This is a genomic window from Rhodococcus sp. RD6.2 (assembly GCF_001040705.1).
Taxonomy (GTDB): domain Bacteria; phylum Actinomycetota; class Actinomycetes; order Mycobacteriales; family Mycobacteriaceae; genus Rhodococcus_G.
Genome location: NZ_CVQP01000001.1, coordinates 1 through 57,671, shown reverse-complemented (window position 1 = coordinate 57,671; position 57,671 = coordinate 1). Strand labels below are relative to the sequence as shown.

General features: G+C 68.6%; 45 protein-coding genes, 4 tRNA genes and 2 rRNA genes (1 of these 51 running past the window's edge). 27 read left to right on the top strand and 24 right to left on the bottom strand.

The features are described 5' to 3' along the window. The 3 genes from orn to RHCRD62_RS00240 all read left to right on the top strand — a co-directional run. Positions 1-416 carry the 3' portion of an oligoribonuclease gene (gene orn, locus RHCRD62_RS00250; protein ID WP_050062686.1) on the top strand. The gene continues 184 nt to the left of window position 1, outside the view, so the window shows 416 of its 600 coding nt (coding positions 185-600); its start codon lies off the left edge, out of view; the stop codon is at positions 414-416. 89 nt (positions 417-505) lie between these two features. Next, a tRNA-His gene (locus RHCRD62_RS00245) sits at positions 506-578 on the top strand. A gap of 319 nt (positions 579-897) precedes the next feature. Then, on the top strand, positions 898-2,076 hold the full coding sequence (locus tag RHCRD62_RS00240) for an acyl-CoA dehydrogenase family protein (RefSeq protein ID WP_050062685.1): 1,179 nt from the start codon (positions 898-900) through the stop codon (positions 2,074-2,076). A gap of 68 nt (positions 2,077-2,144) precedes the next feature. On the opposite strand, the gene RHCRD62_RS00235 is transcribed toward RHCRD62_RS00240, so the two are convergent. Further along, positions 2,145-3,320 carry a L,D-transpeptidase gene (locus RHCRD62_RS00235; protein ID WP_050063366.1) on the bottom strand — a complete coding sequence of 392 codons (1,176 nt, stop codon included), beginning with the start codon at positions 3,318-3,320 and terminating at the stop codon, positions 2,145-2,147. A gap of 323 nt (positions 3,321-3,643) precedes the next feature. Between RHCRD62_RS00235 and RHCRD62_RS00230 the strand changes: the two genes are divergently transcribed. Together RHCRD62_RS00230 and RHCRD62_RS00225 are read left to right on the top strand one after the other, a co-directional pair. Next, a tRNA-Lys gene (locus RHCRD62_RS00230) sits at positions 3,644-3,716 on the top strand. Between the two features lie 67 nt (positions 3,717-3,783). Beyond that, positions 3,784-3,859, top strand: a tRNA-Lys gene (locus RHCRD62_RS00225). 43 nt (positions 3,860-3,902) lie between these two features. Here the strand turns inward: RHCRD62_RS00225 and RHCRD62_RS00220 are convergent. After that, complete coding sequence (locus tag RHCRD62_RS00220; RefSeq protein ID WP_050062684.1) at positions 3,903-4,124, bottom strand: DUF3618 domain-containing protein; 222 nt, start codon at positions 4,122-4,124, stop codon at positions 3,903-3,905. A gap of 74 nt (positions 4,125-4,198) precedes the next feature. On the opposite strand from RHCRD62_RS00220, the gene bcp reads away from it, so the two are divergent. Further along, positions 4,199-4,672, top strand: a complete 474-nt coding sequence (bcp, locus tag RHCRD62_RS00215; RefSeq protein ID WP_050062683.1) for a thioredoxin-dependent thiol peroxidase — start codon at positions 4,199-4,201, stop codon at positions 4,670-4,672. Positions 4,673-4,728: 56 nt separating this feature from the next. Here the strand turns inward: bcp and RHCRD62_RS00210 are convergent, their stop codons facing one another. The 4 genes from RHCRD62_RS00210 to RHCRD62_RS00195 all read right to left on the bottom strand — a co-directional run bounded on the left by RHCRD62_RS00210 (position 4,729) and on the right by RHCRD62_RS00195 (position 9,021). Continuing rightward, a complete protein-coding gene (locus tag RHCRD62_RS00210) occupies positions 4,729-6,102 on the bottom strand; it encodes a dipeptidase (RefSeq protein ID WP_301280705.1) in 1,374 nt (457 codons plus the stop codon). Between the two features lie 50 nt (positions 6,103-6,152). After that, positions 6,153-6,641: a hypothetical protein gene (locus RHCRD62_RS00205; RefSeq protein WP_050062682.1), complete on the bottom strand. Its 489-nt coding sequence runs from the start codon at positions 6,639-6,641 to the stop codon at positions 6,153-6,155. Between the two features lies 1 nt (position 6,642). After that, positions 6,643-8,115, bottom strand: coding sequence for a glutamate/gamma-aminobutyrate antiporter GadC (locus tag RHCRD62_RS00200; RefSeq protein ID WP_050062681.1), 1,473 nt, complete (start codon positions 8,113-8,115; stop codon positions 6,643-6,645). Between the two features lie 135 nt (positions 8,116-8,250). After that, on the bottom strand, positions 8,251-9,021 hold the full coding sequence (locus RHCRD62_RS00195; protein ID WP_050062680.1) for a TetR/AcrR family transcriptional regulator: 771 nt from the start codon (positions 9,019-9,021) through the stop codon (positions 8,251-8,253). Between the two features lie 100 nt (positions 9,022-9,121). Between RHCRD62_RS00195 and RHCRD62_RS00190 the strand changes: the two genes are divergently transcribed. The 4 genes from RHCRD62_RS00190 to RHCRD62_RS00175 all read left to right on the top strand — a co-directional run bounded on the left by RHCRD62_RS00190 (position 9,122) and on the right by RHCRD62_RS00175 (position 12,370). After that, entirely contained in the window at positions 9,122-10,096 is a 975-nt protein-coding gene (locus RHCRD62_RS00190) for an ATP-binding cassette domain-containing protein (RefSeq protein WP_050062679.1), read from the top strand. After that, on the top strand, positions 10,093-10,866 hold the full coding sequence (locus RHCRD62_RS00185; RefSeq protein WP_050062678.1) for an ABC transporter permease: 774 nt from the start codon (positions 10,093-10,095) through the stop codon (positions 10,864-10,866). The genes RHCRD62_RS00190 and RHCRD62_RS00185 overlap by 4 nt, the downstream gene beginning before the upstream one ends. Positions 10,867-10,943: 77 nt before the next feature. Continuing rightward, on the top strand, positions 10,944-11,669 hold the full coding sequence (locus tag RHCRD62_RS00180) for a TetR/AcrR family transcriptional regulator (RefSeq protein WP_050062677.1): 726 nt from the start codon (positions 10,944-10,946) through the stop codon (positions 11,667-11,669). 41 nt (positions 11,670-11,710) lie between these two features. After that, on the top strand, positions 11,711-12,370 hold the full coding sequence (locus RHCRD62_RS00175; RefSeq protein WP_050062676.1) for a catalase family protein: 660 nt from the start codon (positions 11,711-11,713) through the stop codon (positions 12,368-12,370). Between the two features lie 60 nt (positions 12,371-12,430). Here the strand turns inward: RHCRD62_RS00175 and RHCRD62_RS00170 are convergent, their stop codons facing one another. Next, positions 12,431-12,844 carry a holo-ACP synthase AcpS gene (locus RHCRD62_RS00170; RefSeq protein WP_050062675.1) on the bottom strand — a complete coding sequence of 138 codons (414 nt, stop codon included), beginning with the start codon at positions 12,842-12,844 and terminating at the stop codon, positions 12,431-12,433. Beyond that, entirely contained in the window at positions 12,845-22,183 is a 9,339-nt protein-coding gene (locus RHCRD62_RS00165; protein ID WP_050062674.1) for a type I polyketide synthase, read from the bottom strand. Between the two features lie 414 nt (positions 22,184-22,597). Here RHCRD62_RS00165 and RHCRD62_RS00160 point away from each other — a divergent pair. The 3 genes from RHCRD62_RS00160 (at position 22,598) to RHCRD62_RS00150 (ending at position 23,524) form a co-directional block, all read left to right on the top strand. Next, positions 22,598-22,682, top strand: a tRNA-Leu gene (locus RHCRD62_RS00160). A gap of 81 nt (positions 22,683-22,763) precedes the next feature. Beyond that, positions 22,764-23,165 carry a transcriptional regulator gene (locus tag RHCRD62_RS00155; protein WP_050063364.1) on the top strand — a complete coding sequence of 134 codons (402 nt, stop codon included), beginning with the start codon at positions 22,764-22,766 and terminating at the stop codon, positions 23,163-23,165. After that, positions 23,162-23,524 (top strand): DUF3817 domain-containing protein, encoded by a 363-nt coding sequence (locus RHCRD62_RS00150; protein WP_050062673.1) that lies wholly within the window; start codon positions 23,162-23,164, stop codon positions 23,522-23,524. Before RHCRD62_RS00155 ends, RHCRD62_RS00150 begins: the two co-directional genes overlap by 4 nt. A 248-nt stretch (positions 23,525-23,772) precedes the next feature. On the opposite strand, the gene rdgB is transcribed toward RHCRD62_RS00150, so the two are convergent. The 7 genes from rdgB to clpS all read right to left on the bottom strand — a co-directional run bounded on the left by rdgB (position 23,773) and on the right by clpS (position 28,747). Further along, a complete protein-coding gene (rdgB, locus tag RHCRD62_RS00145) occupies positions 23,773-24,384 on the bottom strand; it encodes an RdgB/HAM1 family non-canonical purine NTP pyrophosphatase (protein WP_050062672.1) in 612 nt (203 codons plus the stop codon). After that, positions 24,377-25,159 (bottom strand): ribonuclease PH, encoded by a 783-nt coding sequence (gene rph / locus RHCRD62_RS00140; protein ID WP_050062671.1) that lies wholly within the window; start codon positions 25,157-25,159, stop codon positions 24,377-24,379. The genes rdgB and rph overlap by 8 nt, the downstream gene beginning before the upstream one ends. 21 nt (positions 25,160-25,180) lie before the next feature. Further along, the gene (locus tag RHCRD62_RS00135; protein WP_050062670.1) at positions 25,181-25,939 is read right to left on the bottom strand and encodes a cyclic nucleotide-degrading phosphodiesterase; all 759 of its coding nucleotides are present in this window, start codon (positions 25,937-25,939) and stop codon (positions 25,181-25,183) included. Between the two features lie 130 nt (positions 25,940-26,069). After that, positions 26,070-26,702 (bottom strand): rhomboid family intramembrane serine protease, encoded by a 633-nt coding sequence (locus RHCRD62_RS00130; protein WP_050062669.1) that lies wholly within the window; start codon positions 26,700-26,702, stop codon positions 26,070-26,072. A 44-nt stretch (positions 26,703-26,746) separates the two neighbouring features. Further along, positions 26,747-27,805 carry a P1 family peptidase gene (locus RHCRD62_RS00125; protein ID WP_050062668.1) on the bottom strand — a complete coding sequence of 353 codons (1,059 nt, stop codon included), beginning with the start codon at positions 27,803-27,805 and terminating at the stop codon, positions 26,747-26,749. Continuing rightward, positions 27,802-28,377: an oxidative stress transcriptional regulator AosR gene (locus tag RHCRD62_RS00120; protein WP_050062667.1), complete on the bottom strand. Its 576-nt coding sequence runs from the start codon at positions 28,375-28,377 to the stop codon at positions 27,802-27,804. The genes RHCRD62_RS00125 and RHCRD62_RS00120 overlap by 4 nt, the downstream gene beginning before the upstream one ends. A gap of 70 nt (positions 28,378-28,447) precedes the next feature. Next, the gene (gene clpS / locus RHCRD62_RS00115; RefSeq protein ID WP_137875312.1) at positions 28,448-28,747 is read right to left on the bottom strand and encodes an ATP-dependent Clp protease adapter ClpS; all 300 of its coding nucleotides are present in this window, start codon (positions 28,745-28,747) and stop codon (positions 28,448-28,450) included. A gap of 115 nt (positions 28,748-28,862) precedes the next feature. Between clpS and RHCRD62_RS00110 the strand changes: the two genes are divergently transcribed. The 3 genes from RHCRD62_RS00110 to RHCRD62_RS00100 are packed head-to-tail and all read left to right on the top strand — an operon-like array spanning position 28,863 to position 32,894. After that, positions 28,863-30,194, top strand: coding sequence for a nicotinate phosphoribosyltransferase (locus RHCRD62_RS00110; RefSeq protein WP_050062665.1), 1,332 nt, complete (start codon positions 28,863-28,865; stop codon positions 30,192-30,194). Between the two features lie 24 nt (positions 30,195-30,218). Then, complete coding sequence (locus RHCRD62_RS00105) at positions 30,219-30,851, top strand: isochorismatase family protein (RefSeq protein WP_050062664.1); 633 nt, start codon at positions 30,219-30,221, stop codon at positions 30,849-30,851. Between the two features lie 9 nt (positions 30,852-30,860). Beyond that, positions 30,861-32,894 (top strand): ATP-dependent DNA helicase, encoded by a 2,034-nt coding sequence (locus tag RHCRD62_RS00100; protein ID WP_050062663.1) that lies wholly within the window; start codon positions 30,861-30,863, stop codon positions 32,892-32,894. On the opposite strand, the gene RHCRD62_RS00095 is transcribed toward RHCRD62_RS00100, so the two are convergent. Further along, positions 32,891-34,312, bottom strand: a complete 1,422-nt coding sequence (locus RHCRD62_RS00095; RefSeq protein WP_216596599.1) for a lipase family protein — start codon at positions 34,310-34,312, stop codon at positions 32,891-32,893. The two genes, RHCRD62_RS00100 and RHCRD62_RS00095, sit on opposite strands and share 4 nt — an antisense overlap. A 253-nt stretch (positions 34,313-34,565) precedes the next feature. Here RHCRD62_RS00095 and RHCRD62_RS00090 point away from each other — a divergent pair, with 253 nt between their 5' ends. The 4 genes from RHCRD62_RS00090 (at position 34,566) to RHCRD62_RS00075 (ending at position 40,685) form a co-directional block, all read left to right on the top strand. Beyond that, positions 34,566-36,029, top strand: a complete 1,464-nt coding sequence (locus tag RHCRD62_RS00090) for a class I adenylate-forming enzyme family protein (RefSeq protein WP_050063362.1) — start codon at positions 34,566-34,568, stop codon at positions 36,027-36,029. Positions 36,030-36,136: 107 nt separating this feature from the next. Further along, positions 36,137-37,951 carry a DUF3556 domain-containing protein gene (locus RHCRD62_RS00085; protein ID WP_050062662.1) on the top strand — a complete coding sequence of 605 codons (1,815 nt, stop codon included), beginning with the start codon at positions 36,137-36,139 and terminating at the stop codon, positions 37,949-37,951. Beyond that, positions 37,948-39,381: a phytoene desaturase family protein gene (locus RHCRD62_RS00080; protein WP_050062661.1), complete on the top strand. Its 1,434-nt coding sequence runs from the start codon at positions 37,948-37,950 to the stop codon at positions 39,379-39,381. The genes RHCRD62_RS00085 and RHCRD62_RS00080 overlap by 4 nt, the downstream gene beginning before the upstream one ends. A 2-nt stretch (positions 39,382-39,383) precedes the next feature. Continuing rightward, positions 39,384-40,685: a PucR family transcriptional regulator gene (locus RHCRD62_RS00075; protein WP_050062660.1), complete on the top strand. Its 1,302-nt coding sequence runs from the start codon at positions 39,384-39,386 to the stop codon at positions 40,683-40,685. A 6-nt stretch (positions 40,686-40,691) separates the two neighbouring features. Here RHCRD62_RS00075 and glgP read toward each other — a convergent pair whose 3' ends face one another. After that, complete coding sequence (gene glgP / locus RHCRD62_RS00070; RefSeq protein WP_050062659.1) at positions 40,692-43,280, bottom strand: alpha-glucan family phosphorylase; 2,589 nt, start codon at positions 43,278-43,280, stop codon at positions 40,692-40,694. Between the two features lie 119 nt (positions 43,281-43,399). Here glgP and RHCRD62_RS00065 point away from each other — a divergent pair, with 119 nt between their 5' ends. Genes RHCRD62_RS00065 through RHCRD62_RS00055 form a run of 3 tightly spaced genes read left to right on the top strand, consistent with a single transcriptional unit; the run spans position 43,400 to position 49,031 of the window. After that, complete coding sequence (locus RHCRD62_RS00065; RefSeq protein ID WP_050062658.1) at positions 43,400-45,406, top strand: maltotransferase domain-containing protein; 2,007 nt, start codon at positions 43,400-43,402, stop codon at positions 45,404-45,406. After that, the gene (glgB, locus tag RHCRD62_RS00060; RefSeq protein WP_050062657.1) at positions 45,403-47,604 is read left to right on the top strand and encodes a 1,4-alpha-glucan branching protein GlgB; all 2,202 of its coding nucleotides are present in this window, start codon (positions 45,403-45,405) and stop codon (positions 47,602-47,604) included. The genes RHCRD62_RS00065 and glgB overlap by 4 nt, the downstream gene beginning before the upstream one ends. Beyond that, positions 47,601-49,031 carry a neutral zinc metallopeptidase gene (locus RHCRD62_RS00055; RefSeq protein WP_050062656.1) on the top strand — a complete coding sequence of 477 codons (1,431 nt, stop codon included), beginning with the start codon at positions 47,601-47,603 and terminating at the stop codon, positions 49,029-49,031. The genes glgB and RHCRD62_RS00055 overlap by 4 nt, the downstream gene beginning before the upstream one ends. Here the strand turns inward: RHCRD62_RS00055 and RHCRD62_RS00050 are convergent. The 3 genes from RHCRD62_RS00050 to RHCRD62_RS00040 form a co-directional block, all read right to left on the bottom strand. Further along, the gene (locus RHCRD62_RS00050; RefSeq protein ID WP_050063361.1) at positions 49,028-49,909 is read right to left on the bottom strand and encodes a tetratricopeptide repeat protein; all 882 of its coding nucleotides are present in this window, start codon (positions 49,907-49,909) and stop codon (positions 49,028-49,030) included. The two genes, RHCRD62_RS00055 and RHCRD62_RS00050, sit on opposite strands and share 4 nt — an antisense overlap. A 126-nt stretch (positions 49,910-50,035) precedes the next feature. Next, positions 50,036-50,416 carry a DUF3817 domain-containing protein gene (locus RHCRD62_RS00045; protein ID WP_050062655.1) on the bottom strand — a complete coding sequence of 127 codons (381 nt, stop codon included), beginning with the start codon at positions 50,414-50,416 and terminating at the stop codon, positions 50,036-50,038. Positions 50,417-50,512: 96 nt separating this feature from the next. After that, positions 50,513-51,703, bottom strand: a complete 1,191-nt coding sequence (locus tag RHCRD62_RS00040) for an acetyl-CoA C-acetyltransferase (RefSeq protein WP_050062654.1) — start codon at positions 51,701-51,703, stop codon at positions 50,513-50,515. 91 nt (positions 51,704-51,794) lie between these two features. Here RHCRD62_RS00040 and mce point away from each other — a divergent pair, with 91 nt between their 5' ends. Continuing rightward, positions 51,795-52,268 carry a methylmalonyl-CoA epimerase gene (gene mce / locus RHCRD62_RS00035; protein WP_050062653.1) on the top strand — a complete coding sequence of 158 codons (474 nt, stop codon included), beginning with the start codon at positions 51,795-51,797 and terminating at the stop codon, positions 52,266-52,268. Positions 52,269-52,382: 114 nt separating this feature from the next. Then, positions 52,383-53,381: a coiled-coil domain-containing protein gene (locus RHCRD62_RS00030; RefSeq protein ID WP_050062652.1), complete on the top strand. Its 999-nt coding sequence runs from the start codon at positions 52,383-52,385 to the stop codon at positions 53,379-53,381. Here RHCRD62_RS00030 and RHCRD62_RS26235 read toward each other — a convergent pair. Further along, positions 53,362-53,664: an ATP/GTP-binding protein gene (locus RHCRD62_RS26235; RefSeq protein WP_084734000.1), complete on the bottom strand. Its 303-nt coding sequence runs from the start codon at positions 53,662-53,664 to the stop codon at positions 53,362-53,364. The two genes, RHCRD62_RS00030 and RHCRD62_RS26235, sit on opposite strands and share 20 nt — an antisense overlap. A 59-nt stretch (positions 53,665-53,723) precedes the next feature. Next, the gene (nucS, locus tag RHCRD62_RS00025; RefSeq protein WP_050063360.1) at positions 53,724-54,398 is read right to left on the bottom strand and encodes an endonuclease NucS; all 675 of its coding nucleotides are present in this window, start codon (positions 54,396-54,398) and stop codon (positions 53,724-53,726) included. A 97-nt stretch (positions 54,399-54,495) separates the two neighbouring features. Here nucS and RHCRD62_RS00020 point away from each other — a divergent pair, with 97 nt between their 5' ends. Beyond that, positions 54,496-56,049 (top strand): adenylate/guanylate cyclase domain-containing protein, encoded by a 1,554-nt coding sequence (locus tag RHCRD62_RS00020; RefSeq protein WP_050063359.1) that lies wholly within the window; start codon positions 54,496-54,498, stop codon positions 56,047-56,049. Positions 56,050-56,081: 32 nt separating this feature from the next. Then, positions 56,082-56,438, top strand: a complete 357-nt coding sequence (locus RHCRD62_RS00015; RefSeq protein WP_050062651.1) for an MmcQ/YjbR family DNA-binding protein — start codon at positions 56,082-56,084, stop codon at positions 56,436-56,438. A gap of 215 nt (positions 56,439-56,653) precedes the next feature. Here the strand turns inward: RHCRD62_RS00015 and rrf are convergent. Both rrf and RHCRD62_RS00005 read right to left on the bottom strand, forming a co-directional pair. Further along, a 5S ribosomal RNA gene (gene rrf / locus RHCRD62_RS00010) occupies positions 56,654-56,770 on the bottom strand. A 119-nt stretch (positions 56,771-56,889) separates the two neighbouring features. Next, positions 56,890-57,671 (bottom strand): 23S ribosomal RNA (locus RHCRD62_RS00005); the annotation flags it as partial.

Below are 57,671 nucleotides of genomic sequence, written 5' to 3'. Positions count from 1 at the left end.
TGCACGCGAAGTCGGGATTGACGGAGGAGGTCCGCGCATCCACCGTCACGATGGAGGAGGCGCAGCGTCTGGTCCTCGACTACATCCGCGAGCACATCCCGACGCCGGGCACCGCACCCCTGTGCGGCAACTCGATCGCCACCGACCGCGGCTTCCTCGCCCGCGACATGCCGGAGCTCGACGAGTACCTGCACTACCGGATGATCGACGTCTCCTCGATCAAGGAACTGTGCAGGCGCTGGTACCCGCGGATCTACTTCGGTCAGCCCGAGAAGGGCCTCGCGCACCGCGCGCTCGCCGACATCAAGGAGTCGATCCGAGAACTGCAGTACTACCGGCGTACCGCGTTCGTTGCCGAGCCCGGGCCCTCTACCAGCGACATTGCCGCGGTCGTCAAGGATCTCGTCGCCGAGTAGACGCCGATTGGCAATATCGCCTCCGGTCACGCTAGTATCGTCCACGCTGCTGACGCACGGCCCGAAGGGGCGGCGCGTGGGAAGCGATGGTGACCGTAGTTCAGTTGGTAGAGCACCAGGTTGTGATCCTGGCTGTCGCGGGTTCGAGTCCCGTCGGTCACCCGAAGAAAGGCCCCGACTCCGGTCGGGGCCTTTCTCGTTTCCCGGGTCGTGCAGTGGACCGACTGCCAACTAGAACTCGTTCCCGCTCCACGTTCCCCCTCCCTCGGCGGCGGGTGTCCCGAATCACTCGAACGACCCGATTTCGAAATTGTGCAGCTCAGCCCCCATACGTCGACGGCATCGACGATCCGGCCGACATCCGCCACACGATCAATCGGTTCGATTTGGCTCTCCCGGAAACTGAAACATGTTCTAGTCTTGGATCAGCGCGTCGAAACGTGTGACCGGAGTCGGATCACAACCAGAGATGAGGGAAGCCATGGGGCAGGTACTGGATCGGATCGAGCAGTACGCGGACGAGATCCGCGCCGACGGCGTCGAGGGCGACAAGCTGATGCGCCTGACCGACGCCAATGCCAAGCGGCTCAAGGAGGCCGGCGCGATCCGGATGCTCCAGCCGAAGAACCACGGCGGACTCGAGGTCCACCCGCGGGAGTTCGCGGAGACGGCGATGGCAATCGGCGCGATGGACGGCGCCACCGGCTGGGTGACCGGCATCGTCGGTGTGCACCCGTGGGAGTTGGCGTTCTTCGACCCGAAGGCGCAGGACGAGGTGTGGGGCCAGGACCAGGACACCTGGATGGCGTCGCCGTACGCACCGATGGGTGTCGCGGTCCCCACCGACGGCGGCTACATCCTCAACGGCCGCTGGTCGTTCTCCTCCGGTACCGACCACTGCCAGTGGGTGATGATCGGTGCGCTCGTCGGTGATCAGAGCGGCAAGCCGCAGATGCCGCCGAAGATCCTGCACGTGCTGCTTCCGCGCAGCGACTACGAGATCGACCAGGACAGCTGGGACGTCGTCGGCCTGCGCGGCACCGGCAGCAAGGACCTCATCGTCAAGAACGCGTTCCTGCCGGAGCACCGGACGATCGACTCGGCCACCGTGTACGACGGGACCGCCCCGAAGATCGCCGGCCGCTCCGAGACGCTCTACAACTTCCCGTTCTCGTGCATCTTCCCGCTCGGCATCACCTCGTCGCTGATCGGTATCGCCGAAGGCGCGCTCGCCTGCCACATCGCGGCGCAGAAGAACCGCGTCGCGGTGACCGGTGTGCCGATCAAGGAAGACCCGTACGTGCTGTTCGCGATCGGTGACGCCGCAGCGGAGATCGCCGCCTCCCGCGCGGCGATCCTCGAGACCGTCGACCGCTTCTGGGACATCACCGACGCCGGCAAGGAGGTCACGTTCGAGCAGCGTGCCATCGGTCGTCGCACGCAGACCGCGGCGGCATGGCGGGCGGTGCGGGCCGTCGACGAGATCTTCGCTCGCGCCGGTGGTGGTGCACTGCAGATGAAGACGCCGCTGCAGCGGTTCTGGCGTGACGCGCACGCCGGCCTTTCGCACGCGATCCACGTGCCCGGCTCGATCTTCCACGCCTCGGCGCTGACCCAGCTCGGTGGCGAGCCGCAGGGCATCCACCGCTCCATGATCTGACCCTGGCAACACGAAAGGGGCCTCGCAGCCGGATATCCCGCTGCGAGGCCCCTTTTCCATACCGCCGATCAGACGGCCGCGTTTCCTGCCTTCCACGTCTCCCACGGAATGTTCCAGTCGCCGAGCCCGTCGACACCGGACAGCGTCCCGCCGACCGTGTTCTTCACGACGACGATGTCGCCGCGCTTGGTGTTGTCGTACACCCACTTCGCGTTGGCGGGGCTCAGGTTGAGGCAGCCGTGGCTGGTGTTCGAGTATCCCTGTTGCCCCACCGACCACGGCGCCGAGTGGAAGAAGATGCCGCTGTAGGACATTCGGGTCGCCCAGTCGACCTCGGTTCGATAGCCCTGCGGGGAGTTGACGGGTACCCCGTACGTCGAGGAGTCCATCACCAGGTGATCGAAGCGGTCGCCGATGATGTAGACACCGTTGTCGGTCGGAGTGCTGTCCTTACCCATGGACGTCGGCATGGTCATGACGACCTGGCCGTTGCGCTCGAAGGTGACCTGCTTGGTGTTGTCGTCGGCCGTCGCCACGAGGGCGTCGCCGATCCGGAACTCGGACCGCTCGTTCACCTGACCGAACAGCCCGTTGCCGAGGTCGCGGCCGAACACGTCGACCGCGACGGTGACCGTGGTCCCTGGCGCCCAGTAGTGCTCGGGCCGCCACCGGACCTCACGGTTGTTGACCCAGTAGAAGGCTCCGTCGACGGGCGGGTTGGTGGTAATGGTGATGGCATCCTGCGCGGCGGCACGGTCCGGGATGTTCTCGTCGAACTGCACGGCGACCGGCTGCCCGATGCCGACGACGTCGCCCTCGGACGGAAGGATGTACGGCTGGGTCAGGTTGCCCGGCGAACTGGTCGCGAAGTTCGACACGAGGGTTCCCGAGCCGCCCAGGCCGAACGCCTCGGCCTGCAGGCGATAATTGCCGTCGTAGGCGAGCGGGGCGGTGTTCACCCAGGAGCGCCCGTCGGCGCCGATCGCGCCGGGCACCGCGACACCCGATGCGTCGACGAGAGTGACGTTCGCGAGTTTGCCGTCCTGGACCCGCACCTCGACCGGGTCGCTCGGCGAGTGCCCGATGGCACCGTCCGGCACGGCAGACGTCAACTTCGGCTTGATCAGTTCGGCAACAGGGTTGACGTCGATGGCAGGCGCGGCCGACGCCTCACCGCTCGACGGGACCGTACAGCCGGACGCCCCCAGCGCCACAACGGACGCGACAGCGACCGCGACAAACATCCGAAACTTCGTCACCGCTACCCCACTTCAACCATCTACTCGACGGATCCCCGACCCGCATCCACTCGGCGGACCCCGACCCTGGGGACGCCGTTCCTGCACAGAACCCGCGGACAGCGATTTTGCCAGGTCTTTGCACAGGCACGCCTGCGGGACCTGCCCCGGACCCATAACGTTCACATTGCAATCGACTTCGGCGCCGCAACCGTTACAGAAACGTCAGCCGTAAACCCGATCTGACCAGCCGATTTCACATAGACAGGGCGGGGCTGTTAGTGTTCTCCTCGCACCGAGCGAGCACACCAGCCCGCCGGACGCACCAGGCGCCATTAGCTCAATTGGCAGAGCAGCTGACTCTTAATCAGCGGGTTCGGGGTTCAAGTCCCTGATGGCGCACAATCACGACAGGCCCTGATCACAGATCGGGGCCTCTAGTGTGTTGGGAGCCGCAAACTCCTGGCGCGCGCCATTAGCTCAATTGGCAGAGCAGCTGACTCTTAATCAGCGGGTTCGGGGTTCAAGTCCCTGATGGCGCACCACACAGTAGGCCCCGATCCTTCCGGATCGGGGCCTACTGTCGTCTCAGCGGAAGATCTTGCGCAGCACCAGAACGGCCACGAGCGCACCAGCGCCGATCAGCGCAAACGTCACGGGCGGCTCGCTCACCTTCGAGATCAGCGCGGCCTTGGTGGTCTCGAGCACTCGCTTCGGGTTGGTGCGAACGCTCAACTCGTCAAGGGTGGCGGCGAGCTGATTGCGCGCCTGCTCGATGTCGCGCTCAATGCTCTCGGTGTCCCTGGGCACGTGGACTTCCTCTCATGGTCGGTCTTTCCTGCCATGACCGTACCCGGCGACGGCCGACAAGTAGCCTGACCATCGTGACCGACAACATCAGGCTCGCTCCCGGAGACACCGCGCCCGACTTCACGCTGCCCGACGCCGACGGCAACGACGTCGCACTCGCCGACTACCGAGGCCGCAAGGTCGTCGTCTACTTCTACCCCGCGGCCAGCACGCCGGGCTGCACCAAGCAGGCGTGTGACTTCCGCGACAATCTCGCCGAGCTGAACGAGGCCGGGATCGATGTGATCGGCATCTCGCCCGACAAGCCGGCCAAGCTCGCCAAGTTCCGCGACAACGAGGAGCTCACGTTCCCGCTGCTGTCGGACCCCGAGCGGGCCACGCTGACCGCGTGGGGCGCCTTCGGCGAGAAGACCATGTACGGCAAGAAGGTGCAGGGCGTCATCCGCTCCACGTTCCTCATCGACGAGAACGGCAAGGTCGAGGTGGCGCAGTACAACGTGCGCGCCACCGGTCACGTCGCGAAGCTGCGCCGCGACCTGTCCGTCTGACCGCTGGGTGAGGGAAACCCGTACCCGGTCGGACCGGGCCCGGGTTCCCCTCACGCTCAGCGGGCCGCGAAGCGGCGGAGGAAGAGCGCCTCGGCGACGGCGAGGTTCTCGATCTCGGACGGATCGACGCTCTCGTTCGGGGCGTGGATGAGGCAGCGTGGCTCCTCGACGCCGAGCATCACGATCTCGGCGCCGGGGACCTTGTCGGCGAGGACGTTGCACAGTGGGATCGAACCGCCCTGACCGACGGTGCCGAGCGGTTTGCCGAACGCGTCCTGCATCGCCTCGCCGAGCGCCGCGAACCCGGGACCGTCGGTCCGGGCCCGGAACGGCGCTCCGACGGGCTCCGGTTCGATCGTGACGCGCGCGCCCCACGGGGCCCGTGACGTCAGATGCGCGGTCAGCGCGGCTTGAGCGACCGACGGATCCATTCCCGGCGGCACGCGCAGGTTCAGGCGGGCGGACGCGCGCGGCTGAACGGCCGCAGCCGATCCGACGACAGGCGGGCAGTCGATGCCGAGGATCGTCAGGGCGGGCCGCGCCCACACCCGGTCCGCGACCGAGCCGGTTCCCGCGAGGTCCACCCCGTCGAGGACGCCCGCGTCGATCCGGAACTGGGCCTCGTCGTAGCCGACCCCACCCCACGTCTGCCCGGAGTCCAAGCCGTCGACGACCGTGTCGCCGTTCTCGTCCCGCAACGTCGACAGGATCTGCACCAGGGCCGCGAGGGCGTCGGGCGCGGGACCGCCGAACATGCCCGAGTGCACCTCCCCCTCGAGTGTTTCCACGTTGACGACGACATTCGCGATGCCGCGCAGCGTGACGGTCGCGGTCGGCTCGCCGACCGCCGCGTTGCCGGTGTCCACGACGAGGATCATGTCGGCCTCGAACAGTTCGGGCCGCTCCTCGACCAGCGCCTCGAGGCCGCCGGTACCCATCTCCTCGGACCCCTCCGCGACGATGCGGATGCCGACCGGGAACGGCGTGTCCGATGCCGCAGAACCCCGTAGCGCCCGCAGCGCCAGCAGGTGCATCACGATGTTGCCCTTGCAGTCCGCGGCACCGCGGCCGTACCACCGGCCGTCACGTTCGGTGAGCTCGAACGGGTCCGTGTGCCACTTGGATTCGTCGCCGGGAGGCTGGACGTCGTAGTGGCAGTACAGCAGCACGGTGGGTGCGCCGGGCGGTCCCGGCTGGTGCCCGACGACGGCGTTGGAGCCGTCGGCGGTCTCGATCAGGTCCACCGATCCGATGCCCGCCGCGACGAATGCGTCCTTCACCCAGTTCGCCGCCGCCACACACTGCTCCGGCGGGAACTGCCGTGGGTCCGCCACCGACGTGAACCGCACCAAGGTGGCGAGTTCGTCCCGTGCGGTGGGCATCAGCGCCCGCACGGCTGCCCGGATGTCCGTCACTGCCTGGTCCGTCACTTCTGTTCCTCTCCCGAGAATTCCGGTCGCTCCACGTACTGGGGCACGATCTACCCGTCACCGAGCTTGAGGTCCGCCACCGCCGCGTCGAACTCGGCCAGATTCTCGGGGCAGTACACCTCCAGCATCAGGCGCGAACCGACGAGCCGATTCCGGGCCGCGATGACCGGCCGCATACCTGGCCCGGTGGCCCCGCTGACGATCTGCTGATCGAGCGCAGCCTCGTTCAGTGCCGCGACAGGGTCCGCGCAGGCAGCCCCGCCGTCGGTGCCGAGCACCCTGGCCGCGGAGTCGATGTCGATCGGTTCGATACCGGCCGCCGAGAACTTCAGCGCCAGTTCGGTGGCGAGTGCGTTCGCCTCGTCGCTCTGCTTGTCGTGGTTGAAGGCGACCAACCCCCATACCGAGAGACCGACGAATGCCGCGAACAGGACGAGGTAGAGGACCAGGTGAGTGTTCTCGGGACGCTTGTGCAGGTCGTCGCCGGGAGCGAGGCTGACACTGTCGTCCGGAACGGATCCCGTTGTGGGTGAGTTCATTTCACGCTCCTTCCTCGGCGACCGCCTGCAGCGGATCGACGGTCAGCTCCTGCTTCCAGGACGGCTTGCGCAGCGCCAGGATCAGCAGCGGAACGCCGAGCCCGACGATGCCGAACCCACCGCCGACGATGAGGACGTAGACGAACACGCTGCCGCCGCCGAACTGCGACGGCGGGACGAACCCGATCAGGAACGCCGCCGCGCTGGACAGCAGGCCGACCCAGCAGAGGACGAACAGCGCGGGGGCACGGTAGCCGCGGGGATGGTCCGGCTTGCTGCGGCGCAGGCGCATCGCCGCGACGAACATGAGCGCGTAGACGACCAGATACACCTGGGTGGTGATCACCGACAGGATCCAGTACGCGCTCGACACCTCGGGGATGAACGCGTAGAGCAACGCGATCAGAGTGGTCACCGCGCCCTGCGCGACGAGGATGTTCTGCTGGATTCCGTGCTTGTTCAACCGCTGCAGCACAGGCGGGAGGAAGCCGTCCTGCCTGCCGATCATCAGCAGGCCCTTCGACGGACCCGCGAGCCACGTCAGCATGCCGCCGAGTGACGCGGCGATCAGCATCAGAGCGAGAATCGGTGTCGCCCAGCCGAATCCGAAGTAGGCGAAGAAGGTGTCGAAGGCCTGCATGACGCCTGCGGTCAGGGACAGGTTCTCCGCGGGCACCACCCAGCTGATCGCGATGGCCGGGAGGATGAAGATGGCGAGTACGAGACCCATCGCGACGAACATCGCGCGCGGGAACTCACTGGCCGGTTTGCGCAGGCTGGACACGTGGACCGCGTTCATCTCCATGCCCGAGTAGGACAGGAAGTTGTTGACGATCAGCACCAGCGACGCGATACCGGTCCACGCGGGCAGCAGCGCGGAGAACTCCATCGGCGCGGCGGACGCGTTGCCCTGGCCGAGGAACACGATGCCCATGACGATCAGCAGGGCGCCGGGGATCAGCGTGCCGAGAATCAGTCCGGCACTGGACAGTCCGGCGACCGCTTTCATGCCACGGGACGAGACGAACACCCCGGTCCAGAACAGCGTGACGATGATGATCGCGGTGTACAGCCCGTTCGAGGCGAGGGCCGGGTTGATCACGTACGCGAACGTGCTCGCCACGTAGGCGAGCAGCGTCGGATAGTAGAAGATCGTCATCGCGAACTGACACCACACCGCGAGGAACCCGGCCTTGTCCGAGATCCCTTCCCCGACCCAGCGGTAAACGCCGCCGGACCAGCCCGACGCCAGTTCCGCCGACACCAGCGATGTCGGCAGTAGGAACACGATCGCGGGCACCACGTACAGGAACACACACGCCAGCCCGTACACCGCCATCGACGGCGCCGACCGGAGACTGGCGACGGAACTCGTCGTCATCATCGCCAGCGCGATCCACGTTATGTACTGCTGCCGTGACCCAGTCGGGAGTACACGACCAGGCTCGGGCGTTCCGGCAGTATCGACACTCATCGGCTCACCATTCCGTCGGGCGGGGCCGCGACATGCCATGGCATGCAACGGCGCAGGCTTCCTCCCCGCACTATCCGCGCCCGGGCCGGGCAGCGCAGCACCCGCGACCACAGTTCACCCGAATCGGATGAGCAGTCAGGACAGCCCGTCGACGAGTTTCGCCACGCCGTCGAGGAACAGGTCGAGAGCGAACAGGAAGTCGGCATCGCTCCACTCGACTCCTGGTTCCGTGGTGAACGCGCCGTCCGCCAGCGTCGCTGCCAGGTGCGGGAAGGCGCCCCCCGCCACGAGTTTCCCGATCACGGCGCCGTAGTCGTACTCGACCGCGCTGCGCGCGGCGGCGGTGTCGGAGTCCGCGGCGCCGAGGAAGTCCGCCGCGAACCGCGCCCTGCCGATCACGTAGAGCGAGGTGTTGAGCACCACCTGGAAGCGGAGTGTCGGGGGCAGCGGCGTGGCGGCGAGCGTGCCGAGGCCTGCATCGAGCCACGCGATGTTGTTCGGGCCGGTGGGCGGCGACGCGCCCACTGCGAGTTGCAGCCACCACCGATGGCGCATCAGTTGGTCGTATTCGGCGCGGGCCCAGTGTCGGAGCCCGTCGCGCCACGACAGTCCGTCGGGGAAGACCGGAGGGGGTCCGATGACCCGGTCGCTGATCAGGTCGATCAGTTCGTCCTTGCTCGCCACGTAGCGGTAGAGCGACATCGTCGTGAAGCCGAGCCGTTTGGCGACTCGGGCCATCGACAGCGCACCGACACCGTCCTCTTCGGCGAGTTCGACCGCAGCGTCGACGATCCGCTCGAGGCTCAGTCCGCGCTTCGGGCCGCGGGCACCCGTCTTCTCCAGTCCCCACGCGAGTTTCACCGCGCGCGGCAGGTCCGGGTCCGATTCGACCTCGCTGTCGTCCACGTGACCTCTCTCCTGCCGCTTCGACGGTTGCGCTCATCCTAAAACTGCGTATGGTCTAAACAAAAGTTTATGTCATACACAATTACTCTCGGGAGCAACCATGACGGCACAATCCGCCGCGATCGAGGTGACGGACCTCCACAAGTCCTTCGGGGACCACCGCGTCCTCGCCGGCCTCGACCTGCACGTCCCCGCAGGCACCGTGTTCGCCCTGCTCGGCGCCAACGGCGCGGGCAAGACGACGGCGGTCCGCATCCTGTCCACCCTGCTGCCCTTCGACTCGGGTTCCGTCACCGTCGCCGGACACCCGCTGCCCGGGTCGGCGCGAGCGGTCCGGCGTGCCATCAGCGTCACCGGCCAGTTCGCCGCCGTCGACAAGCTGCTCACCGGGCGGGAGAACCTCACCCTGATCGGCGACCTGAACCACCTCGGGCGACAAGCGTCGCGGCGGCGGGCGGCCGACCTGCTGGAACGCTTCGATCTCGTCGGCGCCGCCGACCATCGGGCCGGAACGTATTCCGGCGGCATGGCCAGACGGCTCGACATCGCGATGAGCCTGGTGGCCGATCCCGCCGTGCTGTTCCTCGACGAACCGACCACCGGACTCGACCCGCGCAGCCGCCGAGAAATGTGGACGGTGGTCCGCGAACTGGTACGCGGCGGTGTCACGGTCTTCCTCACCACCCAGTACCTCGACGAGGCGGACGAACTCGCCGACCGGATCGCCGTACTCGACCACGGCCGGGTCGTGGCCGAAGGTACCGCCCGCGAACTGGAGTCCCTCGTTCCCGGAGGGCACCTCGAACTGCACTTCGTCACCGCCGACGACCTCCGACGCGCCGCGGACGCCCTGCCCGATTCGGCGGTCGACGCGGACGCGCTCGCGTTGACCGTGCCGACGGACGGCAGCATCGCGTCCCTTCGCGCCTTGCTCGGCCGCGTCGACGACGGACTCACCGTCGACCGGGTCTCGCTGCACACACCGAACCTCGACGACGTCTTCTTCGCCCTCACCGGCTCCCGGCGCACCGACGAGACCGCCGCCACCACCACCACGAAAGCGGTTGCCCGATGAGCACCCCCACCCTCCCCGGCGCCGTCACCGACGGCGCGATCATGCTGCGCCGCAACCTGACCCACCTGCTCCGCAGTCCCGACTCGGTGATCATGGCGCTCGCACTGCCGATCGTGCTCATGCTGCTCTTCGTCTACGTGTTCGGCGGCGCGATCGACACGGGCACCGAGTATCTCGACTACGTCGTCCCGGGGATCGTCCTGCTCTGCGCCGCCTACGGCTCGTCCACGACCGCGATCAGCGTGTCCACCGACATGACCGAGGGCATCGTCGACCGCTTCCGCACCCTTCCCATCGCCCAGTCCGCCTTCCTCACCGGCCACGTCCTGGCCAGCGTCGCGCGCAACCTGCTCACCACGGCGCTCGTCGTCGGTGTCGCCGTCGTGATGGGCTTTCGCCCCACCACCGACCCTGTGCGGTGGCTCGGCGTCCTCGGGGTGCTCTCACTGTTCCTGTTCGCTGTCTCCGCCCTGTCGGCAGCGCTCGGACTCGTGGCCAGAACACCCGAGGCCGCGGGCGGGTTCACGTTCGTCATCATGTTCGTGCCCTACGTCTCCAGTGCGTTTGTTCCCGCCGAGTCGATGCCGACGTGGCTGCAGGGATTCGCCGAGAACCAACCCGTCACGCCGATCATCGAGACGGTCCGTGGACTACTGACCGGCACGGGGATCGGTTCCGACGCCGGCCTCGCCATCGCGTGGTGCGTCGCGATCGCCGTGGCGGGAACCGCCTGGTCGGCCGTGTTGTATCGGCGGCGAGTGCAGCGCTAGCGGAGTTGGCGGTACCGGGAGAAACACCAGACCTCGGGGTTCATCGAATCCTGACAGCAGCCGGTTAACCTGGGTGGGTGGAGTCCATCACCAGCAGCCGAGCCTCGCGTCGAGCGGACCCGGCCCTGGCAGCGGCCGACAATGCGAGCGACGACCCGACCACCGATGTCCCGCAGGAACTGCTGCCCCGCAAACGCCCGACGCAGGAACGCAGCCGCCGCAAGTTCGACGGCTTGCTGGCGGCGTCGCGCGACCTGCTGACGGAGGTCGGGTTCGAGTCGTTCACCTGCGAGGAGGTCGCCTCCCGCGCCGACGTCCCGATCGGCACCCTCTACCAGTTCTTCGCCAACAAGTACGTCATCGTCTGCGAGCTGAACCGGCAGGACTTCGCGTCCGTTCGGGACGAGCTGGAACAGTTCGACGGTGTCATCCCGTCACTCGACTGGCTCCGATTCCTCGACAGCTTCGTCGACCATCTCGCGAAGCTGTGGACGTCCGACCCGTCGCGTCGCGAGGTGTGGCTGGCGATGCAATCGACGCCGTCGACCCGCGCCACCGGCAAGATCAGCGAGAAGCAGCTCGCCGAGAAGATCGCAACGATGCTCGCCCCGCTGACGCCGCGCACTCCCCGGGACCGCCGGATCATGATGGCCGAGGTGCTCGTCCACGTCGTCTACTCCATGCTCAACTTCTCCGTGCAGGACGGCCAACAACACTCGGAGGCGGTCGCCGAGCTGAAGCGCCTGATGGCCGCGTACCTCCTCGTCGCGGAGAAGGAGTCCCGAACCAGTCAGGAACACTGACGTCGGATTGAGACCCGGCGGATTCGGGTACCGCGACTGTCATGAACTACATCGACACCGCACTCCGAGTGCCCTTCGCCCTCGCGTCGACCCTGCGCCGTGCTCGGGTATTCCACGCCCACGGCGTGATGGCTCGCGGGCATGCGGAACTCGGTTCCCACTGGTGGCCCGTCCAAGGACGGATACCCGTCACCGTTCGGCTCTCGCGGGGCATCGGGCTCCCGGGAGCGATACCGGACGTTCTCGGACTCTCCGTCCGGCTCCACCTGGCAGCGGGACCGTGGGACCTGCTGCTCGCGTCAACGGATCCGGTCACCCGGTTCCTGCCCTGTCCGGCCCTCGGCTGGTCCACCGCGCAGTACAGCAGCCTCAACGCATTTCGCACCCCCGACAACGACTCCCCGACCTGGGTTCTCGCCACCCCGGAGGCGGGTCAGCCGCGCACGGCATCGCTGAGTGCACTGTCCACCGCCGACCCGCTGCACTTCACGCTGTCGCTGGCGCACTCCCGGACCGACACCACACCGGCGGGGCGACTGTGGCTCGAGACTCCGCTGTCCGTGGACGACGAGGACCACCCGGACTTCGACCCCGTGCTCCATCGCCCGGAGGGACTGGAGATGTGGCCACAGTGGGTCGCCGACGCCCGCCGCGCGGCCTACTCGGGCAGCCGAGCCGGTCGGCACTCCGTTGAGGCCTGACCGCGATACGGGCCCGCCGGTGGACGATTCCACCGACGGGCCCGCAGCGTCGTTGTCGGGTCAGCGTGCGACCGGCGCCACCAGGTCGGGCTCCTCGATCACGACCATCGCACCCGCCATGTCCCCGTCGTGCGTGAGGGACAGGTGGATGATCGCGCCGGGCAGGAACTGCGCGGCCTCGTCGTGCAGCTTGATCGTCGGCCGACCCCAGGCGTCGTTGACGACCTCGACCTGCACGTAGGCGTTGTCACCGACAGCGGGCGGCCGCGCGAACCGTGAGGACGCCCAGGCCTTGATGACCGCCTCCTTCGCCGCCCACCGGACCGCGTAGTGCCGGGCGGGGTCGGCCTTGGCCTCGCAGTAGCGGCGCTCCCCCGGCCGGAAGCTCGACTTCATCGCCGTTCCCGGCCGGGACAACTGCTCCGCGAACTCCGACACCGTCACCAGGTCGAAGCCGATTCCGAGGATGGCCATCTACTTGCACCCCGGCAGACCGGACCGGTAGACGTCGCCGTCCCCGAGGCGGGCCGCCTCCGAGAGCAGCACGTCCGCCTCGAGTTCACGGGCCGCCTTCGCCGGCACCGCATCTCCACCGAATCGGCGGTCCGCGGGCCGCTCGTACAGGTCGGCTCCGCCGCACATCGCCGCTGCCAGGCGACGCTGCCCGTCGACCGTGCGCTTCTGTGCCTGCTCGAGGTACGCATCCCGGCGATCAGCGGGAACCGACTCGGTGAACGCCTGCGGGTGCACGACCGCGATCAGCCCGGAGACGTGACCGAAACCGAGGCTGGTGAGCAGACCGGCCTTGAGCGGGAACTGTCCACCAAAACGCAGCGGCTCCCGCGGCCAGACCAGGTGCGAGAACTCGGCCATCTTGTCGTCGACGCAGTCGAGGCTGCGGTTGGGCGGCACGACGCCCTGCGCGAGCACCTGGCAGAGCCCGATCAGCTGGAACGCCGCCGCGCCGCCCTTCGCGTGACCGGTGAGGGTCTTCTGCGAGACGACGAACAGCGGGGCGCCGTCGCTGCGGCCCAGTGCCTCGGCGAGCCGTTCGTGCAGTTCGGCCTCGTTCGGGTCGTTCGCGGCCGTCGACGTGTCGTGCTTGGAGATCACCGAGATGTCGTCCGCGGTGACACCGAGCGCGTTCAGCGACAACGCCAGCTGGGAGTCCTGCCCGCCGCGGCCCGCGCCGAGCGCACCGATACCGGGCGCCGGGATCGAGGTGTGGACACCGTCGGCGAACGAACCCGCCCACGCGACCACACCGAGGACCGGCAGGCCCATCTCCATGGCCACGTCGCCGCGGGCCAGGAGAATGGTGCCACCGCCAGCGGACTCGACGAACCCGCCGCGACGGCGGTCGTTGGCCCGCGAGAACCGGCGATCGCTGATGCCCTTGGCGGTCATCTCCTCCGACTTCGCGGTCGCCGACATGTCACCGAATCCGACGATGCCCTCGATACCGAGGTCGTCGAAGCCGCCGGCCACCGCGAAGGTCGCCTTGCCGAGGCGGATCTTGTCGACGCCTTCCTCGACGGACACCGCGGCCGTGGCGCACGCCGCAACCGGGTGCACCATCGCGCCGTATCCGCCGACGTACGACTGCATGACGTGCGCGGCGATGACGTTCGGCAGTGCCTCCTGCAGGATGTCGTTCTGCCGCGACTCCCCGAGCAGGGTGTCGATGTAGAGCGAGCGCATCGACGTCATGCCGCCCATGCCGGTGCCCTGCGTGTTCGCGACCGTGGACGGGTGCACCCAGCGCAGCAGCTCCGACGGGGTGAAGCCACTGGTCAGGAACGCGTCGACCGTGGTCACCAGGTTCCACAGACCGACCCGGTCGACGGACCCGGCCATGTCGGCGGGGATGCCCCACGTCGTGACGTCGAACCCGGTCGGGATCTGGCCGCCGACGGTACGGGTCAACTTCGCCTTGCGCGGCACCCGGATCTCGGTGCCCGCCTTGCGGGTGACCTGCCAGTCGCCGCTGTCGGGCTGCTGGGACAGGGTCGTGTGCTCCGGATCGGAGTCCACGAACGCCTGCGCCTCGGCCTCGGACCCGACGACGAAGGTCAGGTCGTTGTCGAGGAACACCGACGTCATCAGCGGCATGGTGTTCTCCACCATCGCGCCTTCGTCGACGTACCGGCGGATGCCGCAGCGCTCGACGACGATGTCGTGGTAGCGGTCCGCGATCTCCTCTTCGGGAACCAGCTCGCCACTCTCGGCGTCGTACCAGCCGGGCTGCGGGTCCTGTTCCCAGCCGATGAGACCGGTGTTCCAAGCCAGTTCGAGAACGCCTGCCGCCGAGAGCTGCTCGTCGACCTCCATCTCGAACCGGGTGCGCGCGGAGCCGTACGGGCCGAGCTCACCTGCACCGACGATGACGACCAGATCCGCGGGAGTCACGTCGAGCTCCGGCCACGCAGGCGCAGGCAGCTCGTCGACGATCCGCGGCGGCGCGGGCAGCGCGGAGATGGTCTCCTCCGCGGATTCGTCCGCCTCCGAGTCCTTCTCGGCCTCGGCTTCCGCCGCGGCACGGGACAGCGCGACCAGGTCGAGCTTGGCATCGCCGAGCCCACCGGTGAGGTCGAGCGACACCGGCGCCACCGCCGCCTGCTGCACCGTCTCCGCGGTGCAGGCGCCGAGCAGCTGTTCGGCCATCTCGTCCGTCGACCAGGTACGCACACCCTTGGCCTCGACGGCGTCGACCATCGGGTCGTTGCCGCCCATCAGGCCGGTGCCGCGCACCCACCCGATCAGCGCATGGACGAGCGTGACGCGCTCGGCCCAGCTGCGCTCGGCGTTCCAGCGCCCGACGAGGGCGTCGAGCGCCGCCTTCGACTCGCCGTACGCGCCGTCGCCGCCGAACAGGCCGCGGTTCGGCGAACCGGGCAGCACCACGTGCAGGTGGGTGTCGACGTCGCGGTCGTAGCCGATCGCGGACAAGCCGGCGACCAGGCGCTCGACCGACCACAACAGGACCCGCATCTCCATCTCGGCGCGCGCGCCCGCGTCGGAGAGCTCGCCCATCACCCGAGGTGCGGCGAACGGGAACAGCAGCGTCGGGGTCGCGGCTTCCTTCACGAGCTTCTTGGCGCCACCCGCGGTCTCCGTCTGCTCCTCACCGATCCACTCGATCAGGGCGTCGACGTCGGTGTAGGACGCCATGTTGGCCGGAACGACCCACAGCGATGCACCGGCACGGGCGTTGTCGCGGTACAGCTTCCGGTAGAAGCCGATCCGCTGGTCGTCCAGGCGCGAGGTGGTGACGAACACGGTCGCACCGCCGCGCAGCAGCTGGCCGGTGACCGACGCGGCGATCGAGCCCTTGCTGGCGCCGGTGACGACGGCGACCTGATCCGACCACTTTCCGCTGAACGCGTCCTTGACCTGCGCTGCCTCCGCGATCGTCGCGTAGACACCGACGAGTTCCTCGCGGCCCTCGGCCTCGGCGCGCCGACGCCACCAGTCGGCGTGCGCGGCCACTGCAGGACCAGCTCCAGTGAAGTCGGCATCCGTGACCGAGACGACGGTCGCGTGGTCACCGATCCACAGCCGGGCCAGATCCTCGCGGGCGGTCGCCCACCGGTCGTCGAGGAGAAGCGCCTTGCGTGCGTCGAACGCCGGAGCGACCAGACGCGGCCAGTCGGAGCCGAGCTCCGCGGAGACCAGGTCGACCAGCTCGGTGTCGGCGTCCCCGGACGTCGCGGCCGGCTGCTCGGACAGGCCGAGCTGCTCGAGAACCAGCCGGGCCGCCGAGGCGAGAACGCCGTTGCGTCCGGTGATGTGCTCGGTGAACTCACCGAGTGCGGCCGCGTCGACGGTGCCACCGGCACCGCCGCCTGCCGACGGCATCGACACCGCGACACCGCGGCGCGCCGCCACCGACTGCACGGCCGCGTCGACGACCGCGTCCACCGCGTTGCCGTCGGCCAGCGCACCCTCGTGCAGGCCACCCATCGAGCCGCCGCGGACGCTGGAGCCGTCCCTGGTGCCGAGTGCGACCTCGGCGGTGACGTGGCTCGCCCAGCCCGCGCCGAGCTCCCACACCTTGGTGACGCGGTCCGCGATCGCGGCCGGACGCTTTCCGGACGGGCCGAACACCTTGCGCAGGTGATCGTTCAGCGAGTCGGACAGCACCGGGCCGAACGGCTTGTAGGTACGGGCCAGCTTGTTGACGGTGACGGCGAGCGAACCCATGTCGGCGTCCGCGGCACCGTCGATCGCGCCGAGCGACAGCTCGGAACCGAGGTCGACGAGCAGCTGGTTGCGGCGCGAGGAGACGCCGTCGCACAGCGCCTCGATCGTGTCGGCGGGGCCGATCTGGTCCGGACGCAGCTTCGTCCACAGCGCGATCAGCACGTTGGTGGCGTCGGACGCCGCGAACGCGATGTCGTCGGGACGCGGGCCGCCGCTCGGTGCAGCGGGCGCGGCAGCGGGTGCAGGCGCTGCGGCCGCCGGGGCGGACTCGGCGGACGGAGCCGCCGGGGCCCCGGCCACAGCCGCATTCCCCGTCGCTTCGCTCGCCTCGTCGTCCTCGACCGGCGCCGGGTCGGTGTCCGTGGAGTACACGACGCCGGCCTCACGCTCGATGTTGAGCACCTCGACCGGAGCGCCGACGCGACCCGGCAGCTTCAGCGTCTGCGACGCCAGGTTCGCGACCGTCGGGGTCGCGGCCAGGCCGATCTCGACGAACCGCTCGATGCCGAGTCCACCGTCGACCTCTTCCGAGAACAACAGGTCCTGCGTCTCGATCCAGCGAACCGGGCTCGCGAACTGCCACGCCAGCAGTTCGGCGAGCACGACACGGGTCAGCGCCACGGGCCGAGCGGACCAGGAGTCGAAGTCCGCGAGGACGTCGTTCAGCTGCTGCGAGGGCACCAGGTCCGCGATCTCCTGGATGAAGTCGCGTCCCAGGTTGAACGGCTTGGGCACCAGGTTCGGGATGTAGCGGCCGACGAGGATGGCCGGGTCGATCTCCTCCGGCAGCAGCTTGAGCAGCCGCTCACGGAAGTCGTCGACGCCGCCGCGCAGCACGTTCGAGTGGAACGGCACGTCGATGCCGGGGATGACGATGAACGCCCGCTTGCCGCCGGTCTCGGCGCGCTTGCGGTCGATCTCCTTCTCGAGGGCGTCGAGGCCCGCGACGGTGCCGGCGATCGCGTACTGCGAGCCGCGCAGGTTCAGGTTCACGATCTGCAGGAACTCGCCGGTCTCCTCGGCGACACCGCCGACGAAGGCCTCCAGGTCGGCGTCGTCGACACCGAACTGGGACGGGCGGATCGCGGCCAGCCGGTAGTTGGAGCGGCCCTGGGCGTCCCGCGGAACGAGCGCGTGCATCGCCGAACCACGCTGGAACACGACCTCGAGCACCGCCTCGAGCGGTAGCACACCGGCGACCGCGGCGAGCGCGTTGTACTCACCGACAGAGTGACCGGCCAGGTAGGAGCCCTCGACGAAGGCGCCCGACTCACGCAGCTCCGCGACCTGCGCGACGCCGAGAACGGCCATCGCGACCTGGGTGAACTGGGTCAGGTGCAGCACGCCGTCCGGGTGCTTGTGGGTGACGCCGCGAGCCTTCACGACGGTCGGGTTGTCCCGGACGATCGCGAGAATCGAGAAGCCGAGCGTCTCGCGGGTGTGCTTGTCGGCGCGGTCCCAGATCTCGCGGGCGGCCTTCGACCGCGCCCGGGCGTCGAGTCCCATACCGGGACGCTGAATGCCCTGGCCGGGGAACGCGTACACCGTCTTCGGGGCGGCGGTGCGGCCGGTAGCGACCATCACCAGCTCGCCGTCGACGCGGCAGCCGACCTCGACGATCTCGGCGCCGGAGTCGTGCGCGATCCGGTCGACGCGGACGTCGATCAGAGCCCCGGGGCGGACCATGCCGAGGAAGCGGGCGGTCCACGCGGTCAGGCGGCGCGCAGGCACGGTGGCCTCGGGGTCGACCGCGACGACGACCTGCTGTGCGGCGGCCGAGAGCCACATGCCGTGCACGATCGGGCTGCCGAGCCCCGCCAGCAGCGCAGCGTTGTCGGACGTGTGGATCGGGTTGTGGTCGCCGGAGACCTGCGCGAACGCGGCCATGTGCCGCGGAGCGACGACGGTGGTCTGGCGACGGCGACGGCGCGGAGTGTCGACGGCGTCGTCGGAGAGCGAACCGCCCGCGCGCTGCGGATCGGCCAGCTCGGCCTTGCCACTGCGGCCGCGGATCGCGAACCGCTCGACCATCGTCGCGAACACGGGAGCGGCCGCGCCCTGTTCGCCGCGCATGGCGCCGACCTCGACGCGGACCTCGACGACACGACCCAGGTCGGTGTCGACGACGGATGCGCCCTCGGCCTTCACCGTCAGCACGGCGGCGTCGGTGGGAATGGCGTCGACGAGGTTCACCGCGTGGTCGAGGTGGACGAGGTCGAGCATGCCCTCGATGGCGTGCACGCCGGTGTCAGTCTGTGCGGCACCGAGAACCGCGAAGACGGCGGGCCAGCAGGCACCGACGAGCACGTCCGGAACGGCGGAGGCGCCGGGAACCAGCGACGTCGGCAGACCGGCTGCGGTGACACCCGAGTGGTCGGCCACCAGGTCGGGGATCCACGCCACGTTCAGTCGCGCGACGTCACCCTTGACCGTCGGCAGGTCCTGTCCGGCAGCGACCGCGAGGAGCGCCGACATGGCGGCCTCGGCATCCTCCGCGGTGACGACGGGCGCGCCGCCGTCATGGGTGGATCCGGGAACCGTGATCGCGATGGTGACCGCGCGGTCACCGACGAGCGGCACCCGCAGTTCGACACGGTCGTCCCCCAGCAGACGCAGGGTCGCACCGGTGGTGGCGTGCGCGGCATCGGTACCGGTGACCGTCCACGCCTCGGGATCGCCGAGGCGATGCACGGGGTTCCGGGTCAGGCGCGAGGCCCAGAGCACGTCGGGGGCCCCGAGCACCAGCCCGAACACACCCGCCGCGTCGGAACGGCGACGACCGGCCACGGCCACCGGGGCGGTGCCCGCAGCAAGGAGCTCGTCGGTGGTGGCCTTCTCGAAACGGTCCAGCAGCTCGCCGACCGGCTCGTCGGCCCGCGTGATGCCGGCGACGGCGACGGTGCCGGGGATGATGCACACCTGGTCCGCGGAGTAACGCGGGTCGTGGGCCTGCCACAGCGAGTCGGACCGCCACCAGCGGCGGACGTCCTTGTCGACGACAGGCACGAAGTTCACCGGCTTGCCCGGCGTCTTGCAGAGTGCGACGAAGAACGCGACGTCGGCCGGGTGCAGCACGGTGGTTCCAGCGTCCGGGAAGCAGGCGCGCAGCGTGCACAGCGCGGCCTCGGGACGCTCGAGGATCTGCTCGTCCGCGAACTGCGTGACGATCGGGCCACGGTCGTTGCGGTGCAGTCGGGCCTCGGCGCGCTGCAGCATCTGCGCGAACCGGTCACGCCACGTGATGTCGATCCACACCGACTCGGTGGCGTCGGCATATGCCTGTGCCCAGTCGGTGCCGCAGTCGAATTCCTTCGCCGCGTCGATGCCGACGGCGAGCTCGAGGTAGCGACGCAGCCACCGCTCGTACGTCATCGTCGCGACGTCACCGAAGTACGGCTTCGCGGTCCCGTCGAGGGCGGCGACGATCTCGTCGCGACGCTTCGCGACGGCCTTCTCGTCACCCGCGACCTCGTCGAGGAGGCGGCCGGTACGGGACGCAGCGTTGTCGATCTCGTGGATGTCGGCGCCGAGCTGGCTGCGGCCGGAGGCCATGCCGCCGTTCGCGGTACCCGCGGCGACCCAGTCGGGGGTACCGGGGGTGTCGACCAGCATCTGCTTGACTTCGGGCGAGGTGGTCGCCTCGAGGGTCGCCATCGCGGCGGTGCCGACCAGGATGCCGTCCACCGGCATCGCCGGGTATCCGAGCTGCTCGGACCAGCGGCCGGTGAGGTAGTCGGCGGCCCGCTCGGGGGTCCCGATGCCGCCGCCGACGCACACGACGAGGTTCGGACGCGTCCGCAGCTCGGCGTAGGTTGCGAGCAGCAGGTCGTCGAGGTCCTCCCACGAGTGGTGGCCACCGGCGCGCCCGCCCTCGATGTGCGCGATCACAGGGAAGTCGGGAACCTCGGCGGCGATCCGGATGACGGACTTGATCTGCGCGACGGTGCCGGGCTTGAACGCGACATGCGTGATGCCGGAGTCCTGAAGGTCACCGATGATCGTGACGGCTTCCTCGAGCTCCGGAATGCCTGCCGTGACGACGACGCCGTCGAACGGCGCACCCGCGGCGCGGGCCTTGGGCACCAGACGCTTGCCGCCGACGTGCAGCTTCCACAGGTACGGGTCGAGGAACATCGAGTTGAACTGCACCGCGCGACCGGGCTCGAGCAGGGTCGACAGCTCGGCGACGTGGTCGGCGAAGATCTTCTCGGTGACCTGGCCACCACCGGCGAGCTCGGCCCAGTGGCCGGCATTGGCGGCCGCGGCGACGATCTTCGGGTCGACGGTCGTCGGGGTCATGCCCGCGAGCAGGATCGGCGAACGTCCGGTGAGCTTGGTGAACGAGGTCTCGACCGCGACCTTGCCGTCGGGAAGCGTGACCAGGGTCGGGCGGAACGCAGCCCACGGCGCGGGCCGCTCGGGCGCGGCACCCGGGGTGAGCAGGCTGCGCTGGCCGGAGCGCGTCGATGCGGCGACGATGCCGACGCCGCTGCCGCGCAGTGGTCCCGTCGTCATGCGGGTCAACAGTTCGCCGGGACCGAGGTCCAGGATCCAGGCGGCGCCGGCGGCGACAGCGGAATCGACCTCGGCAACCCAGTCGACGGGGTCGGTCAGGCAGGCACGGGCCAGACGCGCGGCACGGTCGACGTCGAGACCACAGCGGGCGGCCCATGACCCGACGATGTCGACGGCGTCGGCGAACGCGGGATGGTGGAAGCCGACCTCGACGGAGACCGGCTCGAAGATCGGGGAGAACACGTTGCCGCCGCGCTTCTTGGCCTCGCGCTCGGCGGACTCCTCCTCGGCGATCTGCTCGGCCCGCTGCTGCACGCGGGTGAGCTGTGCGGGCGGACCCGAGATGACGACGCGGCGGCGACCGTTGCGGATCGCCAACACGGGAGCGCTCTCGGCGCTCACGGCGGCGGCGATCTCGTCCACGACAGCCTGCATGCGCGCCGGGTCGACGTCGGAGACGGCGAGCATCGGCGAGCGCTCGCCGCTGCCGACGATCCCTCGACGTCGGCCGACGAGCACCGCCGCTGCGCCGATGAGCTGGGAGATGGCGAGCAGTTCCCCGTCGGATTCGCCACCGTCGGCGACGGAATCGGACGCGACGACGCCCTGCGAATGGCCGATCACCGCGACCGGTGCGACCTGCGCGGGGTCGAGGCCCTGCAGACGAAGCGCGCGCAGCGCGGCGAGTTGAGTGAGAAGAACGCCGGGCATCGACACGGATGCGGAGGTCAGCGCCTCGGCGGAGGGGCCTGCGTCGATGGCGTCCTCGTCGGCAACGTCACGCTCGAGGATCCAGCCGATGGGGTCGAATCCGATGGGCCTGACCACGAGCAGGTCCTGGGCGACGGGGGCGACCAGCGCAGCGGCCTGGTTGACCAGGTCGGTGAGGTCGGGTTCGAGTCCGTTGTCGCGGATCAGTTCTTCGAGGGAGTCGAGCCATGCGGCGCCCTGACCGCCGAAGGCGAGCGCGTACGGTTCGCCGGCGGCGATGCGGTCACGCAGAGGCGACTTCGCGGCGTCCGGCCGAGTCGGCGCGAAGCGGGATCCACCGGCTCCGTCGCCACTGCCCAGAGGTGTGCTCTCGTCGATCGTCACGCTGGATGGTCCTCTCCTGGTCGGAACCCACCGACGTCACAAACTCACCGCCGAGCGCGCCGCTGCGCTCGCGGATGGTTCCTTCGGGGGTGAGACCAGAGTCGCACACGATCATGAGGAATTCCTCACGTTTACTGTCCGCTTCTGACGTCCTACCAGGTAGTAGGCGTGACAGGGATCACAAGACGAGCGTCCAAGTGACTTTTGAGTAAGAAACAAAGGCGCTGGCAGCGCCGAGTACCCACGAGTAGTAAACCTGAGGGATCCCTCACATTGATCGTTACCAAACCGTTACCATCATGGTTCGGGTCGGCACCTGCCTTTACCTTCGGCGCCCGACCGGATGCGGCGATTCCGGCGCCCGATCGTCCGATGCGGGCGGACGCGGCGTCGTGGCATAGTCTGTTGCGGCACGCGCGAGTGGCGTAATTGGCAGCCGCGTCAGGTTTAGGTCCTGGTGTCTTCGGACGTGGGGGTTCGAGTCCCCCCTCGCGCACCATCCCGTGTCGGCTCCACAACTGTGACGGCCGACTCCCACACCACCAGCGGAACCCCCGTCCACCTCGGGTACCGTCGTGGTGTGGCCCGAACATCCCCCAGCCGTCGACCAGCACTGATCGTGTTCGTCATCGTCGCGGCGACCGCGTGCCTCGCGTTGGGATACTGGCAGTGGACGCGCTTCGAAGCCGTCGGAGGCACCGGCCAGAACCTCGGCTACGCATTCCAGTGGCCGCTGTTCGCGGCCTTCGTGGTCTACGCGTACCGGCGTTTCGTGCAGCTGGAAGACACCGATCCCGAGGACCAGCAGCGAATGGTCCACGGGGACGAGCAGCGCGAGATTCCGGCGGATCTCCTGCCGCAGCGCACCACCCACGCTGCCGAGTCCCTCGACGCCGACAATCCCGGCGACGAGGCCCACCAGGCGTACAACAACTACCTCGCGCAGCTCCGAGCGAGCGAGGCCGATAGGAGCAGCACGTGAGCACGGCCCCCGACGAGACCGCCACGACCACCGCACCCGCCCGCGACACCAAGAAGATCGCGGGCGCACTGCTGCGGTACCGGGTGCTCGCCTACGCGACCGGCGTCTGGCTGCTCGTACTGACCGCCGAGATGGTCGCCAAGTACATCTTCAAGGTCGAGGACCTGCCGGGGTGGATCGCGATCGTCCACGGCTGGGTCTATTTCGTGTACCTGATCCTCACGATGGATCTCGCAGTGAAGGTGCGCTGGCCCGTTGGCCGCACCGTCGGCACCCTGCTCGCGGGCACCGTGCCGTTCCTGTCGTTCTTCGTCGAGCACCGGCGGACGCAGCAGGTCAAACGCGACTTCGGGGTGTAGCACCACCCCACGGACACGAGAACGGCTCGGCCCCCGCAGTGCGGGGGCCGAGCCGTTCTCGATTCGTCAGGACCCGGTGAGATTCATGATCACCGGCTGTCCAGTGATCATCGCGACCAAGTAGGTCAGCCACTGACACGGGGTCTGCGGAACCATCATCGGCGACATCTCGCTCACCTTTCCTCGTGGGCCCGCCGTCGATGGCGGTCGCGGCGATCGTGCCACAACCAGCCGATCCACGGAGCGGGTCAGGACACCAGCGCCGCGAGGTCGGGCACCAGCTGCGCGAGTGCGCGCCCCCGGTGCGACGCGGCGTCCTTCTCCTCCGGCGTGAGCTCTGCCGCCGACCGCTCGTCGCCCTCGGGCACGAAGACGGGGTCGTAGCCGAAACCGCCGTCCCCACGCGGTGCGCGGGCGATGGATCCGGGCCAGGTGCCGCGGACGACCCGCTCGACGCCGCCCGGCACGACCAGCGCGCACGCGGACACGAAGGCCGCACCGCGTCGCTCGTCGGGCGTGTCCGACATCTGGGCCAGGACGAGGGCCGTGTTGGCGGCGTCGTCACCGTGCGTTCCCGACCACCGCGCCGACAGGACGCCGGGCATGGCGTTCAATGCATCGACCTCGAGGCCGGAGTCGTCGGCGACGCATGGCAGTCCCGTGGCTGCGGCGCCGTCGCGGGCCTTGACGAGCGCGTTCTCCTCGAAGGTCGCGCCGGTCTCCGGGGTCTCGGGAAACTCCGGGACCTCGTTCAGCCCGACCAGTTGGATGCCCACGACTCCTGCCGACTCGAGGACGCGCCGCAACTCCTTGAGTTTCTTGGCGTTCCGGGACGCGACGAGGACGCGGATGTCAGCCACCGAACTTCTTCTTCTCCGGAGTCTTCGGCTCGGGCAACTCACCGGGATACGGCAGCGCCAGGGCCGCCTTCTGGATTTCGAACAGCTGCTCACAGCCGGCGAGTGCGGAGTCGAGGAGCTTGTCGAGGGTGGTGCGCGGGAAGGTCGCTCCCTCGCCGGTGCCCTGGATCTCGACGAGTGTGCCGGTGTCGGTGGCGACGACGTTCATGTCGACCTCGGCGCGCGAATCCTCTTCGTACGGCAGGTCGAGTCGGACACGGCCGTCGACGACACCGACACTGACGGCGGCGATCGCGCAGGAGATCGGCTGCGGATCGGACAGCAACTCCGCAGCACGCAGGTAGGTGACGGCGTCGACGAGCGCGACGTAGGCACCGGTGATGGCCGCGGTGCGGGTACCGCCGTCGGCCTGCAGGACGTCACAGTCGATCGCGATGGTGTTCTCGCCAATGGCAGCGAGGTCGATGCACGCACGCAGGGAGCGGCCGACGAGTCGGCTGATCTCCTGGGTGCGGCCGCCCACCTTGCCCTTGACGGACTCGCGGCCGCTGCGGGTATGGGTGGCGGCGGGCAGCATCGCGTACTCGGCGGTCAGCCAGCCCAATCCGGATCCCTTGCGCCAGCGCGGGACACCCTCCTCGACACTCGCGGTGCACATCACACGGGTGTTCCCGAACTCGACCAGCACCGATCCTGCGGGATGGTTGGTGAATCCTCGGGTGATCTTCACGTCGCGGAGCTCGTCGTCCGCCCTACCGTCCAGTCGTCTGCTCACCCCGGTGAGCCTAGTCGGTCGTCAGATGTCGAAGACGTCTCCGGCACTCACGGCGTGCACGGGCCCCGCGAACGCGGCCTTCGCCTCGGCGATGACGTCCTCACGGGACGTCCACGGCGGGATGTGGGTGAGCAGCAGTTCCTTGACGCCTGCCCGGGTGGCGAGCTGTCCCGCCTCGGTGCCGGACAGGTGGATACCTTTGGGGCGGTCCGGGGAATGCGTCCATGACGCCTCGGACAGCAACATGTCGGCATCGCGTGCCAGTTCGACGACTTCGTCACACATGCCGGTGTCTCCGGTGTAGACGAGGGTGCGCCCGTCGGGGTCGGTGAACCGCAACCCGTACGCCTCCGGCGGGTGGTAGACGCGAACCGACTTCACGGTGAGTGCGCCGTAGTCGACGACCTGACCGTCGGACAGCGTCCGCAGGTCGATGGTGTCGGAGATGTCGTCGAGATCGCCCGCGCACTCGGCGGAGGCGACACCGATGCGGTGGTGGCTGTCGGTCGGGCCGTAGATGATCGCCCGGCCGGTGGGCGGGTTCGGGTGGTAGCGACGCCACACGAGCAGGCCGGGCAGGTCGAGGCAATGGTCGGCGTGGAGGTGCGTCAGGAAGATCGACACCGATCCCGGGTCCTCGTACCGCTGGAGTGCACCGAGCACGCCGGGACCGAAGTCGATGACTGCCGGCGGGGTGTCCGGTGCGGTGAGCAGGTAGCCCGACGCAGGCGAGTCGGGTCCACCGACACTGCCCGAACAACCCAGGACGGTGATGCGCATAGGGTCATGCTGCCACGACCGAGCGGTCTCGAAAAAGGTTCGGGCCGATTCGAGACGAAGCCGGAGGGACGGGGACGTTGCGCCTGCCGTCACACCCTCGGCCGACGTGCCCGCAACAGCGCTGTGGGAACTACTGCGTCACTGCCTTCGCTGCGCGTGTCGCACGGACGTCGGACGCGAGTACCCACGCCGCCACGACACCGCCGATGGCACCGAAAAGATGTCCCTGCCATGACACCCGTGGATCACTGGGCAGCACACCCCACAGCATTCCGCCGTAGAGGAAGAGAATGACCACGCCGAGCGCGAGTTGCCCGAAGTGTCGGGTGAACAGTCCTCGGGTGATCAAGTACGTGAGCCACCCGAAGATCAGGATGGACGCGCCGATGTGGTTCGTCCCCGAGCCCCCGACCAGCCACGTTCCCACTCCCCCGACGACCCAGATGATGCCGGTGGCGGCGAACCCACGCCCGATGCCCGACAACATCACGAAGAAGCCGAGGATCAGCAGCGGGATCGTGTTGGCGACGAGGTGACCCCAGCCGGAGTGCAGGACCGGCGCGAACAGGACCCCCCACAGTCCGTCCACCGTGCGCGGCTCGATGCCACCACCGTCGAGCTGGTTCCCGAGGATCATGTCGATGAACTCGAGGACGTAGAGCCCGACGACGAAGGCGCTGATCGCGATCGCGGCCTGCTGCCACTGTGGTCGGACTGCCGGGGCGGCAGGAAGATTCGAGGGTCCGGAGACCGGAAGGGTCATAGCCCGAGCGTACCGACTCGGTCCGACACCGGGCGGCGGCTTCGTCAGACGTCGAACGCCGACGGGAACCGGTCCCGATAGCTGGGGATTCCGGCGACGGCGGTGGCGGTGAGGACGGCGTCGACGATGGCGTCCGCGACCACGTCCGCGGCTGCCGTGCAGATCGCCGCGAGGGCGGGAAGGTCCGCCGGGAAGGCCGGCGGCACGGCAGATTCGGCCGGAAGCTCCCGCGTACCGGTGGCGAGCGCGAACAGGGTGTCGCCGTCGAGCGGCGAGTGGGCCGGCCGGATCGCGCGTGCGAGCCCGTCGTGTCCGGCGACGGCGACACGTCGGCACGCGGCCTTGCCCAGCGGGGCATCGGTGGCCACGACTCCGATCGTGGTGTTGAGGACGGTGCCCTTGTCGCCGAGCGCGAGCGCCGCCCCGAGTTCTGCCGGGTCGGGCACTCGGAGCCCCCATTCGGCGGCCTCGGTCGGCGTGACGCCCCACGGCAGGCCGGTTCCCGGATCGAAAACCGAGCCGACGGGATTGGCTACGACCAGCGCCGCGACCGTGACCCCGGCGGCAGGGCCCGACCCGAGGACGACACTCGCGGTGCCGACGCCGCCCTTGAGGATTCCTGCGCGGGCCCCGGTCCCCGCGCCGACCGAGCCTCGAGCGACGTCGACTCCGGCGGCGTCGGCTGCGAGAAAGCCGTGGTCAGCGGTGGGACGGGCGGACCACTCCCCGACCGGCAGATCGAAGATGACCGCGCCCGGCACGATCGGGACGACGTGGCCGTCTGCGTCCATCGGGATTCCCCGGCCGTGTTCCTCGAGCCAGCGCATCACCCCGTCGGCCGCCGCGAGGCCGTACGCGCTGCCGCCCGTGAGGAGGATCGCGTCGACCTTCTGGACGCTGTGACTCGGGTCCAGCAGGTCCGTCTCGCGGGTGCCGGGACCGCCTCCTCGCACGTCGACGGCCGCAGTGGCGCCGTCCGGTGCGAGGACGACGGTGCAGCCGGTCGCGCGACCGGATCCGAGGGTCGCGTCGTCGTCGAGTTCGTGGTGGTGCCCGACGAGCAGGCCCGTGACGTCGGTGAGTGCCCCCCTCCTCCGCGTCACGGCAGCAGGACCTGCACGAGGGAGTCCTGCATCCACGTCAGCCAGTGGTAGACGTCGAGGTGTGGCGCCCGCGGGTCGTCGGGGTCGAGTTCGTCGGGGGTGTCCGCGTCGATGCCGATGGTTGTGCCGAGCGCCAAACGGATGTCGTTGAGCCCGTACAGCCACTGCTCGGCCTGTTCCGGGGTGAGCACGATCTTGCCGCCCTCGACGGGAACGGTCCGCAGGATCGTCGAGCCGGCCGCGACCTTGGCATCGATGATGTCGGGCTCGTAGAGGCTGCGCAGCGCCCCGTTGTCGTTGGCGTCGCGGGAGTCGGGGTCGACGGCGTCACGCCCGGTTCCGAAGAAGTCGGGCAGGAGGCGGGCGACTGTGGCATCGGTCGGCGCGGTCGGGTTACCGGTTCGCAGGCCGGTGAGTTCGGCCAGGTCGTCCGTCGGGGCGGACGCTGTTCGGTCTGCGAGGAGGCCGAGGACCGACGTCACCAGCGATCGCAGGACCGAGGCCTCACGTGCGTCCACCTCGGATCGGATCTTGACCCCGCTCAGCGAGTTCTTTCGGCTCCATGTGCGCACGTCGAAATACCTGGTGACCCTTCCTGCGTAACTGAGAATCGGCGGTGATATCGGGCGACGGCCGGCGCCGTCAGCTGTCCCGCTGCATCGTCGCCCACAGGCCGGCGGCGTGCAGTCGCTGGACGTCGTGCTCCATCTTGTCCCGAGACCCGGACGACACGACGGCCTTGCCCTCCTTGTGCACCTGCATCATCAGATCCGTGGCCTTGGCCTTGCTGTAGCCGAACAGCTTCTGGAAGATGAATGTCACGTAGTGCATGAGGTTGACGGGATCGTCCCACACCACGGTCACCCAGGGACGGTTGAGCGCCTCGTCCTCGTCCGTCACCTCGGCCTGCTCGGGCAGCACGGTTGGTGCCGGGGTCGGCATGTTCGCCATCGGCACGGCCATGAGCGTGGGGTACGGGCGCGGAGCCATGACTCCAGACTACGACGCAATCCGGACCAATTGAACACCGAGCGGTCAATACCGTGGTGCTCGTAGGGTGGGCCCGGTGACGAACTCCCAGTGGTCTGCGCCCGCGACCAGTACCGCACTGCTCACCGACCAGTACGAGTTGACGATGCTGGCGGCGGCGCTCGCCGACGGGTCCGCGCATCGCCGGTGCACGTTCGAGGTGTTCGCCCGCAAACTGCCCGCCGGCCGCCGGTACGGCGTCGTCGGCGGCGTGAGCCGCATGCTGGATGCGCTGGCGCGATTCCGTTTCGGTGAACCCGAACTGGCGGTCGCGTCGCGCTTCCTCGACGACGCGACACTCGCCTGGCTGCGCGACTACCGATTCGGCGGCGACGTCCACGGCTACCTCGAGGGCGAACTGTACTTTCCGGGGTCGCCGATCCTGTCGGTTCGGGGGACGTTTGCGGAGTGCGTTCTGCTCGAGACGCTGGTCCTGTCGATCCTCAATCACGACAGTGCGATCGCATCGGCAGCGGCGCGGATGGTCAGTGCCGCCGGTGGCCGCAAGCTGATCGAGATGGGGTCACGGCGCGCGCACGAGGAGGCCGCAGTGGCCTGCTCCCGGGCGGCGTACCTGGCCGGTTTCGACGCGACCTCGAATCTGGAGGCGGTCCGCCGGCACGGGGTTCCCGGGGCAGGCACGAGCGCACACGCGTACACGCTGCTGCACACCACCGACGAGGGCCCCGACGAGGCGGCGGCATTCCGCGGACAGGTTGCGAAACTCGGTGTCGGCACCACGCTGCTCGTCGACACCTACGACATCACCGAGGGTGTCCGGACGGCGATCGAGGTGGCCGGGCCCGAACTCGGCGGGGTCCGCATCGACTCCGGTGACCTCGGGGAATGGGCGCGTCAGGTCCGCGCGCAGCTCGACTCGCTCGGCGCGACCAACACGAAGATCGTGGTCTCGGGCGACCTGGACGAGTACGCGATCGCGGCGTTGCGAGCCGAGCCGGTCGACACGTACGGCGTGGGTACGGCCCTGGTCACCGGGTCGGGCGCGCCGACGGCAGGCATGGTCTACAAGCTGGTGGAGGTGGACGGGATCCCGGTCGCCAAACGCAGCAGCCAGAAGGTCTCGCGTGGTGGTACCAAGGACGCGGTCCGACTCGCGCGGCCGACGGGGACGATCGTCGAGGAGGTCGTGTACCCCGCGGGCTCGGCGGTTCCGGTGGTCGAGGGGCTCGTCGGCCGACCGCTGATGATCCCGATGGTCCGCGACGGAGAGTTCGAGCCTGACCTGCCAGGGCTGGCGGATGCGCGGGACCTGGTGGCGTCGAATCTGGTGAGCCTGCCGTGGGAGGGCCTCAAGCTGTCGAACGGTGATCCTGCTGTTCCCACCCGTTTCGTCGACTGACGCGAAACGGGGAAGGATGGAGTCATGACGAGGACTTCGCGGGCACTGGTGATCGTGGACGTGCAGAACGACTTCTGTGAGGGCGGATCGTTGGCGGTCACCGGTGGCGCCGCGGTCGCGGAAGCCGTCACCGAGTACCTGGCGTCGCCGGGCCGCCCCGAGTACGCGGCAGTGGTCGCGACGGCGGACCGTCACATCGATCCGGGGCCGCACTTCTCCGACAACCCCGACTACCGGGACAGCTGGCCGCCGCATTGTGTGGTGGGGACACCGGGGACGGAGTTCCATCCGGCGCTCGACACCTCCGCGGTGCAGGAGGTGTTCGGCAAGGGCAACTTCGCGGCGGCGTACTCGGGATTCGAGGGAGCCTCGGACGACGGTGACTCGCTGACGGACTGGCTACAGGACCACGGCATCGACGCGGTCGACATCGTCGGCATCGCCACCGACCACTGCGTGCGCGCGACTGCGATGGACGCGGTCCGGGAGGGCTTCGACACACGGGTGCTGCTCGACTACACGGCCGCGGTGTCGCCGGACACGGTCCGGACGGCCCTGACCGCGATGCAGAACGCGGGCGTCACCCTTGTCGGCTGGTCGGCTCCCCCGCCGCGTCGCGGTACGAGTGGTGGGCGCACGCCGATCCGCGGGCAGTAGCCTTGTCGGGTGCCTGAACTCCCCACCGTCCCAGAGTTGCTGTCCGAGGCGGTGCACGCGCTCGGCGGCGCCGAACGACGGAACCAGCTGACGATGGCATCGGCGGTCGCGCATGCGATCGAGTCGGGCGAGCATCTCGCTGTGCAGGCGGGTACCGGTACCGGCAAGTCGCTGGCCTACCTGGTGCCGAGTGTGCGGCACGCGGTGGAGTCGGGGCGCACGGTGGTGATCTCGACGGCGACGATCGCGCTGCAGCGTCAGCTCGTCGACCGGGATCTGCCCCGGTTGGCGAAGGCACTGAAGAAGCCGCTCGGCCGGGAGCCGCGGTTCGCGATCCTCAAGGGGCGCAACAACTACCTGTGCATGAACAAGGTGCACAGCGGCATGGCGGACGAGCCGGCCGCAGAGGCCGAACTGTTCGACGCGTTCGCGGTGTCACGACTGGGCCGCGAAGTGAAGCGACTGACCGCGTGGTCCTCGGACACCGAGACCGGGGACCGCGACGAGGTCGTGCCCGGCGTCAGCGACCAGGCGTGGCGGCAGGTCAGCGTCACCTCTCGCGAATGCCTCGGTAAGGCGCGTTGCCCGATCGGCGAGGACTGCTTCGCGGAGCGGGCCCGGCTCGAGTCGGCGCGGGTCGACATCGTGGTCACCAATCATGCGCTGCTGGCGATCGACGCGATCTCGGGGATCGCGGTGCTGCCCGAACACGACGTGGTGGTGATCGACGAGGCGCACGAACTCGTGGACCGCGTCACCGGTGTCGCAACGGCGGAGTTGGCGCCCGCAACGATCAGCGCCGCAGCGCGGCGCTGCGGGAAGCTGGTCGAGGAGCAGGATGCAGACCGGCTGGAGGCGTCGTCCGAGGCGTGGACGGCGATCCTCGACGAGCTGCCCGCGGGACGCTGGGAGCACCTGCCTGACGGCGCCGGGCAGGCGTTGGCGCTGGTCCGCGATGCGGCGTGGGCGGTGCGCACCGCCATCGGGCCGTCCAGGCCGGGCCAGGCGGCGGCGGACCCGGAGTCGGCGGCGGCCCGGACGGCCGCGCTCGCGGCGGTTGACGAGGTGCACGACAGCGCGGTTCGCGTGCTGACCGCATTCGACGAACCCGATCCCGCCACGCGCCGGGACGTGGTGTGGCTCGCCGACGAGGAGCGTCGCGGCAAGCTCGTGCGGATCGCCCCGCTGTCCGTCGGTGGTCTGCTGCGCTCGCGCCTGTTCGACGAGTCGACGGTGGTGCTGACGTCGGCGACACTGACGGTCGGTGGCTCGTTCGACGGTCTCGCCGTGGACTGGGGCCTGCCCGCTCAGGCGCCGGTGCGCAGCGACACCGCGATGGCGACGGCCACTGAGGCGCCGTCGGACGAGTCGACGGTCAAGTGGAACGCACTCGACGTCGGATCACCGTTCGACCACGCCAAGGCCGGAATCCTGTACGTGGCCAAGCATCTTCCGCCGCCGGGCCGCGACGGACTGACCCCGCGTGTGCTCGACGAGATCGAGGCGTTGGTCGCCGCCGCGGGTGGCCGCACCCTGGGCCTGTTCTCGTCGACGCGGGCGGCGAAGGCAGCGGCTGCGGAGATGCGTTCGCGCCTGAGCACGCCGGTGCTGTGCCAGGGCGAGGACGCGACGGGACAGCTGGTGCGCAAGTTCGCGGAGGACGAGGCGACATCGCTGTTCGGCACCCTGTCACTCTGGCAGGGCGTGGATGTTCCCGGCCCGTCGCTGTCACTGGTGATCCTGGACCGGATCCCCTTCCCGCGGCCCGACGACCCGCTGCTCGCGGCGCGTCAACGTGCCGTCGAATCACGCGGCGGCAATGGCTTTCTCGCGGTCGCCGCCAACCACGCTGCGCTGCTGCTGGCCCAGGGCGTGGGCCGACTGCTGCGCAGCGTGGATGACAAAGGCGTTGTCGCGGTACTCGATTCGCGGCTGGCGACGGCGCGGTATGGCGGCTACCTGCGTGCCTCACTGCCGCCGTTCTGGGAGACGTCCGACCCGGAGGTCGTGCGCAAGGCGCTTACCAGGCTCGCCGGCGGCTAGCGTCCGTCGAGGATCGCCTTGACCGTGCCGCCGATGTAGTCGGGGCCCAGAGTGTCCAGCGCCTCGGGTGTCGAGATGGCGGACAGGGTCTGGGTTGTGCACGTGCGGGTCGCGCCGGGATCGTCGACCTGCCCCCGGAGCCACGCGAGTGCCGCCGGCGCGCCCAGCGCCCACAGCGCGGTGTGCGCCGAGAGCACATTCGGGAACGGGTCTCGCTGGTAGGTGACGGCGGTCCCGCCGCGACAGTACCGATCGACGAGCCCGTCGGCCGACGCGATGGTGCTCAGCTCGTCGTTGATGCCGTTGTAGAGGTAGACCGGCGCTGTCGGCGCCGTCGTGCCCAGTGCACGCTCGTCGAGCAGTCGCCGGGTCAACGGGTCGGCGAGCACCTCCGTCAACGGCACGGTCATGAGGCTGTCGAAGTTGGTGAACGGGAACGAGAGGAGGTTCTGCGGCGTGCAGTCGGCCGCCGCTGCCAGGGCCGCCTGCTTGCCCGCGGGGGTCAGGTACCTGTCGAGCAGCGTGGTGAACTCGGGGGAATCCTGCGCGAGCCCGGCCAGGCCGATCGCGACGAGTCCTGCGACCAGGGAGCCGTTCCCCTGACGGACGGCTGCAGCGAAGTCCGGCACCGGAGCGCCGATCGCCATCCCCGCCACCCGCAGTTCGGACGCATAGGTGGGCTGGACCTCTGCAGCCCAGCTGGTCGCGATCCCGCCGCCGGAGTAGCCCCAGAAGAGTGCAGGCGTGTTCCGATCCACCGCGTCGATCTGCTCGAAGTTCTGGACGGCGCGCACGCCGTCCAAAGCGACGTAGCCCGGCTCGCGGGGCGTGAGGAACCGATTCTCGATGCCGCCGAGGTCCGGGACCGACACCACCCAGTTCTGTTCCAGGCCTGCGGCGATCATCGGAACCTCGCTCGCCGTCGTCGACAGGGCCACGGGGCCGGTCTCGCCCGTGACGTTGAACCAGGGCGCACCGGTCTGGAGCACCCGCGAGGGCATGCAGTCGGGGGCGATCGCGTCGATCATGCTGTCGTAGGACAGGACGGCGGCGGGGGCGCTGTCGCCGTTGCGCTCGAGGACCGTGGTGACCGCGGCGTAGGGACTGCCGTTCGAATCGGTCGTCCGGTACAGCAGCTGCCAGGCACGCACCTTCATCGGCACCAGTTGGAGTGCCGAAGGCTGGATCTCGCGGGAGCGCAGGACCGTTCCCGGCTCGACATCGGCGAACCCTTCGGGCGGGACGTAGAAGTCGTCGACGCGGTTCGGTGTGGCTGCGGCGGGCGAGAGGGCCGCGGCGGGGAGGAGCGAACCTGCGGCCACGACCGCGACGGCGAGGGCACGGACGCCGTGCCCTCGCCAGCCGCGCACAAGGGCCCGGGCGGACCGGGCGGACCCTCGATGTGTGTTGGATGGCATCAGCCGAACCTAGAACAAGTTTCAGTCCAATTCCTAGGATTCGCGATCCGCCACGTCCAGGCCGTGACCAGGACAATTGTCCAAGACAACTGACCAGGTCCGCGCCGCCCGACGGCCTGGCCGCGACCACCCGACTTGTCCCGGGAGGACAAACCGCGGCGCGAAGTCTGGCCTCGCAGGCCGTTTCTCACCCATCACCGCGTCAATAGTGTCGGTGGTCACACCCCGAACGGATTGCGAGAACGTCGTGAACATGAGCTATTTCGCGTGGGACACCGTTGCCGACCACGGCGATTCACCCTGCGTGCGTGACGACCACACCGAGTTGACGTACCGGGAGTTCGCGGATCGGGTCGACGCGTTCGCTGCACAGTTGCACCGATCCGGACTCCGCCGCGGTGACACCGTCGCCGTCGTGCTGCCCAACCGGGTCGAACTGCTCGTCGCACTGATGGCGGCGTGGCGCCTCGGTGCCGCCGCGACCCCCGTCAATCCGAACTTCACCGAGACCGAGGCGCAGTACCAGATCGACGACGCCGCAGCCGTTCTCGTGGTCACCGCCCAGGAGGGTGACCGCACCGACGGGCGGCCGACGATCACTGTCGCGGACATGGAGCTCGTGGTCGATCCGGGCTGGATCGCTCCGCCGCCGCCTGCGGGCGCGGACCTCGCGTTGCTGATCTACACGTCGGGCTCGACGGGACGACCGAAGGGCGTGATGCTCGACCACGACAATCTGCACTACATGACCGGGGCGATGGTGCAGACCTTCACGCTGACCGCCGACGACCACTGCATGCTGGTGCTGCCGCTGTTCCACGTGAACGCGATCTGCGTCAGCTTTCTCGCTCCGATGCGGGTCGGCGGTCAGCTCAGTGTCACCGGCCACTTCTCGGCTTCCAGATTCTTCGACGACGTCGCGCGGCTCCGGCCGACGTACTTCTCCGCGGTGCCGACGATCTACGCGCTGCTGGCCTCCCAACCGGGCGCCGCGGACCGCGACGTGTCGTCCCTGCGGTTCGGGGTGTGCGGCGCGGCGCCGATCTCGAAGGAACTGCTCGAGCGCGCGGAGGCGACGCTCGGCCTGGTCGTCGTCGAGGGCTACGGGCTGACAGAGGGCACGTGCGCGTCGACGTGCAATCCGGTCGACGGCCCCCGCAAGCTCGGGACGGTCGGGCCCGCCCTGCCCGGCCAGCGCATCGCGATCGCGGGCCCGAACGGAGAACTCCTCCCGCAAGGCGCCGTCGGCGAAGTCCTGGTGGCGGGGCCGAATGTCATGTCCGGCTACCTCGGGCGCCCCGATGACACCGCCCGCACGGTGGTTGACGGATGGCTGCACACCGGCGACGTCGGCAGGATCGACGAGGACGGCCATCTCGTCCTCGTCGACCGGATCAAGGACATGATCATCCGCGGCGGCGAGAACATCTATCCGAAGGAAATCGAGAACGCCCTCGCCACGCACGGGGCAGTGCTCGAATCGGCCGTCGTCGGCGCACCCCACCAGTTGTACGGCGAGGTGCCGGTCGCCTACGTCGTGATCTACCCGGACGCGACCGCGACCGCGGCGGAGCTCACCGACCACCTGCGCGACCGGATCGCGAAGGTCAAACTGCCGACGGAGATTCACGTGGTCGAGGCGCTTCCCCGCAACCCGGTCGGCAAGATCGACAAGCCGACGCTGCGTCGCCGCCACTCCCCCGCGAACGTCGGCTGACCCGACCCACACCTCCCACCACATCGACCTCGGGCACACCCGGGGCGATGCCCCCTACCCGAGAAACACCCAGCAGCCCGACAACCCGAGAGAACCAGGAGAATCCGATGGGATTCAAGACCGGGAACTTCCCTGACGTCGATCCGGCGACCTTCCTCGACCGCCCGTTCCTCGACCGGATTCGAGCCATGTCGACGCACTGGGTCGATCACGGCTTCGGCACCCCGAAGATGGTGCACACGATCTACATCCTCAAACTGCTGTTCGTGTACATCGGCGCGGGCGTCTCCATCGCGACCCTGACGTCGGGGTTGAACCCGATCGACGTCGGAGTGTGGTGGAACGACCCGATCGTCTACCAGAAGCTGATTCTGTGGACGGTGCTGCTCGAATCGGTGGGGCTGGCGGGTTCGTGGGGCCCATTGGCCGGCCACTTCACGCCGATGACCGGTGGCATCCTGTACTGGCTGCGACCCGGGACGATCCGGCTTCCTCCGTGGCCCGGCAAGGTCCCGCTCACCTCCGGGGACACCCGCACTCCGGTCGACGTGGCCCTGTACGCCGGCCTGCTGGCCACTCTCGTGGTGTCGCTTGTACTTCCGGGTGTGCACACGGCCTCGCTCGATGCGGCGGTTGCGGACAACTCGGGCCTGGTGCGTCCCGCGGCCGTGGTCCCGGTCATCGTGCTGCTGATCGTGCTCGGACTGCGTGACAAGGTGATCTTCATCGCCGCCCGCAGCGAGCAGTACCTGCCTGCGATGGTGTTCTTCGCGACGCTGCCGTTCGTGGACATGATCATCGCGCTCAAGCTGCTCATCGTGTCCGTGTGGATCGGCGCCGGAGTCTCGAAGCTCGGCCACCACTTCTCGATGGTGGTTCCGCCGATGCTGAGCAACACCCCGTGGATACCGTCGAAGGCGATCAAACGCGCTCACTACCGCAACTTCCCGGAGGACCTGCGGCCGTCGAAGGCGGCGGGCGGCGTCGCGCACGTCCTCGGCACCCTCGTCGAGGTCGCCACCCCGCTGGTGCTGCTGTTCTCCACCAACCGGACGGTGACGCTGATCGCGGTGGTGCTGATGGTCGCGTTCCACCTGTTCATCCTGTCCACGTTCCCGCTCGCGGTGCCGCTCGAATGGAACGTGCTCTTCGCCTACGCCTCGGTGTTCCTCTTCGTGGGCTTCCCCACCTGGAACGGGTACGGGCTCGGTGACATGTCCTCACCGTGGCTGACCGCGGGCGTGGTCGCGGCACTGGTCTTCTTCCCGATCCTCGGCAACCTGCGGCCCGACCTGGTCTCGTTCCTGCCGTCGATGCGGCAGTACGCGGGCAACTGGGCCTCGGCGACGTGGGCGTTCGCGCCCGGCGCCGAGGACAAGCTCGACCGGTTCGTCACCCGGCCCACGAAGAACACCCGCACGCAGCTGCTCGCGTCGTACCCGCCCGAGGTCGCCGACGTCGTGATGCATCAACTCCTCGGCTGGAGGTCGATGCACAGCCAGGGCCGTGCGCTGCTGTCGCTGATGATCAACCACCTCGGTGACGACATCGACACCTACACCCTGCGGGAGGCAGAGTTCAGCTGTAACTCGTTGGTGGCGTTCAATTTCGGCGACGGTCACCTGCACAACGAACACCTGATCGCAGCACTCCAGCGCCGCTGCAATTTCGCTCCCGGAGAGTTCGTGATCGCCTGGATCGAGTCCCAGCCGATCCACAAGGGCGTGCAGGAGTACCGGGTGATCGATGCCGCGCTCGGCGTGATCGAACGGGGCACCTACCGCGTCGCCGACGCGGTCGCCGAGCAGCCGTGGCTGCCGAACGGCCCCATTCCGTTCGAGGTGAGGTGGACACTGGAGTCGGATTCGAAGGAGACCCTGATGCAGAGCACACCCCGGACCGAGTCGGTGGCGCGACCTTGAGCACTGCCGTGGTCGTCGGCAGCGGGCCCAACGGGCTCGCTGCCGCGGTCCACCTCGCCCGCAGCGGGGTGGACGTGCAGGTACTCGAGGCCGCCGACCTGATCGGAGGCGGTGCCCGCTCGGCGGAACTCACCCTGCCCGGACTGGTCCACGACGAGTGTTCGGCGTTCCACCCGATGGGCGCAGGCTCGCCGTACCTGCAGGCGCTCGGCCTGGACCGTTACGGACTCACGTGGCGGTGGCCCGAGATCGACTGCGCACATCCGCTCGACGATGGCGACGCAGGCCTACTGCACCGGTCCGTGGAGGTGACCGCGGACGGACTGGGGGTCGACGGTCCACGGTGGCGGCGCCTCGTCGGCGATCTGGCCGTCAACTTCGACGATCTGGCCGCGGACCTGATGCGGCCGATCGCCCGTGTCCCCCGGCACCCGCTGAAGCTGGCCGCGTTCGGGCCGCGCGCGCTGCTTCCGGCGACGGTGACGGCCAGATGGCTGCGAACGGAGAAGGCCCGCGCCCTGTACGGCGGGGTGGCGGCCCACGCCTACTACCGGCTCGACCGGCCCGCGACCTCGGCCGTCGGGCTGATGATCGCGGCGGCCGGGCATCGGTACGGGTGGCCGGTGGCCGAGGGCGGATCCCGCGCGATCACCGACGCCCTCGCTGCGATGCTGACCGACCACGGCGGGAAGATCAGCACGGGCGTCCGGGTGCGGTCCGAACGGGACATCCCACCTGCCGACGTCGTCCTACTCGATCTGACTCCAGCGGCGGCACTCGACGTCCTCGGCGACCGGGTGCCGACGCGTGTCGCCCGGGCCTACCGCCGATTCCGGCACGGCGCGGGCGCGTTCAAGGTGGACTTCGCTGTGGAGGGGCCGATTCCGTGGACCGATCCGGCCGTGGGACGAGCCGGGACGGTGCACCTCGGCGGGAGTTTCGGCGACATCGCCGCAGCCGAGCGGGACGTCACCGCCGGCCGGATGCCGCAGCGGCCGTTCGTCCTGCTCGGCCAGCAGTACGTCGCCGACCCGACCCGCTCGCGGGACGGGCTGAACCCGGTGTACGCGTACGCCCACGTCCCGCACGGTCATGCGGGCGATGCCACCGACGCCGTCGTCGCGCAGATCGAGCGGTTCGCACCCGGCTTCCGTGATCGGATCCTGGCCACGGTCACCGCCGGACCGGCGCGGCTCGCGGCGTCGAACCCGAACTACGTCGGCGGCGACATCGTCGGCGGCGCCAACAGCGAGATGCAGGTGGTGCTGCGACCGCGGATCGCGCTGGACCCGTACAGCATCGGCGTTCCCGGCACGTTCCTGTGTTCCGCCTCCACACCGCCTGGGGCGGGCGCCCACGGTATGTGCGGCTACAACGCGGCCGAGTCGGCCCTGCGTCACCTGCGGCGGAAGGGGGCCGACGTCCTGTGACCATGCCGGCAGGCGACGACCGGGCCCGGCCACGGGCTGCGCGGGTCCCCGCGCCCGCGGACGGCGAGGTCCGCGCGATCGTAGTAGCGATCGCGCGGGACCTCGACACCCGAAAATCGGAAATCATCGGAGGGATGAGCGCGCTGCTCGCCCGCGAGATCGACCAGCTCGACAATGATCCGCAGCTCGTGGAACTTCTCGAGGCCAGCGTGGCGGGCAACGTCGCCACCATCGTCGACGTGCTGGCCAACGACATACCGGTCGAACACCTGCAGCCGACCACCGCTGCAGTCGAGTACGCGCTGCGGTTGGCGCAGCGCGAGGTGTCGTCGCATTCGCTGGTGCGGGCGTACCACATGGGCCAGGACGACCTCATGCGTGTCTGCTACGAGGAGGTCACCTCACTCGGCCTGAGCACCAAACTGACTCTGGCTGTGCTCAAACATCTTTCGGACGTGATCTACAGCTACATCGACTGGATCACGCTGTACGTGTTCGAAGCGTACGAGCGGGAACGCAGGCGCTGGATCGGCGCACAGGGCAACGTCCATTCATCGACGATTCACGGCCTACTCGACGGTTCCGGCACCGATGAGGGCACCTTCGAAGCCGAGACGCACTATCGGCTCGCGCAGACCCACGTCGCGGTCGTCGTCTGGTCGACCAGGGACGACGACCCGAGCCTGAACGCACTCGACCACAGCCTGCGGGCACTGGCCGCGCAACTGCACACGGACACGGCCCCGATCGTGACCGCGATCGACCGCCGAACCCTCTGGGCCTGGCTGCCGTTCGGGCGTCGGCAACCCGCGATCGACTCGGTCGCCCTCGCCGCAGCGCTCACGCCGTCGCCCGGCACGCGGATCGCGCTCGGGCTGCCCGCGGCCGGGTCGACGGGCTTCCGCCGCTCGCACGAGCAGGCACTGGCTGCATACTCCGTTGCCAGCGAACACGCGATGGCGCACCGGCCGATCGTGAGTTTCGGTGACCGCGGTGTCGCGGTGGTCTCGCTGCTCGCCGAAAACCTGGACTCCACGCGGGCCTGGGTGTGGGAGGTGCTCGGCCCGCTCGCCGAGGGCACCGAGCAGGCCGCGACACTGCGCACCACGCTGAGCACCTACTTCGAGACCGGGCAGAGCCACCTCCACACGGCACAGCAGATGAACCTGCACCGCAACACGGTGAAGTACCGGATCGCGAAGGCACTCGGCGACCCCTCGACCGGTCCGGGCTCGCGCAGCAGGCTCGACCTCGCCCTTGCCCTCCAGGTGTGCGAATACCTCGGAGCGAAGGTGCTGAGGTAGTCCCGGCTACCCGGCCGGGACCGTGACCAGCCCGAGCTCGGCGTCGGTCGCCAGCAGCTCGTGGTGCGGCAGCACCCGCACCGTGTAGCCGACCGCTCCCGACAACGGCAACGCCGTGTCGACGGCGTACACGTGGCCGAGTTCCTCGACTCCGACATGCGTCATCGGGACGGTCACCACATCAGTCAGGTCCTCGTCGGGCCCGACCCCGCCGAGAACGGCCTGCACCGTGACCTCGGACGGGTCGAGTTCGCCCAACCGGACGTAGGCGCGCAGTGACAGGTCGGCACCGATCACGGGTGTGTCGGGGAGACCGGAACTGTCCACCTGCACCACCTGCACGCCCGGCCACTGCGCCGCGACCCGCGCGCGATACACGGCAAGCCTCTTCGCACCCGCATAGCTGTCGGCGACGACGGTCCTGGACGCGGCCGCCGCAGGCGCGTAGAGATCGACGACGTAGTCGCGAACCATGCGCGACGCCAACACCTTCGGGCCGAGCGTCTGCAACGTGTGCCGCACCATCTCCACCCACCGCGCCGGCACCCCGTCGGAACCACGGTCGTAGAACTTCGGCAGCACCGACTGCTCGAGCAGGTCGTACATGGCGTTCGCCTCGAGGTCGTCGCGGCGGGTCTCGTCCTGCACGCCGTCGGCGGTCGGGATGGCCCAGCCGTTCTCGCCGTCGAACATCTCGTCCCACCACCCGTCGCGGATCGACAGGTTGAGTCCACCGTTGAGCGCCGACTTCATGCCCGACGTACCGCATGCCTCGAGCGGGCGCAGCGGGTTGTTGAGCCACACGTCGCAACCCCAGTACAGGTACCGTGCCATCGACATGTCGTAATCGGGCAGGAACACGATCCGGTGCCGCACGTCGTGGTCGTCGGCGAACCGGACGACCTGCTGGATCAGCGCCTTCCCGCCCTCGTCCGCGGGATGACTCTTGCCCGCGACGACGAGCTGCAGCGGCCGCTCCTCGTCGAGCAGCAGGGCGCGAAGCCGCTCCGGGTCACGCAGCATCAGGGTGAGGCGCTTGTAGGTGGGCACCCGTCGCGCGAATCCGACGGTCAACACGTTCGGGTCGAAAACCTCCGAGGTCCAACCCAGTTCGGCTTCGCTCGCTCCCCGCTCGACCCACGACGCCCGTACCCGGCGACGGACCTCGTCGACGAGTTGCCCGCGCAGGGCGTTGCGGGTGGCCCACAGCTCGTCGGCACCGATCTCCTGCAGCTGCTCCCAGCCACGAGCCTCCTCGACGAGTTCCGGCCCGACGGCGCGGTGTGCGAGGTCCATCCACTCCCGCGCCGCCCACGTCGGCGCGTGCACCCCGTTCGTGACCGATCCGATCGGCACCTCGTCGGTGTCGAAGCCCTGCCACAGTCCGTTGAACATGCCTCGGCTGACGATGCCGTGGAGCTTCGAGACTCCGTTGGCCCGCTGGCCGAGCCGCAGGCCCATGTGCGCCATGTTGAAGACCGACGGATCGGCCTCCCTGCCGAGGTCGAGGATGCGATCGACGCCGAGACCGGGCAGCAGCGACGAGTCGTTGCCGCCTTCACTTCCGGCGAAGTAGTGGCGGACGAGGTCGAGCGGGAACCGGTCGATTCCGGCGGGAACCGGCGTGTGCGTGGTGAAGACCGTTGCGGCCCGCACCGCGGCGAGCGCCTCGTCGAAGTCGAGGCCGGTGCCCGTCACGAGCTCCCGGATCCGTTCGGCGCCGAGGAAGCCCGCGTGTCCCTCGTTCATGTGGAAGACCTCGGGGTCGGCGAGTCCCTCGGACCGGGTGTACGCGCGCACCGCCCGCACGCCACCGATCCCCGCGAGGATCTCCTGCTTGATCCGATGGTCCTGGTCGCCGCCGTAGAGCCGGTCGGTGACCCCACGCAGTTCGGCGTCGTTCTCCGCGATGTCGGAGTCCAGTAGCAGCAGCGGCACCCGGCCGACCTGCGCGATCCACACCCGCGCCCGCAGCACCCGGCCGCCGGGCATCGCCACGTGCAGCAGGACGGCCGCCCCCGACTCCGGCTCCGTGAGCAGGCGGAGGGGCAGCCCCTGCGGGTCGAGCGACGGATAGTGCTCGGACTGCCAGCCGTCGGCGGTCAGTGACTGGCGGAAGTACCCGGACCGGTACAGCAGCCCGACGCCGACCAGCGGCACTCCCAGGTCGGACGCCGCCTTCAGGTGGTCGCCGGCCAGGATGCCGAGGCCGCCCGAGTAGTTGGGCAGGACCTCGGTGACTCCGAACTCCATTGAGAAGTACGCGATCCCACTGGCCAGGTCCACACCCTTGGCCTGCTGGTTCTGGTACCAGCGCGGGCGGTCGAGGTAGTCGACGAGGTCGGCCTCGAGCCGGTCCAGTTCGGCGACGAAGGCATCGTCGTCGACGAGTTCGTCGAGCCGCCCGGGCGCGACCTCACCGAGCATCCGGACCGGGTCGTGGCGAACCTGCGTCCACAGTTCCGGATCGATGCGCGCGAACAGATCCTGAGTGGGCGGGTGCCAGGACCAGCGCAGATTGGTCGACAGCTGCCCGAGAGCGGACAGCCGGGCAGGCAGGTGGGCGCGGACGGTGAACCGACGCAAGGCTTTCACCTGGCGAAGACTACAGATCGGGCCGCTTTCGGTCCTGTCGTGTGACCAGGAGGACCGGCGCCTGGTGAAAGGGCTTCGTCGCGAGCGGGCACCCCGCGGAACCCCGTAATGTCTCGGGCATGACCGGGCGGATAGGTATCGACGACGTCGTCCCCGAGATCGCGGGTGGACGCTACCCGGCGAAAGCCGTCGTGGGCGAGACCTTCCCCGTGTCCGCAACGGTGTGGCGCGAGGGCCACGACGCCGTCGCCGCGACCCTGGCCGTTCGGGGGCCGGGGTTCACGCGCAGCATCCGCATCCCGATGCTGCCCGGTCCGTTGCCGGACACGTTCGCCGCGATGTTCACCCCGACGTGCCCGGGCACCTGGACGTACCGCGTCGAGGGGTGGAGCGACCCCGTCACGACGTGGCGCGGCGCCGTCGAGGCCAAACTTGCCGCCGGCCAGGGTCCGGCCGAACTGGCGAACGATCTCGAGATCGGGGCCAGGTTGTTCGAGCGGGTGGCGAAGGCGGTCCCGCGGGGAGATCGACCGCGGTGCCTGGCGGTGGCCGCGGCTCTGCGCAGCGGCGCCCAACTGCCGGAACGGGTCGCTCCGGCGTTCGCGCCGGGTGTCACGGACCTGCTGCGCACCAATCCCCTGCGCGACCTCGTGACCCGCGGACGTGCGCTGCCGGTGCTCGTCGACCGCAGCCGGGCACTGTTCGGGTCCTGGTACGAGTTCTTTCCCCGCTCCACCGGCGGTTGGGATGCCGAGGGACGGCCGCGTCACGGAACCTTCGCGACGGCAGCCAACGACCTTCCTCGCATCGCCGCGATGGGATTCGACGTTGTGTACCTGCCGCCGATCCATCCGATCGGCAGGGTGAACCGGAAGGGGCCGAACAACACCCTCACCCCGGGACCCGATGACGTCGGGTCACCGTGGGCGATCGGGGCCGCCGAGGGCGGCCACGACGCGATCCACCCCGAGCTCGGGACGATGCGAGATTTCCGTGCGTTCGTCACCCGGGCCGCCAAGCTCGGACTCGAGGTCGCCCTCGACCTGGCGCTGCAATGTGCTCCTGACCATCCCTGGGCCGCAGCCCATCCGGAGTGGTTCACGGTCCTCCCGGACGGTACGATCGCGTTCGCCGAAAACCCGCCGAAGAAGTACCAGGACATCTACCCCGTCAACTTCGACGACGACCGCGACGGCATCTACACCGAGGTGCTGCGCGTGGTTCGGTTCTGGATCTCGAAGGGGGTCAAGATCTTCCGAGTCGACAACCCCCACACGAAGCCGCCGGACTTCTGGGAGTGGTTGATCGCGGAGGTCAAGGCGAGCGACCCCGACGTGCTGTTCCTGTCGGAGGCGTTCACCCGCCCCGCTCGCATGTACGGACTCGCCAAGCGCGGATTCACCCAGTCCTACACGTATTTCACGTGGCGGGTACACAAACAGGAGCTGATCGATTTCGGCCTCGAGCTCGCCGCGAAAGCAGATGAGGCCCGGCCGAACCTGTTCGTCAACACGCCGGACATCCTGCACGAGAGCCTCCAGGTCGGGGGCCCGGGCATGTTCGCCCTGCGCGCCGCGCTCGCCGCCACTCTCGCACCGACATGGGGCGTCTACTCGGGATACGAACTGTACGAACACATTCCCCTCCAACCCGGCAGCGAGGAGTACCTCGACTCCGAGAAGTACCAGCTCCGCCCCCGAGACTTCGACGGCGCCCGCGCCCGCGGCGAATCGCTCGAACCGTGGATCACCACCCTCAACAAGATCCGTAGGGCGCATCCCGCGCTGCAGCAACTGCGCAACATCACCTTCCATCACATCGACAACGACTCGCTGATCGCGTACTCGAAGTTCGATCCCGTCACCGGCGACGCGGTCCTGACCGTGGTCAACCTCAATCCGTATGGTGCGGAGGACGGCACGATCTGGCTGGACATGCCCGCCATCGGACGCGACTGGCACGACCGCATCACGGTTCTCGACGAGGTCTCCGGCGAGCAGTACGACTGGGGCCAGACCAATTTCGTGCGTCTCGAACCGTGGCGGGCGGTCGCGCACGTGCTCGCGCTGCCCCCAATCCCCTATCCGGAGCGCCTACACCTGGGGCACCGCCCCCCGGTCTCGTGAGCCCCACGACGGCGCGCGTCGGCTCCGCGCCCAACCCGGACGACCTCGCCCGGCTCGTCGCGGGCACCCACCACGACCCGCACGCCATCCTCGGCGCGCACGCCCACCCGGGCGGCACCGTGATCCGTGCGCTGCGGCCGCATGCCGTTTCGGTGGCGGCCCGCGTCGGCGGCGCCGACCACATGCTCACCGACCTCGGTGACGGGGTGTTCGGCGGCGTCGTTCCCGTCGAGAACCTCATCGACTACCGCCTCGTCGTCGAGTATCCGGGCGGTCACACGATCGTCGTCGCCGACGGGTACCGATTCCTGCCCACTCTCGGCGATCTCGACCTGCACCTGCTGAGCGAGGGGCGCCACGAACGCCTCTGGGACGTTCTGGGCGCGCACCCCCGCAGCTACAAGACTCCCGACGGCGACGTCACCGGTGTGTCGTTCGCGGTGTGGGCGCCGAACGCGCTCGGGGTCACTGTGATGGGCGACTTCGACGGGTGGGGTGGCCGGACGCCGATGCGCGTCCTGGGCTCCACCGGAGTCTGGGAGGTGTTCGTACCCGACGTCGGCCCCGGCGACCTGTACAAATTCCGGGTGCACTGCCGCGACGGGTCGGTACGGGACAAGGCCGATCCGATGGCGTTCGCCACCGAGGTTCCGCCCGCGACGGCGTCCCGCGTCACCTTGTCCTCGTACTCCTGGAACGACTCGGGGTGGCTGGCGGCGCGATCCCGTCGCGAACCGAACCAGGAACCGATGAGCGTCTACGAGGTCCATCTGGGCTCGTGGCGACCGGGACTCTCGTATCGCGATCTGGCGGAACAACTGTCGGAGTACGTCCTCGAGTGCGGCTTCACCCATGTCGAACTCCTGCCGGTCGCAGAGCACCCGTACGGCGGATCCTGGGGCTACCAGGTCACCTCGTACTACGCCCCCACCGCCCGCTTCGGGTCACCCGACGACTTCCGCGCCTTCGTCGATCACCTGCACGGGGCCGGAATCGGCGTGATCGTCGACTGGGTGCCCGCGCACTTCCCCAAGGACGAATGGGCACTGGCACGATTCGACGGCGAGCCGCTGTACGAGCACGCCGACCCCCACCGCGGCGAACAACTCGACTGGGGCACCTACGTTTTCGACTTCGGGCGCCCGGAGGTACGCAACTTCCTCGTCGCCAACGCACTGTACTGGATCGACGAGTTCCACATCGACGGTCTCCGCGTCGACGCCGTCGCCTCGATGCTGTACCTGGACTACTCACGCCCGGCAGGCCAGTGGACACCGAACATCCACGGCGGCAGGGAGAACCTCGAGGCGGTCTCCTTCCTTCAGGAAATGAACGCGACGGTGCACAAGCACCATCCCGGCGTCGTGACGATCGCGGAGGAATCGACGTCCTGGCCCGGCGTCACCCGCTCGACCACCGTCGGTGGACTCGGATTCTCCATGAAGTGGAACATGGGATGGATGCACGACACCCTCGGGTACCTGGGCCACGACCCCGTGCACCGCAGCTTCCACCACCACGAGATCACCTTCTCCCTCATGTACGCCTGGAGCGAGCACTTCCTGCTGCCGATCAGCCACGACGAGGTCGTGCATGGCAAGGGCACACTGTGGACGCGCATGCCGGGGGACGACGCAGCCAAGGCCGCGGGGGTCCGCGCCCTCCTGGCCTACATGTGGGCGCATCCAGGTAAGCAGCTGCTGTTCATGGGGCAGGAGTTCGGTCAGCGCACCGAGTGGTCCGAGGAGCGGGGACTCGACTGGGGGCAGCTCGACGATCCGAACACCGGTGCGCTGCAACGAGGTGTGCTGACGATGGTGCGCGACCTCAACGCGGTCTACCGGTCGTCGCCGGCACTGTGGACTCTCGACGCCTCACCCGGCGGCTATTCGTGGATCGACGCCAACGACACCGAGAACAACGTGCTCAGCTTCCTGCGGTACGGCACCGACGGCTCGATCGTCGCCTGCCTGTTCAATTTCGCGGGCACGTCACACGATCGATATCGCGTCGGGCTTCCGGAACCCGGACCGTGGCGCGAGATCCTCAACACCGACGCCGCCACGTACCGCGGTTCGGGGCGCGGAAACTTCGGGGAGGTCACCGCGATGACGTCTCCCTGGCACGGCCGACCCGCCTCCGCGGAGGTGACCCTGCCCGCGAACAGTGCCATCTGGCTTCGTCGGGAACCGCGATGAGGCGCGCACTGCTGGTCGCTGTTGCGGCGGCGGGTGCCGCCGCGATGCTGGCGGGCTGCACGCAGGTCGTCGCCGGTCACGCGGTGTCGATCTACGACGACCCCTTCACCGTTGCGGGTCTCCCCGCCACCGGGGGGCCGAGCGGCCCCAGACCGGGCGCTCCGCACTCGACACTGTCGGTGCGCGGGGCAGACGGGTCGGATGCCGACACCCTCGCCACCTCCGCCATCGACGATCTCGCCGCGTTCTGGTCCACCGAGTATCCGGCGGTGTTCGCGGGCGAGTTCCGCCCGGTGACAGATCTCATGTCGTGGGACCCGACCATCGAACGGTCGAGCCGATTCTGCGGCGACGGCACCTACGGGGTCGCCAACGCCGGCTACTGCACTCGGGACGGCTCGATCGGATGGGATCGCGCAATCCTGCTCCCGACGCTGATGGATACCTTCGGACCGATGGCCGTCGTCATGGTCATCGCGCACGAGTACGGTCACGCCGTCCAGCACGACTCCGGACTCGCCGGTGCCGACTCCCCCACACTCGTCCTCGAACAGCAGGCCGACTGTTTCGCGGGCGCGTACATGCGGCACGTCGCGGCCGGTCGGTCGAATCACTTCACGCTCAACACGTCCGACGGGTTGAACTCGGTGATGGCGGCGATGGTCGCCGTCCGCGACACCGATCCGAACGACCCGGAAGGCGTGCACGGCACCGCCTTCGAGCGTGTCACCGCGTTCCAGATCGGATTCACCGACGGAGCTCGCGCGTGCAGCAGAATCGACGAGGCCGAAGTCGACGCCCGCCGCGCTCAACTCCCCCAGCAGTTCACCCGCCCCGGGGAGACCGGCGAGATGCCCGTCACCGAGGAGTCGGTCGATGTGATCCTCGATTCGCTCCAGTCGGAGTTCGCGTTGCCGCAGCCTCCGAAGGTGGTCTACACCGGCGCCGACACCGGATGCCCGGACGCAGCCTCGACCGAACCCGTCTCCTACTGCCCGGCCACCCGAACCATCGGGGTCTCGATGCCGGAACTGATCGACCGCGGAACGCCGCACGACGTCGACCCCGCGGGTGGCGGTGTCGACGAACTGTCCGTCGACGTCCGCGGCGACTTCGGTGCCTACGTCCTGGTTGCGTCCCGATTCACGCTCGCGGTCCAGCAGCAGATGGGTGATTCACTCACCGAGCCGAAGACGGCACTGCGTGCGGCCTGCTTGTCGGGGGTGTGGACCGCAGCCACCGCCGCAGGCGGCTCGCCCACGCTCTCGCCCGGCGACCTGGACGAGGCGGTCTCCGGCCTCCTCACCGACGGCCTGATGGCCAGCGATGTCGACGGCAACACGGTGCCGAGCGGATTCGCCCGAGTCGACGCGTTTCGCGCCGGCGTCCTCGGTGGCCCCGACGCCTGTACCAGCCGCTACGGCTAGTAGAGAGCGGACGCGAGTTTGCGACGCGCGGCGACGACGATCGGGTCGGCAGGATCGAAGAGCTCGAAGAGCTCCAGGAGTCGGGTCCGCACCGTCGTCTTGTCGTCGCCGACGTACCGCTTGATCGCGGCGATCAGCAGCGTGAACGCCTCGTCGGGCTGCTGCGTGTAGAGCAGCGCGTCCGCCGCGGCCAGCTGGGCGTCGACGTTCGCGGGATCGGCGGACGCCGCGGCAACCGCATCCGGGGCGACCGTCTGCACGCGCGCCAGGAATCGCACCTGTCGCAGCGCGGCGAGCGCCTCCTTGTTCGCGGGCTCGGCATCGAGAATCGCCTGGTACGCAGCCTCGGCACCGTCGAGGTCGCCTTCCGCGAGGGCGTCCTCCGCAGCGACGAAACGCGGATCCTCCAGCTCCGGCTCGGCGCCTTCGGCCGGCGGCGGTCCCGACAGCTTTCCCGCCGTCGCGGCGAGCACCTGCCCGAGCCAGCCGCGAACCTCGTCGATGGGCTGCACACCCTGGAAGTCGGCGAGCGGCTGGCCGCCCGCGACCGCGACGACGGTCGGGATGCCCTGCACGCCGAACGCCTGCGCGATGCGCATGTTGGCGTCGACGTCGACCTTGGCGAGCACCCAGGTGCCGTCGCCTTCCGCGGCGAGCCCGTCGAGCTCACGCGAGAACGCGACGCTCGCGTCGCTCCGCGGCGACCACAACGACACCAGGACGACGACCTGCATCGACCGTTCGAGGACCTCCGCCTCGAACGTCGCCTCGGTGACGTCGACGACCGGCGCGAGTCCGCCGCCCGTCGCGGCAGGCTGCGGGTTCGCGGGGGGCTGCGGGCGGTCCTTGAGTCCGGACAGATCCACTGCCCCGGACATGGCAGCCGCCATCGCGGCAGACGGTTGTGCAGGCTGGCGGGAACCGGGTCGAGTCACGATGCCCAGTTTGTCACAAGACGACTGTGCCCCGGACCTTGCAGGTCCGGGGGCACAGGATCGGCCGGGTCAGACGGTGTCGAGTTCGCGGGCCGCCGTGGTGTCGGCGTTCGTGACCGACAGTTCGCCGAGCTTGCCGGTCCGGACGGCCCACGCCTCGAACAGGATCGTGAAGAACGGCGGGATGCTCGAGAGCAGGGCCAGGCCGGTGGTCACGAGGTTCCACTTCAGGGACCGCGCGGTGAGGAGCGCAACGATGACGAAGAGGACGAACACGCCGCCGTGGAAGGGGCCGAAGATCTTCACGCCGATCTCGTTCCCGTTCTCCGGCAGGTACTTGAACGCCATACCGATGAGCAGGCCGGCCCAGGTGATCGCCTCGAGAATCGCGACAAATCGGAAACGCTTGGCCGGGGTGCTGAGGTCGAAGATGTTCGCCATGACCGCCATTGTGCCGGGCTTCTACGACGATCCGTCGTTGCTGTGGGAGACATCACGGCCCCGACGCCATGCGCCGGGGCCGTGACTGGAGTACAAGCCCGGCGCCTACTTGGCGGGGACTCGGATGATCAGGGCGTCACCCTGTCCACCGCCGCCGCACAGGGCTGCAGCACCGACACCGCCGCCGCGGCGCTGCAGTTCGAGGGCCAGATGCAACGCGATGCGGGCCCCCGACATCCCGAGCGGGTGTCCGATCGCGATGGCACCACCGTTGACATTCACCTTGTCGGGGTCGATGCCGAGTTCCCGGGTCGACGCGATGCCGACGGCGGCGAATGCTTCGTTGATCTCGATCAGGTCGAGGTCGGCGGGCGCGATGCCTTCCTTCGCGCAGGCCGCGGCGATGGCGTTGGCGGGCTGGGACTGGAGGGTGGAGTCGGGTCCGGCGACCTGGCCCGCGGCGCCGATCTCGGCGATCCACTCGAGGCCGAGTTCTTCGGCCTTGGTCTTGGACATGACGATGACGGCAGCGGCGCCGTCGGAGATCTGGGACGCGGATCCGGCGGTCACGGTGCCGTCCTTCGAGAACGCGGGACGCAGGGCGCCGAGCGACTCGGCGGTGGTGTCCGCGCGGATGCCCTCGTCTGCGGCGAAGAGGACCGGCTCACCCTTGCGCTGCGGGATCGAGACCGGGACGACCTCGGAGTCGAAGATGCCGTTCTTCCAGGCGGCGGCGGCCTTCTGGTGGGAGGCGGCGGCGAACGCGTCCTGGGCGTCCCGCGTGACGAACTTGTCGTCGGCGTTGGCGGACTCGGTGAGGGCACCCATGGCCTGGTCGGTGAATATGTCGTGGAGGCCGTCGTACGCCATGTGGTCGCGCAGGGTCACGTCGCCGTACTTGAAGCCGGTGCGGGACTTCTCGAGCATGTGCGGGGCGCGGGACATCGACTCCTGGCCGCCGGCGACGACGATGTCGAACTCGCCTGCGCGGATCATCTGGTCGGCCATCGCGATGGCGTTGACGCCGGACAGGCACACCTTGTTGATGGTCAGTGCGGGCACGCTCATCGGGATGCCTGCGGCGACCGCGGCCTGCCGTGCGGGGATTTGTCCGGCGCCCGCGGTGAGGACCTGGCCCATGATGACGTAATCGACCTGCTCGGGGGCAACGCCCGCCTTCTCCAGCGCACCCTTGATCGCGATGCCACCGAGATCGGACCCCGAGAAATCCTTCAGCGAACCCAGCAACCGACCCACCGGCGTCCGAGCACCGGCAACGATGACAGAACTGGTCACGACATTCCTCCAAGATCAGGCACGAGCATCGACGGCGACCGAAGCCACGGCCGACAGAGAACTACCAAAACGGTAACGCTAACGTCGGACCATGACGAACTCCACTCCTGCAGGCTCACCCCTTGCCTCCGACCTGGTGATCGCGATCGACCACGTCGGTATCGCCGTTCCCGACCTCGACGTCGCCCTCGCCTGGTACGCCGAGCACCTGGGCCTCGTCTCCACTCACGAGGAGGTGAACGAGGAGCAGGGCGTTCGCGAGGCGATGCTCTCCGTCCCCGGCAGCCCGGCAGGCGCTCCGATGATCCAGCTCCTCGCGCCGCTGAACGAGAACTCCACCATCGCGAAGTTCATCGACCGCAGCGGCCCCGGCATCCAGCAGATGGCCTACCGGGTCACCGATCTCGACGCGATTTCCGAGCGCCTCCGCGCCGGCGGCGTCCGGTTGCTCTACGACGTACCGAAGCGCGGCACCGCCGACTCCCGCATCAACTTCATGCATCCGAAGGACGCGGGCGGGGTGCTCGTCGAACTGGTGGAGCCTGCAGCGCACCCCGCGCACTGAACCACCCGGCAAACCCACAGCACCACGCGCCCGCGAACGCGGGCGCGTGGTGTCGCAGATCACAACCTGCCTGCGCCGTCCCTCATCGCCGCGACCAGCGGTAAATTGGTTCGCATGGCCTACGACCACGACGGCGGCATGCCGTTCACCATCGTCCGCAAGGGATACGACAAGGACGAAGTTCGACGGTATTTCGACCGCTTCGACACGGAACTGCGGGTGACCGCGACGGACCGTGACGCCGCCGCCGCACAGGCCCGCGACCTCGCCCACCAACTCGAAGACGCCCGCGACGAGATCGATTCGCTCCGCAAGGACGTCGATCGGCTCTCGGTGCCGCCGACCACCGCCGAGGGCATGAGCGAGCGCATCTCACGCATGCTCCGCCTCGCGTCCGACGAGTCGTCGGAGGTTCGTGCCAAGGCGCAGTCCGACGCGGCCGAGATGATCTCCATCGCCGAGCAGGAAGCGACGGCGCTGCGCGGCAAGTACGAGGCCAAGCTGGCCGAGACCAACGACCGCCGCTCCGCGATGGAAACCGAGCACGAACAGACGATGGCCCGGGCCCGCACCGAGGCCGCCCGGATGATCGAGGCGGCGCAGTCGGAGGCGGCGCGCCTCGAAGCGGAGTCGGACGCCAAGCGCGCCAGCATCCAGCAGGACTTCGAGATCACGATGAGCGAGCGCCGCACGAAGGTCGTCGCCGCTGTCGACGAACTCGAGGCATCGAGCAAGGCCGAGGCCGAACGTCGCCTGACGGACGCCACCAACGAGGCGAGGCGACGGCTGCAGACGGCCACCGAGCAGGCGGACAAGCGGATCGCCCACGCCAAGGAGCTCGCCGAGGAGTTGCGTGTGCTCCGCGGCCGGATCCTGGCGCAGCTGCTGGGAATTCGCGGTCAGCTGGATTCGGTGCCTGCGATGCTCGCATCGGTCAACCGAGAGGGCGAGCTCCTCGACGGCAAGGCCGATTCACAGCGCGGCCGGGACACCGATCATGTGGAGGACGACTTGGATTCAGACGAGTCCGACCTCGCCGACCTCGAGCACGCGGACTCCGAGTTCTCAGACGACGAATCCGACACGGAGCAGGTCACGACCAACGCCGGGTGACGCCCCGCGAACCACGACCGTTCCAGCAGCCGGTGTGCCAGTGCCGGCGGTCCTCGGCCCCGCCGAGACCGTCGGCCTGCCACGCCACAAGGTGCGCCACGCCAGGCCTGATCTCGTGATCGCAACCCGGGCAGCGGTATGTCTTGAGTGCTCGCGCGCCCGGAATCTGACGCACCAGGTACTGCTCGTCGTCATACCCTGCGGGACCGGCCTCCACGCGTGGCCCACCGGTCCCGACGGGTGACCGGCCGCCAGAATTGCGATTGTTGTTGCGCCGGGGCATGGCTCCACTCTAGTGACGCGGCGGGGCGGGTCGATCGAGACCACCTCCCGCCCGGCGGCTCAGAACAGTCGGAACTCGGTGCTCTCGATGCCCCGGAGCGCCTCGTAATCGAGGGTGAGACAGCGGATTCCGCGGTCCTCGGCGAGCGTGCGGGCCTGCGGCTTGATCTGCTGGGCGGCGAACACCCCGGTCACGGGTGCGAGCAGCGGATCCCGGTTGAGCAACTCCAGGTATCGCGTCAGCTGCTCGACACCGTCGATCTCGCCGCGGCGCTTGATCTCGACCGCAACCGCTGCGCCCGTCCCGTCCCTGACCAGCAGGTCGACGGGACCGATCGCCGTCATGTACTCACGACGAACGAGGCTGTACCCCTCGCCGAGAGTGTCGACGTGCTCGGCGAGCAGTTCCTGCAAATGCGCCTCGACACCGTCCTTGACGAGCCCCGGATCGATACCGAGCTCGTGTGAGGAGTCGTGCTCGACCTCGTCGATCGTGATGCGCAGTTCCTCGCCGGCCTTGTTGGTGACCACCCACAGGATCGTGCCGTCGTCACCGTTGTTCTCGACCAGCCAGCACGGCGGGCTCATCCAGTTCAAGGGCTTGTAGGCGCGGTCGTCGGCATGGATGCTGACGGAGCCGTCCGACTTCACCAGCAGCAGCCTGCGGGCCTTCGGCAGGTGAGAGGTGAGTCGTCCGACATAGTCGACCTGGCAGCTGGCAATCACGAGACGCACGTCGACCACCCTAGAACACGCGGCCGCCGACACCCGCATGCTCGCCACACGTGGCGGCGCGCTCGCCCTGGCCGGCGCCGCTAGTGTGAGCGACACCATGCGACGCTTCCGCCGTTCCACCTCACAGCTCGGATCGCCGATTCTCGGAACGGTCAACGAGAGTCCCCACGTGCGCCGGACCCGCGTCCAGATCCTGGTCACCGCATCACTGATGCTGTCCAACCTGATCGGCACGCTGCTCGTCGGAACCCTGTTTCTCGTCGTGATCCCCGGGCCCGAGCTCTTCACACCGGAGTTCCGGATCGTCACAGCAGTGATCGGACCGATCTACATCGCCGCGTCGCTGCTCATCGGAACGGTGTGGGGCACCTTGATGGGAATCCGCGGCCTCAGGTGGGCGGTCGAGGGACGCACTCCCACCCGCCGAGAGGCAACGGCGGCCCTGTCGATGCCGTGGCGCCTGACCACTATCCAGATCGTGTTGTGGTCGGGCGGGCTTGCCCTGTTCACCACCGCGTACGGCCTGATCGACCCGGCGACGATTCCCAAGGTCTCCTTCACCATCGCGATGGGCACGGTCACCGTGTGCGCCTTCAGCTACCTGCTCAGCGAATTCTCCCTTCGTCCCGCAGCCGCGCGAGCTCTGGAAGCGGGTGATCCACGTCGGGTGCGCTTCGCACGCGTCACCGGGCGTGGCCTGCTGGCCTGGCTGCTGGGCACGGGCGTCCCGGTCTTCGGTCTCATGCTGGTGGCAATCTTCAGCCTCGCACGGGAGGACAACGACGCCACCCAGGTGAACGTGTCCATCCTGGCGATCGGCGGCGTCACTCTGGCGTGCGGGTTCGCGCTCACCCTGCTGGGTCTGGAAGCCACCGTCGCGCCGATCCGCGCCGTTCGCGGTGCGATGGCCGAAGTCGAACGGGGCAATCTCGATGCGAGGGTGGTGGTCTACGACGGCACCGAACTGGGTGAGCTGCAGAGCGGATTCAACCGGATGGCCGAGGGACTGAGAGAGCGCGAACGCATCCAGGAGCTGTTCGGCAGGCATGTCGGCAGGGAGGTCGCGGAGGCGGCGATCGCCCGCAATCCGGAGTTGGGCGGCGAGGAGCGGCAAATCGCCGTCTTCTTCATCGACCTCGTCGGGTCCACGCACATCGCCGCCACCCGTCCGCCCCGCGAGGTGGTCGAACTCCTCAACCGCTTCTTCGCGGTCGTAGTGGACGAGGTCGACCTCCACGGGGGCCTGATCAACAAGTTCGAGGGCGACGCCGCGCTCGCGATCTTCGGAGCACCGGCCGAACTCGACGATCCCGAGGGCAACGCCCTCGCAGCTGCTCGGCGGATCCGTGACCGCCTGGTCGTGGAAGTGCCCGACTGCAGCGCCGCGATCGGTGTTGCTGCCGGCATCGCGGTCGCGGGGAACATCGGCGCACGCAATCGGTTCGAGTACACCGTGATCGGCGATCCGGTCAACGAGGCGGCCCGGCTGTGCGAGCTGGCAAAGTCGGTCCCGGGCGCTCTGGTCGCATCCGCGCGAACGGTTGCCGCAGCCGCACCGGAGGTTTCGCAGCGGTGGGCGCTGGGCGATTCGGTACTACTGCGCGGGCGTGCTGTCCCGACGAGACTCGCTACCCCTGTTCCCGTGACCTGACGGATGTCGGTCGCCTCTGGTAGACGTGGGGCATGGCTGTGACCGTCGACGAGTTCCTCGCAATGCTGCAGACCTTGCCCGAAACCGAGCAGATCGATACGGGAAACTGGATCGCGCTCAAGGTCTGCAGCAAGGGCTACGCCTACATCTGGGAGAAGACGCAGACGGTCGGGCTGAAGGCCACACTCGACGAGCAGATCGCCCTCGTTGCCGAGCGCCCCGAGGTGTTCGAGGTCCAGTTCACCGCCGGCCAGTTCGGTTGGGTCGTCGTGCACCTCGAGGGCATCGAGGCCAACGAACTCCTCGAGTTGGTGACGGAAGCGTGGTGCCTGACGGCGCCCCGGCGCCTCGTCGAAGCACACGAGTTCGGATCCCTCTACGACGAGTAGCGACAACCCTCGCTCGCGCGCGGACATCGCACCAACGGCAGTGTGCGCACCCCTTTTCGCTCGTTCGCACCGCCGTTCTGCGGGCGATGCCGGTGTGGACGCATCGAAACCCGTGCGCAGGGGTTGTCGCGTGCGCGGATCAGGATGAACAGGGCCCGAAACGCCGAAAACCCCGGAACCAGAAAACTCTGGTTCCGGGGTCCCCGGGATGTTATGTACGGCGGTGTCCTACTCTCCCACACCCTGTCGAGTGCAGTACCATCGGCGCTGGAGGGCTTAGCTTCCGGGTTCGGAATGGGACCGGGCGTTTCCCCTCCGCTATGGCCGCCGTAACTCTGTGAAACTGTCACACGGAACCAGAAACACACAACCCCAACAATCAGGATCGAAATTTCCGGCTCTGAACAACGTGTGTTGTTTCAGATACCGCACAGTGGACGCGTAGCTTCTTTGTGGTAAGTCCTCGGCCTATTAGTACCAGTCACCTACATGCATTACTGCACTTCCAGTTCTGGCCTATCAACCCGGTAGTCTGCCGGGGGCCTTACCCCCTCAAGGGGGTGAGAAACCTCATCTTGGAACAGGCTTCCCGCTTAGATGCTTTCAGCGGTTATCCCTTCCGAACGTAGCTAACCAGCAGTGCCCTTGGCAGGACAACTGGCACACCAGAGGTTCGTCCGTCCCGGTCCTCTCGTACTAGGGACAGCCTTCCTCAAGTTTCTAACGCGCGCGGCGGATAGAGACCGAACTGTCTCACGACGTTCTAAACCCAGCTCGCGTGCCGCTTTAATGGGCGAACAGCCCAACCCTTGGGACCTACTCCAGCCCCAGGATGCGACGAGCCGACATCGAGGTGCCAAACCATCCCGTCGATATGGACTCTTGGGGAAGATCAGCCTGTTATCCCCGGGGTACCTTTTATCCGTTGAGCGACACCGCTTCCACATGCCGGTGCCGGATCACTAGTCCCGACTTTCGTCCCTGCTCGACCTGTCAGTCTCACAGTCAAGCTCCCTTGTGCACTTGCACTCAACACCTGATTGCCAACCAGGCTGAGGGAACCTTTGGGCGCCTCCGTTACATTTTGGGAGGCAACCGCCCCAGTTAAACTACCCACCAGGCACTGTCCCTGAACCAGATCATGGTCCGAGGTTAGATGTCCAATACGATCAGAGTGGTATTTCAACAACGACTCCACGAACACTGGCGTGCCCGCTTCACAGTCTCCCACCT

Excerpts from the sequence above, each read along its gene's own strand:
- RHCRD62_RS00240 (WP_050062685.1), top strand. The coding sequence starts at position 898 with ATGGGGCAGGTACTGGATCGGATCGAGCAGTACGCGGACGAGATCCGC.
- RHCRD62_RS00235 (WP_050063366.1), bottom strand. The coding sequence starts at position 3,320 with ATGTTTGTCGCGGTCGCTGTCGCGTCCGTTGTGGCGCTGGGGGCGTCC.
- RHCRD62_RS00205 (WP_050062682.1), bottom strand. The coding sequence starts at position 6,641 with ATGAACTCACCCACAACGGGATCCGTTCCGGACGACAGTGTCAGCCTC.
- RHCRD62_RS00200 (WP_050062681.1), bottom strand. The coding sequence starts at position 8,115 with ATGAGTGTCGATACTGCCGGAACGCCCGAGCCTGGTCGTGTACTCCCG.
- RHCRD62_RS00190 (WP_050062679.1), top strand. The coding sequence starts at position 9,122 with ATGACGGCACAATCCGCCGCGATCGAGGTGACGGACCTCCACAAGTCC.
- RHCRD62_RS00185 (WP_050062678.1), top strand. The coding sequence starts at position 10,093 with ATGAGCACCCCCACCCTCCCCGGCGCCGTCACCGACGGCGCGATCATG.
- RHCRD62_RS00175 (WP_050062676.1), top strand. The coding sequence starts at position 11,711 with ATGAACTACATCGACACCGCACTCCGAGTGCCCTTCGCCCTCGCGTCG.
- RHCRD62_RS00170 (WP_050062675.1), bottom strand. The coding sequence starts at position 12,844 with ATGGCCATCCTCGGAATCGGCTTCGACCTGGTGACGGTGTCGGAGTTC.
- RHCRD62_RS00135 (WP_050062670.1), bottom strand. The coding sequence starts at position 25,939 with ATGCGCATCACCGTCCTGGGTTGTTCGGGCAGTGTCGGTGGACCCGAC.
- RHCRD62_RS00130 (WP_050062669.1), bottom strand. The coding sequence starts at position 26,702 with ATGACCCTTCCGGTCTCCGGACCCTCGAATCTTCCTGCCGCCCCGGCA.
- clpS (WP_137875312.1), bottom strand. The coding sequence starts at position 28,747 with ATGCCGACCCCGGCACCAACCGTGCTGCCCGAGCAGGCCGAGGTGACG.
- RHCRD62_RS00105 (WP_050062664.1), top strand. The coding sequence starts at position 30,219 with ATGACGAGGACTTCGCGGGCACTGGTGATCGTGGACGTGCAGAACGAC.
- RHCRD62_RS00095 (WP_216596599.1), bottom strand. The coding sequence starts at position 34,312 with ATGCCATCCAACACACATCGAGGGTCCGCCCGGTCCGCCCGGGCCCTT.
- RHCRD62_RS00090 (WP_050063362.1), top strand. The coding sequence starts at position 34,566 with ATGAGCTATTTCGCGTGGGACACCGTTGCCGACCACGGCGATTCACCC.
- RHCRD62_RS00085 (WP_050062662.1), top strand. The coding sequence starts at position 36,137 with ATGGGATTCAAGACCGGGAACTTCCCTGACGTCGATCCGGCGACCTTC.
- RHCRD62_RS00075 (WP_050062660.1), top strand. The coding sequence starts at position 39,384 with ATGCCGGCAGGCGACGACCGGGCCCGGCCACGGGCTGCGCGGGTCCCC.
- RHCRD62_RS00065 (WP_050062658.1), top strand. The coding sequence starts at position 43,400 with ATGACCGGGCGGATAGGTATCGACGACGTCGTCCCCGAGATCGCGGGT.
- RHCRD62_RS00055 (WP_050062656.1), top strand. The coding sequence starts at position 47,601 with ATGAGGCGCGCACTGCTGGTCGCTGTTGCGGCGGCGGGTGCCGCCGCG.
- RHCRD62_RS00050 (WP_050063361.1), bottom strand. The coding sequence starts at position 49,909 with ATGTCCGGGGCAGTGGATCTGTCCGGACTCAAGGACCGCCCGCAGCCC.
- RHCRD62_RS00045 (WP_050062655.1), bottom strand. The coding sequence starts at position 50,416 with ATGGCGGTCATGGCGAACATCTTCGACCTCAGCACCCCGGCCAAGCGT.
- mce (WP_050062653.1), top strand. The coding sequence starts at position 51,795 with ATGACGAACTCCACTCCTGCAGGCTCACCCCTTGCCTCCGACCTGGTG.
- RHCRD62_RS00030 (WP_050062652.1), top strand. The coding sequence starts at position 52,383 with ATGGCCTACGACCACGACGGCGGCATGCCGTTCACCATCGTCCGCAAG.
- RHCRD62_RS26235 (WP_084734000.1), bottom strand. The coding sequence starts at position 53,664 with ATGCCCCGGCGCAACAACAATCGCAATTCTGGCGGCCGGTCACCCGTC.
- RHCRD62_RS00020 (WP_050063359.1), top strand. The coding sequence starts at position 54,496 with ATGCGACGCTTCCGCCGTTCCACCTCACAGCTCGGATCGCCGATTCTC.
- RHCRD62_RS00015 (WP_050062651.1), top strand. The coding sequence starts at position 56,082 with ATGGCTGTGACCGTCGACGAGTTCCTCGCAATGCTGCAGACCTTGCCC.